The sequence below is a fragment of the Arthrobacter ginkgonis genome (assembly GCF_039540195.1).
Classification (GTDB): domain Bacteria; phylum Actinomycetota; class Actinomycetes; order Actinomycetales; family Micrococcaceae; genus Zafaria; species Zafaria ginkgonis.
Genome location: NZ_BAABEO010000012.1, coordinates 57266 through 112288, shown reverse-complemented (window position 1 = coordinate 112288; position 55023 = coordinate 57266). Strand labels below are relative to the sequence as shown.

Below are 55023 nucleotides of genomic sequence, written 5' to 3'. Positions count from 1 at the left end.
AAGGTGTACCTGGCGGCCAACCCGTCCCACCTGGAGGCCGTCGACTCCGTCCTCGAGGGCATCGTGCGCGCCAAGCAGGACCGCCTGGACCAGGGCGAGGAGGGCTTCGGTGTGCTCCCGATCCTGGTCCACGGCGACGCGGCCTTCGCCGGCCAGGGCGTCGTCGCGGAGACGTTGAACCTGTCCCAGCTGCGCGGCTACCGCACCGGCGGCACGATCCACGTGGTCGTGAACAACCAGGTCGGCTTCACCACCGCCCCGACCTCCTCGCGCTCCTCCGTGTACTCCACGGACGTCGCGAAGATGGTCCAGGCCCCGGTGTTCCACGTCAACGGCGACGACCCCGAGTCCGTGGTCCGCGTGGCGCAGTTCGCGTTCAAGTACCGCCAGCGGTTCAACAAGGACGTCGTCATCGACATGGTCTGCTACCGCCGCCGCGGCCACAACGAGGGCGACGACCCGTCGATGACCCAGCCGATGATGTACAACCTCATCGAGGCCAAGCGCTCGACCCGCCGCCTGTACACCGAGGCCCTCGTCGGCCGCGGCGACATCACCCAGGACGAGGCCGACCAGGCGCTGCGCGACTACCAGGAGCGCCTGGAGCGGGTCTTCGCGGAGACCCACGCCGCGCAGACCTCCCCGATCCCGGTCATCAACGCCGACGGCACGGTCCACGACCTCGAGCTGCCCGCCGCCCAGCTGGACGACGAGGCGTCCGTGCCGGTGCGCACCGGCACGGCCATCTCCGCCGAGACGCTGGCCCAAATCGGCGCCTCCCACCTGGACATCCCGGAGGGCTTCACGGTCCACCCGAAGCTCAAGGCCCTCCTGGAGCGCCGCGAGCAGATGGCCCGCGAGGGCGGCATCGACTGGGGCTTCGCCGAGATCGCCGCCTTCGGCTCCCTCACCCTCGAGGGCGTGCCGGTCCGCCTGGCCGGCCAGGACTCCCGCCGCGGCACCTTCGTGCAGCGCCACGCCGTCTTCCACGACCGCGTCAACGGCAACGAGTGGACCCCGCTGCTGGGCCTGTCCGAGGACCAGGCCAAGCTGTGGATCTACGACTCGCTGCTCTCCGAGTACGCGGCCATGGGCTTCGAGTACGGGTACTCCGTCGAGCGCCCGGACGCCCTGGTGCTGTGGGAGGCGCAGTTCGGCGACTTCGTCAACGGCGCGCAGACCGTCATCGACGAGTTCATCTCCTCCGCCGAGCAGAAGTGGGGCCAGCGTTCCTCGCTGGTGCTGATGCTGCCGCACGGCTACGAGGGCCAGGGCCCGGACCACTCCTCCGCCCGCATCGAGCGCTTCCTGCAGATGTGCGCCGAGGACAACATGTTCGTGGCCAACCCGAGCACCGGCGCGAACCACTTCCACCTGTTGCGCCGCCAGGCCTACCACCGCCCCCGCAAGCCGCTGATCATCTTCACCCCGAAGCAGCTGCTGCGCCTGAAGGCCGCTGCCTGCTCGGTGGAGGAGTTCACTCAGGGTGGCTTCCAGGAGATCATCCCGGACACCGCCCAGCTGGACGCCGCGCAGGTCGATCGGGTGCTGCTGGTTTCCGGCCGGCTGTACTACGACCTGGCCGCCGCCCGCCAGAAGGCGAACGACACCCGGACCGCGATCATCCGCGTCGAGCAGCTCTACCCGCTGCCGACCGAGCAGATCAAGGCCGAGCTGGCCAAGTACCCGAACGCCGATCTGGTCTGGGCCCAGGACGAGCCCGCCAACCAGGGTCCGTGGCCGTTCATCGGCCTGAACCTGGTGCCGGAACTCGACCGCCCGGTGCGCCTGGTCTCGCGTTCGGCCTCGGCGGCGACCTCGACCGGTTCGCACAAGCGCCACGACGCCGAGCTGGCCACGCTGCTGCAGCAGGCCTTCACTCGCTAGGCCAAATCGCCCTAGTCAGCCCGAAACCGGAGGGCGGGACACCAACTCGGTGTCCCGCCCTCCGGCGCGTCCACCCCTGCTAAGGTGGGCGTATCCCGCCCAGAAAGGTCTTTCGTGGAACCTCGCACCATCCGCATTGCCGCCATCGGCGACGAACTGCTGGCCGGGCACGGCGATCCCCGTGCCTTGGGCTGGTACGGGCGGGTGCTGGCACGCACCTCCGCCGAGGAGACGCGGCTGGAAAGCTACGTGCTGGCCGCCCCCGGCGAAGGCACCGAGGCCCTGGCCCAGCGGTGGCTCGAGGAAGCGTCCCGCCGATTCGGCGACCGCTGCGAGAACCGGCTCGTGGTGGCTCTCTCCGACCGCGACCTCGACCTCGGCCTCTCCACCGCCCGCAGCCGCCTGAACCTGGCCAACATCCTCGATGCCGCCTCCCAGATGAGCATCAAGGCCCTCGTGGTCGGACCGGTCCCGGGCCTGGACCCGGAGCGCAACCGCCGCCTCGGCGAACTGGCCGCCGCCTATGGCGACGTCGCGTCCCGCCGCAACCACTCCTACGTGGACGCCTTCACCCCGCTGGAGCACCACGACCAGTGGCGCAGCGACCTGGCCTCCAACCAGGGCCTGCCCGGCCAGGCCGGCTACGGGCTCATCGCCTGGCTGGTGCTGCACCGCGGCTGGTACCCGTGGCTGCAGCTGCCCGAGCCCACGGCCTAGGCCCGGGACACCCCCGCCTTCGTTAGGCAAGCGCGGGGCGAATGTGAAAGACTGGGCGACGGCCAATTATTCGGCGACGAACAAGTAAGGAGGCAGCCATGAGCAAGCGTGCACGTAAGCGCCGCGACCGCAAGCGTGGCGGCGCGAACCACGGTAAGCGCCCCAACACCTAAGCGGATCGCCGCAAACGGTGAAGGCCCCGTTTCCCCTTCCGGGGAAACGGGGCCTTCAGCCTTAACCAGGGGCGGGGCCTGCCCTGCTGCTCCGTGCGTCAGCCGTGCCCGACCTCCACGCGGATCTCGCTGATCCTGGCCATGATGCGCGTCTTCAGGGCTTGCGGGGCGATCTCACGGCAGCTACGGCGCACCACGGAGCGGATGATGCACTCCAGGTCGTACTCGTGCGCGCATTCGTCGCAGTGCTCGAGGTGCTTCTTCACCTCGTTCAGGTCCTCCAGGGTCAGCGCCCCGTCCAGGTACTCGTAGAGCCGGACGATGCGATGGTCGTCGCAGTCCCCCAGCGACTGGCAGTCACCCATGGCTATTCCTCTCGCCCGGCCGCCGCGTGGCGCCCACTCGTCGTTTTGTCGGTGCCGAGTCCCCGCTCGGCTGCGTAGTCGGCCAGCAGTTCGCGCAGCTGCTTGCGTCCGCGGTGGAGGCGGGACATCACCGTTCCGATCGGGATCCCCAGGATTTCCGCCACCTCTTTGTAGGCGAAGCCCTCCACGTCCACGAAGTAGACGGCCAGCCTGAACTCCTCCGGGATCGCCTGCAAGGCGTCCTTCACGTCGGAGTCCGGCAGGTGGTCCAGCGCCTCGGCCTCCGCCGAGCGCAGGCCCGAGGAGCTGTGCTCGGCGGCCTGGGCCATCTGCCAGTCCTCCACCGTGTCCGTGCTGGAGCGTTGCGGCTCGCGCTGGCGCTTGCGGTAGAGGTTGATGTACGTGTTCGTCAGGATCCGGTACAGCCAGGCCTTCAGGTTGGTGCCGGGGTTGTACTGGTGGAACGCGGAGTACGCCTTGGTGTAGGCCTCCTGCACCAGGTCCTCGGCATCACTGGGGTTCCTGGCCATCCGCATCGCCGCCGAATACAGCTGGTCGACGTACTGCAGCGCGTCCCGCTCGAAGCGTTCGCGCCGTTCCGCGTCGGATTCCTCGCCGACGGGCACTGTCTCGGTGTGGTGTGTGCTCTCGGTCATCACGCCCCAGTCTACGCCGCGGCCCGCTCCGGGAGCCTGGCACACACCCGCCGTCAATGTCGGCACCGTTTCTCCTCACTCTGACGTTGCACCGATTCCGCCGTTGCACCGGTCCTGCGACTGCACGGATCCCGCGGTTGCACAGGTTCGCACCCGGTCCGGAGGGATCCAGCAGGCACAACGCCGCGGCCGTGGGGCCTATTCCCGCGTGATCTGACAGACTAGGGGCAGCACGACCGACACCTATCCACAAGACCCACGGAGGCACCCATGTCCCTGGCCCGCCTGATCGCCCGCCCGCTGCTGGCTTCGAGCTTCGTCTGGTCCGGAGTCGAGCGCCTGCGCCGCCCCGAGGACACCGGACGCCCACTGGAGCCTGGCCTGCGCCGGCTCGGCACCGCCGTCCCGGCGCTGGCCCCGCTGGCGCAGCGTCCGCGTACGGTGGGCCGGATCGTTGGCGGCCTCCAGATCGGCGCCGGCGCCCTGCTGGCCTTCGGCAAGTTCCCGCGCCTTTCCGCGTTGCTGCTGGCGGGCACCGCCGCGCTGACCGCGGTCGGCGACAGCGCCACCGCCGCCGGCGGCCGCACCCCCGCGCTGCTGAAGAACTTTTCGCTGGCCGGCGGCGTGCTGCTGGCCAGCGTGGACACCGCCGGCCAGCCGTCGCTGGCCTGGCGTGCCCGCAAGCTCGGCACCGGCGCCCGCCGCGAACTGGGCCGCGAGCTGGAAAAGGCCGCGCACCTGGGACGCCCCGTCCGCAAAGCCGTCGCGGACGTCCGCAAGAGCGCCAAGGAAGTGATTAGCCACTAGCGGCGACCATGGACAGCACCACCCTTCCCCTCTGGCCCGCGCCCCATCCCGGGGCGCCCGTCGACGCAACGGTCACCGTGCCGGCGTCGAAATCCCTCACCAACCGCTACCTGCTGCTGGCGGCGCTGGCCGATGGCCCCTCGCGGGTGCGCAACGCGCTGGCCTCGCGCGACAGCGACCTGATGGTGGCCGCCCTCCGTGCGCTGGGTGCGGGGATCGACCAGGTCGCGGCCGACGGCGGCACCGACCTGGTCGTCTCCCCCGTGGGCACCTCCCCCGCCGGGGGCGGAGCCGGCACGGTGGCCATCGACTGCGGCCTGGCCGGCACGGTCATGCGCTTCGTGCCGCCGCTGGCGGCCCTGTGCCACGGGACCTTCGCCTTCGACGGTGATCCCCATGCGCGCAAGCGCCCCATGGCGCCGCTGGTCGATGCCCTGCGCCAGCTCGGCGTGGGGATCACCGAGCACGGCGAGCCCGGCGCGCTGCCGTTCACGCTGGAGGCCACCGGCGCCCTGGAGGGCGGCCGGGTGGAGATCGACGCCGGCGCCTCCTCCCAGTTCGTCAGCGCGCTGCTGCTGATCGGCCCGCGCACCCGCACCGGGCTGGAGCTGGTGCACGTCGGATCCGGCGTGCCCAGCCTGGACCACATCCGGATGACGGTCGAGGCCCTGCGCGGGCTCGGCGTCGTGGTGGACGACTCCCAGCCGAACCGCTGGCGCGTGGAGCCGGGACCGATCGCCGCGTTCGACAAGACCATGGAACCGGACCTGTCCAACGCCGGACCGTTCCTGGCCGCCGCGCTGGCCACCGGCGGCACCGTGCGCATCCCGCACTGGCCAGCCGAGACGACCCAGGTCGGCGACCTCTGGCGGAGCATCCTGCCGCGCATGGGGGCCACCGTCGGCCGCGGCGCCGACGGGGTGCTGACGGTCACCGGCGGGCCGGCGATCCACGGCATCGACTTGGCCGAGTCCTCCGAGCTGGCCCCGACCGTCGCCGCGCTCTGCGCGCTGGCCGACGGCCCCTCGCGGCTGAGCGGGATCGCCCACCTGCGCGGGCACGAGACCGACAGGCTGGCCGCGCTGGTCGCGGAGATCGTCCGCCTTGGCGGCGACGCCGAGGAGACCCCGGACGGCCTGCTCATCCGCCCCCGGCCGCTGCACGCGGGGGTGTTCCGCTCCTACGCCGACCACCGCATGGCCACCGCCGGGGCGATCATCGGGCTGGCCGTGGACGGGGTCCAGGTCGAGGACATCGCCACCACCGCCAAGACCATGCCGGACTTCCCGGCGCTGTGGGCGGCCCTGGCCGCCACGGCCGGACGGGCGTAGCCGTGGCCCGCGAATGGGACGAATCCGACGTCCGCATCAGGCCCAACAAGAAGGGCTCCCGCCCGCGCACGAAGGACCGCCCGGCCCACGAGGACGCGGTGGTCGGGCGCGTGGTGACCGTGGACCGCGGACGCTACACGGCGATCGTCGGGGAAGGCACGGACAACGAGCGCCTGGTCATTGCCGCCCGGGCGCGCGAACTGCGCCGCTCCCCCGTGGTGCCCGGCGACTTCGTCGGCCTGGTCGGTGACACCTCCGGCCGGCCGGACACGCTGGCCCGGCTGGTGCGCATCGAGGAGCGCCGCACGCTGCTGCGCCGCAGTGCCGACGACACCGACCCGGTCGAGCGCGTGGTGGTCGCCAACGCCGACCAGCTGGTGATCGTGGTGGCAGCGGCCAACCCGGAGCCGCGCACCGGCTTCGTGGACCGGGCGCTGGTGGCGGCGTACGACGCCGGCATCTATCCCGTCCTCTGCGTCACCAAGGCGGACGTGCGGGATCCGGAGCCCTTCCTGGAGAACTACCGGCACCTGGACCTGGAGATCGTGGTCAGCCGCACCGCCGCGGAGGACGCCTCCGGCATCGATGCCCGCTCCGCCGACGGACTCTCCGCCCGCCTCGAGGGCAGCCCCATTGCCGAACTGCACCAGCTGCTGGCCGGCAAGGTGTCCGTGGTGATCGGGCATTCCGGCGTCGGCAAGTCCACGCTGGTCAACGCGCTCACCGGCGCCCAACGCGCCACCGGCGGGGTCAACGCCGTCACCGGGCGCGGGCGGCACACCTCCTCCTCGACGCTCGCGCTGCGCGTGGACAACGCCCCGGACGGGACCTGGATCATCGACACCCCCGGCATCCGCTCCTTCGGCCTGGCACTGGTGGAACCGGACAACATCCTCGAGGCCTTCCCCGACCTGGCTCCCGCCTCCGCCGAGTGCCAGCGCGGCTGCACCCACGGCGCCGGAGCGCCGGGCTGCGCGCTGGATGGGTGGGTGGCGGACGGCTCGGCGGGCCCGGCCGGCCCGGCCCGGCTCGCGTCGCTGCGCCGCCTGCTCGGCGCCGAGGACCATGGGGAAACCAAGGAGCTCGGCAGCGTCTAGCCGCCCCGCCGTCCAGCCACCCGTTCGTCCAGCCACCCGGGCCGAACGGCGCGCTGCGGTAGGTTTGAGGCCATGAGTAACAACGCGACGACCCACCACGATGACCTGGTGCTGGCCCTGCGGATCGCCGATGCGGTGGACGCCCTGTCCATGGCCCGCTTCCAGGCGCTCGACCTGCAGGTGGAGACCAAGCCGGACCTGACGCCCGTCACGGACGCGGACCGCGCCGCCGAGCAGGCCATCCGCGATCTCCTGGCCGCCGAGCGGCCCGCCGACGCCGTCTACGGCGAGGAGTTCGGCAGCAGCGGCACCGGGACCCGGCGCTGGGTCATCGACCCGATCGACGGGACCAAGAACTTCGTGCGCGGGGTCCCGGTCTGGGCCACGCTGATCGCCCTGGTGGACGCGGGCCGGCCGGTGGTCGGCGTCGTATCCGCCCCGGCGCTGGGCCGCCGCTGGTGGGCCGCCGCTGGCGAGGGGGCGTTCACGGGCGCGTCGCTGGAGTCCGCAACCCGGCTGAAGGTCTCGGCCGTGGCCGACCTGGCCGACGCCTCGCTGTCCTACTCCAGCCTCTCCGGCTGGAAGGAGCGCGGGCAGCTCGGCGGCATGCTGGAACTGCACGACGCCGTCTGGCGCACCCGGGCGTACGGCGACTTCTGGTCCTACTGCCTGCTGGCCGAGGGCGCCGTGGACATCGCCTGCGAACCCGAACTGAACCTGTACGACATGGCCGCCCTGGTCCCGATCGTCACCGAGGCCGGCGGGCGCTTCACGTCCCTGGACGGCGTGGACGGCTGCGACGGCGGCAACGCCCTGGCCACCAACACGCTGCTGCACGGCTCCGTGCTGGAGATCCTCAACGGCACCCGCGCCGCGGACTAGCTTCCCGGTTTTGTTTTTCGAAGCCGTCCATACTGCCTTCGGCCACGGCTTCGAGGCGCCTGCACCATCGGCGGCCGGCCCCGGAAATCCACCGGAGCAGGCCGCCGAACGGGGCATCAGCGCTCAGGGACCGGGAGTCTTGTGCGGCAGGACAAACTTGAATCCAGACTCCTTATGCACCTCGCCGGCCGCACACCGCCCCTTTCTCTGGTCGTTAGGCGTTCCCTGCCGGCGGTCGTCGAAGAACATCACGTGGCACTTCTCGCAGAAGCGCCAGTCGGTCTGAGACGTAGCGGTGGGAGGAATGTCATGGGGCAGAGTGAAGATGAACCCCTCCGGCTTATGGTGGCGGTCTCCCGTACCGGCCGGCGCCGGGCAAACGCCCCTGTCGAAACCGTTGAAGAACATCGCATTGCACTTGCTGCAGAATCGCCAATCGGACTGTTTCTTGTCCGTCGGCTGCTCATCGTGCGGAAGGACAAATTCGAAGCCCACATCGGTGTGCCCTTGTCCTGTTGCCGGGCAAATGCCCTTGAACGGAAGTCCATCAAATATCAGAGCGTGGCATCCGGCACAAAAGTGCCACTGGGACTGGACAGGCATTTCTTCTCCTCTTGATAAGCCTGCAGGTCTCGTATCGGCGCAAGTGCAGCTAAAACAATTCCCCCAAGGGGCGCAGACTGGCGCATCCATGTGGCGCCCTCGTCGTTCTCCAGTCAAGCAGGCACACCATTACCGGCACGTTACTGCCGGCTTTGACAGGTGGCTGCCCCTCCCCGAGGACTTCCGCTTGGGGGATTGCGTCCCGAACCGGCGCGTCGGATGGCAGCAACCTCCGCGGCGCAGACGACGGCGGACGTTCCGTGGAGATGACTTCGAAAAATGGCACCTGGGCCGGTGATGTGATTTGCGGCACCGGCCCCCGGGATGCAATATTTAGCCATGACTAAAAATCATGGCCGCCACCGGCGTGCCGGAGCGCGCGCGCTGGCCGGCGCCGCCGCCGTCGCGCTGGCCTGCACGGGCCTGGCCGGCTGCGCGGGTCCGTCCCCCGCGGCGTCCGCCACCGCCTCCGTGGCCGGGGAGGACGCCGGCAAACCGGTGGTGCTGGCGACGTTCAGCGTCATCGCGGACCTGGTCCGCGAGGTCGGCGGCGACCGCGTGGAGGTCCTGTCCATCACCAAGCCCGGCGCGGAGATCCACGGCTACGAACCCACCCCCTCGGACCTGGCCAAGATCCACGAGGCGGACCTGGTGCTGGACAACGGGCTGGGGCTGGAGCGCTGGTTCGAGCGCTTTGTCCGCGACCTCGACGCCCCGCACGCGGTGCTCTCCGAGGGCGTGGAGCCGGAGTCCATCACCGCCGGCGCCTACACCGGCAAGGCCAACCCCCACGCGTGGATGTCCCCCGTCCAGGCCCGCATCTACGTGGCCAATGCCGAAAAGGCGCTGGCGGCCCTCAGCCCCGCGGACGCCAAGTACTTCGCCGAACGCGCGGCCGCCATGAACGCCAAGCTGGAGGCGCTCGAGGCCAAGGCCCGGGAGCGGCTCGCCGGCCACCCGGGCGCGGCGCTGGTGACCTGCGAGGGCGCCTTCTCCTACCTCGCCCGCGACCTGGGCCTGCGCGAGCACTACCTCTGGCCGGTCAATGCCGACTCCGAGGGCACCCCGCGGCAGATCCGCGAACAGATCGCCTTCGTGCGGGAGCACCACGTCCAGGCCGTGTACTGCGAATCGACAGTCAACGACGGCGCCCAACGGCGCGTCGCCGAGGCCACCGGAGCCCGGCTCGCCGGGCCCCTGTACGTGGATTCGATCTCCGGACCCGACGGCCCCGTTCCCACGTTCCTGGACCTGGTCGCCTACGACCTGGACCTCATCATGGAAGGACTCCCCCAATGAGCGCGTCCCACCTGAGCGCATCCGAACCGGCGCTGGCCGTCGACGGCCTGCGCGTCAGTTACGGCACGAACACGGCCCTGGACGGGGTCGACTTCGAACTGGCCCAGGGCGAACTGTGCGGGCTCATCGGCGTCAACGGCAGCGGCAAGTCCACCCTGTTCAAGGCGCTGATGGGGCTGGAGAAGCCCACCCGCGGCACGGTCCGGCTCTTCGGCATGGCCCCCGCGGAGGCCCGCAAGTCCGGGCGCATCACCTACGTCCCGCAGTCCGAGGCCGTGGACTGGACCTTCCCGGTCAGCGTCCACGACGTGGTCATGATGGGCCGCTACGGCTACATGGGGCGGTCCCGCCGGCCCTCTGCCGCGGACCGCGCAGCCGTCGCCGAAGCGCTGGAGCGGGTGGACCTGACCGGCCTCGCCGGGCGGCAGATCGGCGAACTCTCCGGCGGGCAGCGCAAGCGGGCGTTCGTCGCCCGCGGCATCGCCCAGAACGCCGACCTGCTGCTGCTGGACGAACCGTTCGCCGGGGTGGATATCGCCTCCGAGCGCTTGATCTCCGGGCAGCTGACCGAACTGGCCGCCTCCGGGCGGACCGTCCTGATTTCCACCCACGACCTGGCCGGGGTGCCCCGGCTGTGCACCAGCGCCGTGCTGCTGCACCGGCGCGTGCTGGCCGCCGGCCGGCCCGCCGAGGTCCTCACCGACGCCAACCTCGCCCTGGCTTTCGGCGGCGACACCGATCGCAAGGAGGCGGCATGAACATCATTTCCTGGCTGGCGGAGCCGTTCGGCTACGGCTTCATGACCAATGCGCTGGCCATCACGCTGGCCGCCGCGGTGGTCTGCTCGGTGCTCTCCTGCTGGCTGGTGCTGATGGGCTGGTCGCTGATGGGGGACGCGATCTCCCACGCGGTGCTGCCGGGCGTGGCGCTGTCCTACCTGCTCGGGGTGCCGTTCGCGCTGGGGGCGCTGGTGTTCGGCCTCGGTGCCGTCTTCCTGATCGGCGGGCTGCGCGCCTCCACGAAGCTCAAGGGGGACACCGCCACCGGAGTGGTGTTCACCGCGCTGTTCGCGCTGGGCCTGGCCCTGGTCTCGAAGATTCCCAGCCAGGTGGACCTGGGGCACATCCTCTTCGGCAACGTGCTTGGCGCCGGCCCGCAGGAACTGGCCCTGGTGCTCGGACTGGGAGGCGTGACGCTGGCCACGGTCCTGTACCTGCGCAAGGACCTGACGCTGCTGGCCTTCGACCCGGTGCACGCGCACGCGATCGGCCTGAACGCCCGCGTCCTGAACGCCATCCTGCTGGGGCTGCTGGCGCTCACGGTGGTCGCCAGCCTGCAGGCCATCGGCATCATCCTGGTCGTCGCCCTGCTGATCACCCCCGGGGCCACCGCGTTCCTGCTCACCCGCCGCTTCGGACGCATGCTGGCGATCGCCGCCAGCCTGGGCGCCGTCTCCGCCGTCGCCGGCATCTACGCCAGTTACTACCTGGACCTGTCCACCGGCGCCGCCGTCGTGCTGACGCAGGCGCTGCTGTTCCTGGCCGCGTACCTCTTCGCCCCGCGCGACGGGGTCCTGGTCGCGGCCCGGCGCCAGGCGGTGGCGGCATGACCCCGGCCGGGACCGCCGTCGACGGCTCGGCCGGACTCAGCGCCAGCGGCCAGACGTACCTCAAGACCGTCTACGGCCTGGGCGAGTGGGACACCGACGCGGTCACCACCGGCGCGCTGGCCACAAAGCTCGGGGTCTCCCCCGCCTCCGCCACCGCCATGGTGCGCAAGCTCGTGGAGCGCGGCCTGCTGGACCACCCGCCGTACGGCGCCGTTTCCCTCACCGCCACGGGCCGGACCCGCGCGCTGGGGGTGGTCCGCCGGCACCGGCTGCTGGAGACGTTCCTGGTGCGCGAGCTCGGCTACGGCTGGGACCAGGTCCACGAGGAAGCCGCACGCCTGGAGCACACCGTCTCCGACCTCTTCGTGGAACGCCTGGACCGCCTCCTCGGCCACCCCGCGGCCGACCCGCACGGGGACCCGATCCCCGACGCCGACGGCCGCCTGCGGCTGCCCGCCGCGGTCCGGCTGGACCGTGCCCCGGCCGGCCCCGCCGTCGTGGTGCGGGTCAGCGACGCCGACCCCGACACCCTGCGGGCCTGCTCCGCCGCCGGCCTGCTGCCCGGAGCCGAGCTCGACGCCGGCGCGCACCCGCTCACGGCGGAGCAGTCCGCCGCGGTATGGGTCGAGCCGCGCGAAGACCGGCGGTGAGCGCTGCCGCGGGCCGCCTCGGTGCCGAGACCGCCCTGTTGGGGGCCGTGGCGCTGGGCGGTTTCACCGGGACTCTGCTGCGCTACGGACTGGGCCAGGCCCTCCCCGAGGCCGGATTCCCCTGGACGACCCTTGGCATCAACATCGCCGGCAGCCTGGTCCTGGGCCTGCTGACCGGCTGGTGGGCCGGCCGGCCCGGCTTCCCGGCCTGGCTGCGCTCGGGCCTGGGGCCCGGCCTGCTGGGGTCCTTCACCACCTTTTCCGCCGTCGCCGTGTTCTCGGCTTCCGCGGGCGCCCCCAGTACAGGAACCGCTTGGACGGTGGCCGCCTACCTGCTGCTGGGCCTGCTCCTGGGCCTGAGCGCGGCCGCCGCCGGGCTGGCCGCGGGACGAGCACTGGGGCGTTCGGCCCGGAGACGGGCGGAGGCCGCACGGTGAACGGGACGGGACTGGCCGGATCGGGATTGGCCGGATCGGGATTGGCGGGGATAGGACTGGCCTTGGCCGTGGGGCTCGCCGGCGCGGCCGGCTCCGTGCTGCGCGTGCTCGCCGACCGGGCCGCGCTCCGGCTGGAGGCCGCCGCGCAGGGACGCCGCTCCCCCGCGCCTGGCCGTTCCCGCTCGCCTGACAGGGTCACCTGGCCTTGGGGGACGCTGGCGGTGAATGCCGCCGGGTCGCTGCTGATGGGTTTCGTGGTGGCCCGCGTCCTGGCCGGGGGCCTGGCGCAGCCGGTCGGAACGGTGCTGTCCACCGGGTTGTGCGGTGGCTTGACCACTTACAGTTCGTTCACCGTCGGCACGGTGGGGCTCTGGGAACAGGGGCGGCGCCGTGCCGCCGCCGCGAACGTGGCCGCGAACCTGGCCATCGGGATAGGACTCGCCGGCGCCGGCCTGTGGGCCGGAGGGATGGGAGCCTAAAAAGGGCTGAGGGCCGGCCGAGGCGGTGGTGTCAGGCCCACTGGCTGCCGTCCCCGGCCCTGCCCACCGCGTAGGCCAGCACGATCTTGACCACGCCGAGCGCCGCCAGCCCCACCGCCCAGCCGATCAGTCCGACCGCCGCCAGGGCCACTGCGCCGACCCCGGCCAGCACACCGACGACCATCGGGTGGCCGGGCCACCTCACCCGGAACCGGGCCTTGGGCGACATGAACATCCCCCACAGGACAGCCAGCACGGCGACGGTCACCAGGACGGCGGCCACCGGGGCCTGCGGAAAGGACAGCAGGGCCCAGGTGGCAAAAGCGAAAAACAGCGCCACCTCCAGCACGAACGCCACCACCATGTTCAGGACCAGCAGCCCGGTCCTGCCGTCTCCAAGCTTGCCGGCTCCGACGCCGTTCCCGCCGCTTCCGCTCATGGCCCGTTCCTGTGGCCGGCCGACCTGAACGCCGGGTTGCGGGGGCGCTGCAGGGGGGCCATCAGCTCCGCCAGCCGGGAGGAGGGCTCCACCCCGAATTCGTCGCGCAGCCGGGCCCTGAACGCCTCGTAGCTGCGCAGGGCCTGCGCGATGTTGCCCTCGGACAGGTACGCCTCCAGCAGCAGCCGTTCGGCGCTCTCCCGCAGCGGGTCCACCCCGATTGCGCAGGCCGCCGCCTCCACGGCCAAGCCGGTTTCGCCGTGCACCAGGAACTGGGCGGCCAGGCGTTCCAGGGCCTTCACCCGCAGCTGCTGCCAGCGTTCCTGCTCAGCGGTGATCCAGTCCTCGTACCATCCGGAAAGCAGCTCGGCGTTGCGCAGGGTTTCGAGCATCTCGACCCGCTCCAGTTCATCCTGCGGGCCGTGGTTCGTTTGCAGGGCCTCCGCCTGGCGCCGGACGATGTGCACGTCGATCACCACGTTGGGGTCCAGGGCCAACGGATCGCGGCCCTCCACCAGCAGTCCCGGCAGCTGGTGGGACACCAGCCAGATGCTTTCCCGCAGGCTGCCGGTGGCTTGTTTCTCGGAACTGTTGGGCCAGAGCATGCCGGCCAGAAAAGACCTCGGTTGGCTGCCGTAAAGGGCAAGCACCGCGATCAGGCGCTGTTGCCGGTAGGTCACCCGGACCGGCCTCCGGTCCTGGAAGATCTCCCATCCCCCCAGCAAATGGACTTCCCAACTGCGGCTTACGGTCATGATCTCCGGCTCCCCCAAGGCAACGGCTCAGATCCACGACGGTCAGTTTCGGTGCAGCGTCCCCTCGCGACGCCGAAAACCAGTCGTTTCCCCAAGCTTGCCACTCGTGGCCGACGCAATAAACCCCTACGGTCGACGAATTCCCCGCCCCTGCCTCTCCGGCGGCTGTGACGGGCCAATAACGGGGCCGTAACGGCGTGGCGGGTGAACTGGTGAAGACACGATTTCGGCGGAGACAACCCGAAGGAGTTCACCAAAATGCATCACCGCACCGCAAGAGGAGAGGCGTGCCCGGATCTGCCCCGGTCGCTGCGCCCCTCCGTGTCACACACCACGCCGAAGCCTGAGGCGGCTTCCGGCGTCGTCGTCCAAAAATTCGGGGGATCTTCAGTGGCCACTCCCGAGGCGGTGCTCCGGGTCGCCCGGCGCATCATGGACACCCGCGCGGCCGGCTACCAGGTGGTCGTGGTGGTGTCCGCCATGGGCGACACCACCGACGACCTGCTGGACCTGGCCATCCAGGTCGCACCGAACCCGTCATCGCGCGAGCTGGACCTGCTGCTAACGGCTGGGGAACGGATCTCGGTGGCCCTGCTGGGCCTGGCCCTGGCCGGCATGGGCGCCGTCCCGCGGCCCTTCGCCGGGGCCGAAACCGGGCTGATCACCGACGAGGTCCACGGCAAGGCCCATGTGCTCGACGTCGACACCCGTCGCGTCCGCAGCGCGCTCGGGCGCGGCGAGATCCCCATCGTGGCCGGGTTCCAGGGGCGCAGCCACCGCACCCGGGAAATCACCACCCTGGGCCGCGGCGGATCGGACATCACCGCGATCGCCCTCGCCGCTGCGCTGCAGGCCAGCGTCTGCGAGATCTACACCGACGTCGACGGCGTGTACACGGCCGATCCGCGCGTCGTGCCCTCCGCGCGGAAGATCAACAGCATCTCCAGCGAGGGCATGCTGGAGCTCGCCGCGAGCGGGGCCAAGGTGCTGCACGTGCGCTGCGTCGAGTACGCCCGGCGGTTCGGGGTCACGCTGCACGTGCGTTCCTCGTTCTCGCAGCTGCCCGGAACCTTCGTGGTGCCCGATCCGCAGCGGGACGCCGCACCCGAGCAGCAGGCCACGCTGGAGGAGCCCATCATCGCCGGCATCACCACGGACCGCTCGGAGGCCAGGGTCACCATCAGCGGCATCCCGAACCTGCCCGGGGCCGCGGCCCTGCTGTTCGGGGCCGCCGAGCGCACGCAGGCCAGGCTCGACATGGTCGTCGAAGGCGCCGACCGCCGGCAGGGGGGCACCGAGCTGTCCTTCACCGTGCCCGCCTCCAGCGGCCAGGCCGTGCTGGATGCGCTCTTCCGGGAACGCGGACAGATCGGCTTCGGGACGATCGGCTACGACGACGGGATCGGCAAGATCTGCCTGAACGGGTTCGGCATCCGGCGCGATCCGGAGCTCTTCTACCGGTTCTGCAAGGCCTTGGCCGACGCCGGAGTGGAGCCGGAGCTGGTGTCCGTTTCCGAATTCCGGATCTGCGTGGTGGTCCGTGCCGAGGTGCTCGACGCGGCGGCCGCCGCGGTCCATCGGGCGTTCGGCAGGGAGGCGGTGGCGGCCTTCACCGCGCCGGACCTGGATCTGGTGGCGGGCCAGTTGGCCTAGCGTGAGGGGCAGGCCCTTTCGTGTCGACTTCGTCGCCACGAAAGGGACCCTGCTGCCCCGCCCTCGGCCGCCCGGCGGACCGGGTCGGCTCCCATCGGCAATAACGCCCGCGTAACGCACCGGTGACACCGGGCGTCGTCCAATGGGTCCGGGGACCAAGGATCATGCACTTTCGCACAAGTGCCCCCGGACCCACCCGGTGCGATTCCTGACCATAGGGGGAAACCATCTTGACCGCTCAACCAGCTTCGCGCGAATTCACCGCACCTTTCGTGGCGGGACCGCTCCCAGGACCCCGGTCGGCAGTGCTGCTGGCCCGCCAGCAGGAGCGCGAATCCAATGCCCGCACCTATCCGCGCCACCTGCCCATCGCCATCGACGAGGCCCACGGCTCCTTCGTCCGCGACATGGACGGCAACGTCTTCATCGATTGCCTGGCCGGGGCGGGCGTGCTCTCCCTCGGGCACAACCACCCGGAACTGATCGGCATCGCCGCCGAACAGCTGGGCAGGTTCACCCACGGCCTCGACTTCCCGACGCCCGCCAAGGAGGCGTTCATCGACGCCCAGCTATCCATGCTGCCGGCCGCGCTGCAGGACCGCATGAAGATCCATTTCTGCGGCCCCACCGGTGCCAACGCCGTGGACGCGGCCATCAAGCTGTGCAAGACGGCCACCGGGCGCGGGGACGTGGTCTCCTTCCAGGGCGGCTTCCACGGCAGCAGCGCCATGGGCATGGCCCTGACCGGGCTGGTCCAGCAGAAGGCGCCGGTGGCCAACGGCATGCCCGGGGTCCACTTCTTCCCGTACACCTACTGCAGTCGGTGCCCGCTGGGACTGACCAGGGACACCTGCTCTTCCAACTGCGTGGCCTACCTGGAGAACTCGCTCAAGGACGACCTCAGCGGAATGGCGCTGCCGGCGGCAGTGATCCTCGAGATGGTCCAGGGCGAGGGCGGCGTCATTCCCGCCACGCTGGAGTTCGTCCAGCGCGTGCGGGCGGTGACCCGGGAACTGGGCATCCCGCTGATCGTCGACGAGGTCCAGACCGGGTGCGGGCGCACCGGGACCTGGTTCGCGTTCGAGCAGTACGGCATCGAGCCGGACGTGATCGTCGCCTCGAAGGCGCTCAGCGGCATCGGCACCCCGGTCGCCGTGATCATCTACGACCGCTCGCTGGACAAGTGGGCGCCCGGAGCCCACACCGGAACGTTCCGCGGCAACCAGCTGGCCTTCGCGGCCGGCGCCGCGGCCGTCCGCATCGTCCGCCGCGACGGCATCCTGGAACAGGTCAAGGAAAGCGGCCGCCAGATCGAATCCCTGCTCAAGCCCCTCGAGGCGCTGCCCTGGGTCCGCGAAGTCCGCGGCCGCGGCATGATGTGGGGCATCGAGCTGCAGGACCCGGACACCGGGAAGACGGGTGGCGACCTGGCCCTCCGGGTCCAGGAGGAGGTCCTGCGCAAGGGCCTGATCCTGGAGACCGGCGGCCGCGGCGGCTGCGTCGTGCGCCTGCTGCCGCCGCTGAACACCACCGCGGACGTGGTGGAGCAGTTCTGCCGGATCCTGGTGGACACCGTGGCCACCCTCCGGAGGGAGCAGGCGGCATGACGGAACTTTCCGAAGGCCGTCCCCGGCACCGCGGCAGCGCGGCGCCGGGGACGGCCGGGAAACCCGCGGTCCGCAGGGCGGCGGCTCCCGGGCGGCACCGCCGCCCGGGAGCCGTTCCGGGTGGACGCAAGGCTCCGGTCGGCACCCTCCTGTCCGGTTCGCCGTCCATCGAGGGTGTGCGCTGGAGCCCCGACGAGCGCCTCGACGGGCTGTTCGAGGACCGCTGCGACGACTTGGCCGCGACGGGCCATGGGGATCGGCTGGCCGTGGACGGTGCCGCCCTCCCGCTGACCTACGCGCAGCTGGATGCGCGGGCCAACCAGCTCGCCCGCTACCTCATTGCCCGTGGCGTGCGCCCCGGCGACCGGCTGGCCCTGCTCTTCGACCAGCCGGTGCGTTCCTACGTCGCGCTGCTGGCCGTGCTGAAGGCACGGGCCGCGTTCGTGCCGCTGGACGTCGGGTTCCCCGATGACCGGCTGGCGTACATCGTTTCCGATGCCGGCGCCGGCTTCGTGCTGACCCTCTCCGCGCAGCGGGGTCGGGTCGCCGAGACCGGGGCACTGGTGGTCTGCCTCGACGAGGAGGACGCACAGGTCGCAGGCCAGGACCCGGGCCGGCTGGGTCCGGACGACCGCGGCGAGCCCGCGGACGAGCTGGCCTACATCATCTACACCTCAGGCTCCACCGGCCGTCCCAAGGGCGTGGCCGTGGAGCACCCGAGCATCTGCAACTTCGTCCGGGTCGCCGCGGAAACCTACGGCTATCTGCCCACCGACCGCGTCTACCAGGGCATGACCATCGCCTTCGACTTTTCGATGGAGGAGATCTGGGTGCCGTGGATGGTCGGGGCCACCCTGGTGCCCAAGCCCGGCGGCACCAGCCTGCTGGGCATGGACCTGGGCCAGTTCATCCGCGACCGGAACATCACCGCCATGTGCTGCGTCCCGACCCTGTTGGCCACCCTGGACGAGGACCTGCCGGGCCTGCGCTTCCTGCTGGTCTCCGGCGAGGCCTGCCCGCGCGACCTGGTGGTCCGCTGGCACCGGCCCGGGCGGCGCTTCCTGAACGTCTACGGACCCACCGAGGCCACCGTCACCGCGACCTGGGACGTGGTGCACCCGGACAAGCCGGTCACCCTGGGCACGCCGCTGCCCACCTACACGGCCGTCATCCTGGATGCGGACGACGCCCGGGCCCTGCCCCCGGGCGAGACGGGCGAGATCGGCATCGCCGGCATCGGCCTGGCCCGCGGCTACGTCAACCGGGACGACCTCACCGCCAAGGCCTTCATCCCCGACTTCCTCGGCATCGAAAACAACCCCTCAAGGCGCATCTACCGCACCGGGGACCTGGGCCGGTTCACCGAGGACGGCACCATCGAGTACCTGGGCCGGATCGACACCCAGGTCAAGATCCGCGGCTACCGCATCGAACTGACGGAGATCGAATCCGTGGTCCTGCAGCACCCGGGCATCGCCCAGGCCGTGGTGGACACCTACAAGCCGGCCCCCGGCGTCGTCGAACTCGTCGCCTACTACAGCCTGCGCCCAGGGGTCCGCGAGCTGGACCCGCGCGCGCTGCAGGAGCGCCTGCGCGAACGGCTGCCCTCCTACATGGTGCCGGCCTACCTGGAGCAGCTGGACAAGATCCCGATGCTGCCCAGCGACAAGGCCGACCGCAAGAACCTGCCCGTCCCGACCCGCCGGGCCTCGTTCGGCGACGGGGGCAACTACGAGCCGCCGGTCACCGAGACGGAGACCGCGCTGGCCGAGCAGCTGGCCCTGGTGCTGGGAGCGGAGCGGGTCTCCGCGGAGGCGCATTTCTTCAACGACCTGGGCGTGAATTCGCTGCTGCTGGCCAACTTCTCCGCGGCGGTCCGCCGCCAGACCACGCTGCCGCCGGTCGCGATCCAGGACACCTATCAGCATCCGAGCATCCGGCTGCTGGCCGCCGTCCTCGACGGCGCCGGGACGGCGAAGTCCACCCCCGAGGCCGGAGCCGGAAACTACACGCTCGAACCCCACCGGGTCGGCCCCGTGCAGTACGCCTTGTGCGGAGCCGCGCAGCTGGCGGCCTTCCTCGTCTACGGCTACTTCGCGGCCTGGCTGTTCCTCTTCGGCTACGACTGGGCCTCCGGCGCCACGGACTTCTGGGGCATCTGGGCCCGGTCGCTGGGCCTGGGGCTGGCGCTGTTCTTCATCATGGGCACGGTGCCCATCCTGCTCAAATGGATGCTGATCGGGCGCTGGAAGGAACAGGAGATCCCGATCTGGTCCCTGAAGTACCTGCGGTTCTGGTTCGTGCGGACGCTGCTGATGGCCAACCCCTTCCAGATGTTCGCCGGCACCCCGCTCTACCAGTTCTACCTGCGGGCCCTGGGGGCGAAGGTCGGCAAGCGGGTCACGTTCCTCTCCCCCGCCGCGGCCGTCTGCGCCGACCTGCTCACCATCGGGGACGACACCATCCTGCGCCGGGCCGTCGCCATCCGCTGCTACCGCGCCCGTGCCGGATGGCTGCAGCTGGGGCCGGTGACGCTGGGCAACGACGTCTTCGTCGGCGAGCGCACCGTCCTGGACATCCACACTTCCATGGGCGACGGATCCCAACTGGGGCACACCTCGTCCCTGCACTCGGGCCAGCACGTCCCGGCCGGCCAGTCCTGGCACGGGTCGCCGGCGCAGCCGACCGGCAGCAACTACCGGGTGGTTCCCCCGGCCCGGCTGACCACCCGCCGGCGCGTGTGGTACAGCATCTGGGTCATCGTGAACCGGCTGTTCCTCACGCTGCCCATCGGCATCGCCGTGCTGGTGACCTTCCTGCCGGACTACCTGGGCAGCGACCACCTGCACCTGGGCCAGCCGACGTTCTACCGGGATGCGCTGATCGCCTCCATCGTGCTGTTCTACGGCGGCCTGCTGCTCGGATTCGCGGCCGTGGTGTCCATCCCGCGGCTGCTGCACCTGCTGGTCAAGCCCGGCAGGGTGTACCCGCTCTACGGCCTCCACTACGGCCTGCAACGCATGATCGGCCGGCTGACCAACGTCCGGCTGTTCATGAACATCAGCGGAGACAGCTCGCTGGTGGTCCACTACCTGCGGGCCCTCGGCTACAAACAGCCCGGGCTGGTCCAGACCGGCTCGAACTTCGGCGTCGAGCTGACCCACGACAACCCGTACCTGACCACCATCGGCTCGGGCACCATGGTCTCCGACGGCCTGGGCATCAGCAACGTGGACTTCTCCAGCACCTCGCTGCGGACCTCGCCCACCGTCATCGGCGGCAAGAACTTCTTCGGCAACAACGTCGGCTACCCCGTCGGCGGCCGGACCGGGGAGAACTGCCTGTTCGGCACCAAGACCATGGTTCCGATCGATGGGCCGCTCCGCGAGAACATCGGCCTGCTCGGCTCCCCGCCGTTCGAGATCCCGCGCTCGGTGGAACGCGACAGCGCCTTCGACGACCTCAAGGCGGAGGAGGAACTGCGGCAGCGGCTGCCGGCGAAGAACCGGCACAACGCGGTGACCCTGATCATCTACCTGAACATCACCGTGTTCCGGCTCTTCATCGGGGTGGTGATGGCCGCCGTCGCGGCGGAGTACTTCCGCACCGTCGGGCCCCTCGCCATCCTGGTGCCGACGCTGGTGTTCCTGGTCTTCGACATCCTGCTCATGGTCCTGATCGAGCGGGCCTCGACCGGGTTCAGGCGCCTGGTTCCGACCTTCTGCTCCATCTACGACCTGCGCTTCTGGCGGCACGAACGGTTCTGGAAGATGATGGGCGGCAACCCGATCTTCCTGGCCGGTACCCCCTTCCGGTCGGTCGTGTGGCGGATGCTCGGCGTGCGTGTGGGCAGGCGTCTCTATGACGAGGGAATGGACATCCCGGAGAAGACCATCGTGACCATCGGCGACCACGCAACGATCAACGGCGGCACGATCATCCAGTGCCACTCGCTGGAGGACGGCGTCTTCAAGATGGACGGCACCACCGTTCGCAACGGCGTCACCCTCGGGGTCGGGGCGTTCATCCACTACGGCATCACCATGGAGGACGGCGCGGAAGTGGAAGGCGACTCCTTCCTGATGAAGGGCACCGAGGTGCCTCCCGGCGGACGCTACGGGGGCAACCCCGCCCGCCAGCTGCCCGCCCTGAAGCCTGCCCCCGCGGCAGTGCCGGCCGGCGGCGAGGGCCGGTAAAGCAAGCCGATGCGTGTCCGGGGGCCTGCGGTGGTGGGTGGCGACGGCGGATTCCGTGCCGTCGCCACCCACCACACTGACGCTCGTCGCCCGGGCACCCCTGGTCCTGTCCCCCGCCGCACTGTCCCCCACCACGCTGCCACCCGGCGCCCTGGATCCCGCCGCAGCCTCGCGTGGCTGGCGGTGGCGGGGGCGTTCCTGGTCCTGCCGCTGGCCGGTTGCACCGACCCCACCCCCACCGAGGCGCCGACGGAGTGCAGCGTGCCGGCCAGGTCCAGCCAGCGGGACCTTGATCCCGAGGACACTCCCGAGACACCGTGGCAAAAGGACGACGGGCAGGAACTGGTGGTCTACTTCGAGACGGGCGACCTCGAGGACCGCTATGCCGGGCTCTCCACGGCCGCCGTCGACTACTGGTCAGCAAGTCCGTGCATCCAGGCAGTGGCGGTGTCGGCCTGTCCGGACGATGCCAACTGCGTCGCCATGGTCGAGGAGGGCGATGCAGGCGATGACGGGGAGAGCGACGGCAGCTTCAGGGGCCGCGACCGGGGCACCTACCGCACCGGTGGACGGATCACCTTGCATACGGGACTGCTGGACCGTGCCAACGACAACGGGGCCATGGCCACGATCGTGCATGAGATGGGCCACGCCTTGGGCCTGGTCCACCGGCTGAATCGGCAGGACGTGATGAACGCCTATACCTCCGACGCCACCAACCCCCAGCCGGACGACATCAACTTCGTGAACCTCGCGGTCATCTACGGCACCCGGCACTGACCGGTCGTGCCCGGCCGATCGTACCCAGCCGAAGGGTCAGCTCCGCAGGTGCTCCACGAACCAGTCCCGGGCCAGGGAGGCGGCCTCGGCCAGCGTCCCGGGCTCCTCGAACAGGTGCGTTGCGCCCAGCACCACCGTCAGCCGGTTGGGGCAGGCCATCTGCGCCTGGGCCTGGCGGTTCAGGTCCAGGACGTATTCGTCGTGGCTGCCCACGATCATCAGCGTCGGGGCCCTAACCTCGCCCAGCCGGGGCGCGGCCAGGTCGACGCGGCCACCACGGGAGACCACGGCAGCGACCGTGGAGGCGGGATCGGCGGCCGCCAGCAGGGCCGCGCCGGCCCCCGTGCTGGCACCGAAGTAGCCCACGGCGCAGCCGCGGGTATCGGCGCGGGTGCCCAGCCAGGAGGTGACGGCCGCCAGCCGCTCGGCCAGCAGGCCGATGTCGAAGACGTTCGCGCGGTCTAGTTCCTCCTCCACGCTCAGCAGGTCCAGCAGCAGCGTGCCGAGGCCCGCCTCCTGGAGGACGGAGGCCACGTAGCGGTTGCGCGGACTGTGGCGGCTGCTGCCGCTGCCGTGGGCGAACACCACAACGGCGGTGGCGTTCGGCGGCACCTGCAGGTGGCCGGCCAGGACCACCTCTCCGACGGGGATTCCGACGTCCTCGTCCGCGTCGGGGCTGGCGGACTCGTCCTTGTCCCGGGGGGCCGCGGCCGCGTCGAGCAGCGCGACGACCTCCTCCTCGCTGGTCGGCGAGAAGTCGTTGTAGTGCATCCCGACGGCCATGAACTGGCGCGGCATCGACATCACCACGACCTCGTCCGCGCCCTCCGCGTGCTCGACGGCCTCAGGCGGGGCGACCGGGGCGGCGAGGACCACCCGCGCGGCGCCCAAGTGCCGGGCCACCTGGCAGGCGACGTTCGCCGTCGCGCCGGTGGCGATCCCGTCGTCGACCACCAGCGCGATCCGGCCGGCCAGGTCGATGCGTTCGCGGCCCTTCCGGAACCGCACGATCCGGTCCTCGAGGACGGCGCGCTCGCGCGCCTCGACCTGTTCGATCTCTTCCGTTGAAACGCCGGCGCGGGCAACGATGTGCCGGTTGAGCATTCGGGCGCCGTCCTCCCCGATGGCGCCCATGGCAACCTCCGGCTGGAAGGGCAGCCCCAGCTTGCGCACGACGATCACGTCCATCGGGGCCCCCAGCGCCTTGGCGACCTCGTACGCGACCGGGACGCCGCCGCGGGGCAACCCGAGGACGACGACGTCCTGCCCCCGCCAGTGCTCCAGGCGCCGCGCGAGTTGGCGTCCGGCTTCCCTGCGGTCGGCGAAAACGACCATGGCCTTCATCTCCCTGCTGCCGCGGCCGGGCCGTCCGGTGCCCTGGCGTTTTCCTTTGCCAGCATTGTCGCCCCGCCGGCGGCGGCCCGCCAGAGCGGCCGCGGAAACGACGGTCGTGGAAACGACGAAGGCCCCGCCGGTGGCGGGGCCTTCGTCAGTCGGTGGAGATGGGGGGAATTGAACCCCCGTCCGATGTGGTATTGCCAGGGCTTCTCCGGGCGCAGTTTGCGTTGGATTTTCTCGGCCCCAGACATCATGCAAACAAGTGTCTGATCCGGGCCCAGTTACCTAAAAGTCCCGGCCACCCCGGTAACCCAGGTGGCCAGCATTGGCTATCTAAATGACGTCAGGATCAGGGGCGATAGCAACCCCTGGCTGACGGACCGTCTGGCTACTTAGGCAGCGAGAGCGAAGTCAGTGCGCTTAGATTCGGCACTTATTGGTTTGCAGAGAGCGTTTACGAGATAACCCTGCATCCTCGGCCCGCTTCACCTGTCGCGACTCACATCGTCGAAACCGATCATCCCCGTATTTTGTTGCCAATGGGCCGCTTGCGCCGCCCACCCCCCGCAGCCTTCACCGCGGTACATCCATTCTAACCCATGGGGTCCGCAAATCATTCCCGGCCCTGCACCTGGACGTGCCGGCTCAGCCGCGCCGGTTGCGTTCGCGCATGGCGCGCAGGGCCTCGCGGTTGTCCTGCTTCTCGCGCAGCGTCTGGCGCTTGTCGTATTCCTTCTTGCCCTTGGCCACCGCGATCTCGAGCTTTGCGCGCCCGTCCTTGAAGTAGAGCTTCAGCGGGACGATCGTGAAGCCCGATTCCTGGAGGCGGCGTTCGATCTTGGCCAGCTCCGCCCGGTGCAGCAGCAGCTTGCGGCGGCGGCGGGCGGCGTGGTTGGTCCACGAGCCGTTGAGGTACTCGGGGATGTAGACGTTCTCGATGAACAGCTCGTCGCGGTAGAACTGGCCGAAGCCGTCAACCAGGGACGCCTTGCCCTCGCGCAGCGACTTCACCTCGGTGCCGCTGAGCACCATCCCCGCCTCGAAGGTGTCGAGGACGTGGTAGTCGTGGAGGGCCTTGCGGTTGGTCGCGACGACCTTTTCTCCGGTTTCCTTGGGCATCTGCCACCTCCTGAAGTCGTGTGGGGTCCGCCGTCGGCGCGGAACATCCCCTCTACGCTACAGCAGGCCCAGCGGATCCACGGCGCTGCCGTCGAGGATCGTCTCGAAATGCAGGTGGCAGCCGGTGGAGTTGCCGGTGGTGCCGACGTACCCGATGACCTGGCCCCTGCTCACGTGCTGGCCCACGGAGACCACGTAGGAGGACATGTGGTGGTAGTTGGTGGCCAGCGCGTGGCCGTTGACCACGCCGTGGCTGATGGTGACCTTCTTGCCGGAGGTAGCGGACATGGCCGCGAACCACACCTCGCCGGACGCGGCGGCCCGGATCGGGGAACCGCAGGCGCCGCCGAAGCCCCAGTCGACGCCGGCATGCACGTAGCCGCCCATGCCTCCGTAGTCGATGGTGCCGGCGGGAGTGGGCCGCCAGCCGAAGCGCGAGGTGATGTAGCCGCCGGTGGCCGGCTTGGACAGGCCCCACCCGCTGACGGAGGTCGACGGCTTCGAGGAGCCGCCGGAGGAGCCCCCCGAGGAGGATTTCTGGCCGTTCTTCCTGGCCGCCGCCTCCTCAGCCTTGCGCTTGGCCTCGGCCTCGCGCAGCAGCTTCTCCTGGCGCGCCTTGATGTCGGCCAGGACCGCTGCGTGCTCGGCCTCCTGGGCGGACAGGCGGGCCTGGATCTTCGGCCGCTTGGCGGCAAGTTCGTCGGTGAGTTCCTCGGTCTGGGCGACCAGCGCGTCGACCTCCCGCTTGGATTCCTCGGCCTCGTCGCGGGCGGCCTGCTCGCGCGCCAGCGCGGCATCGGCCTTGGCCTTGAGCCCGACGATCTCCTCCTCCACCGCGACCAGGCGCGCCTGGGCGTTGCGGTCCGTGGCGCCCTGCTGGCCCAACCGGTCCAGCGCCGCGTTCTGGCTGCGCATCGCCTGGTCGGCCAGGTCGATGCCGTTGGCCAGGTCGCCGTCGGAGGCCGCCTCAAGGATCAGGCTCAGGTCGCCGGAAACGCCTCCGCGCTTGTACGCCTGGGTGGCGATCTGGCCGATGACCTTGCGGACGTCCTTGTACTTGGCCTCGTCCTCGGCGATCTGCCGGGCGATCTGGTCCTTGTTCTCCTGCGCCAGCTCCACGCGGGCGGCCAGGGCACTGACCTCGTCCGTCGCCGCCTGCACCCGGCCCTGCGCTTCGGCCAGGGCCGCTTCGGCGGCGGGCAGCTGGGACTGGTAGTCCTTGAGCTTGGCAGCGGTCTTCTGGATGTCCGCGTCGAGGTATTCGAGGTCCCCTTCGAGGCTCTCGATGCTGTCCTCGATCTGTGCCTTTTGGTCGTCGAGGTCGTCGGCGACCGCGCCGGAGGCGGCCACGCCCACCGCCAGCAGCGCCGCCAGCGCCGCTCCGGCGATTGTCCTGGGCATGCTCCAGCGTCCGTATCCAGCCAAGCCAGCTTGTCCTTTCAGGGGTCCGTTGTGCGTCCGACGGCGGGCGTTGCGCCCGCGCGGACTAAACCTTCAAGTAGCGCCTCAAGGTTAAGGCTGACGATACACCAGCCAGCAGCGCCCCGAGGGCCACGAGGGCCGGGGCCAGCAGCAGGACGTCGCCGGTGGAGATGAATGCGGTGCCCGGGTACTCGCGGGACAGCCGGCCTTCGATGAGGAACTGCGCCACGGCCCACAGCGCGCCGGCGGCCAGCACCGCCCCGAGCACGGCCGCGATGACGCCCTCAAGCACGAAGGGCAGCTGGATCACCAGCTTGGACGCCCCGACCAGCCGCATGATGCCGGTTTCGCGGCGGCGGCTGAAGGCGGAGAGCCGGATGGTGGTGGCCACGAGCAGGATGGCGCAGACGATCATCACGGCGGCGATGCCCACCGCGACCAGCGAGGCGATGTTCATCATCGAGAAGATCTTCTCCAGCAGCTCGCGCTGGTCCACCACGACGTCCACGCCCTTCATCGAGGAGAAGAGCTCGTTGATGATCTCGTACTTCTCCGGATCCACCAGCTTGACCCGGAAGGATTCGGGCAGCTGGTCGGCGGTGACGGTGTCCACGATGGGCGAGTTCCGGAACTGCTCGCGGAAGTGCGCCAGGGCCTGGTCCTGGGACTCGTACTCGAAACTGTCCACGTACGGTTTCACCGCGTCGGAGCCGAGCATCTCGCGGATCCCGTCGCGCTGTTCGCCGGTGACGGCGCCCTCGGCGCAGGTGGCGGAGCCGTAGTCCTCGCCGCAGAGGAACACGGCCACCTGCACGCGGTCGTACCAGAAGCCCTTCATCTGGTTGATCTGCATCTGCAGCAGGGCGGCCGAGCCCACGAACGTCAGCGACACGAACGTCACCAGCACCACGGAGACGACCATCGAGAGGTTCCGTCGCAGGCCGGAGGCGATCTCGGAGAGGATGAACGCGAGCCTCACAGGTCGTCCTCCTCGGTGTCGAAGGGGGCGATGGCCTGCGCGGCGGGCTGCAGGGCGGGTTGCGCCGCGGGTTGCAGCTCGCGGGTGCCGTCGGCATTGATGATCGGAATCATGGTGGTGTACTCCCCCACGGCCTCGTCCCGGATGACCTTCCCGGCGTCGAGTTCGATCACGCGGCGGCGCATGCTGTTGACGATGTCGTCGTCGTGCGTGGCCATGAGCACGGTGGTGCCGTTCTGGTTGATCCGGTCCAGCACGTTCATGATGCCCACGCTGGTGGCGGGGTCCAGGTTGCCGGTGGGTTCGTCGGCCAGCAGGATGCCGGGACGGTTCACGATGGCGCGGGCGATCGCCACGCGCTGCTGCTCGCCGCCGGAGAGTTCGCTCGGCAGCCGGCGCTCCTTGCCCTCCAGGCCCACGGTCCGCAGGACCTCGGGCACGGTTTCGCGGATGACGGCGCGGCTCTTGCCGATCACCTGCATGGCGAAGGCGACGTTGGCGAAGACGTCCTTGTTGGGAAGCAGGCGGAAGTCCTGGAAGACGACGCCGATGCCCCTGCGCAGCCGCGGCACGCGCCAGCTGGGGATGCCGGCCACGTTCTGGCCCGCCACGTAGACGGAACCGCGGGTGGCGCGGTCCTCGCGCAGCACCAGGCGCAGGAAGGTCGATTTGCCGGAGCCGGAGGCCCCGACCAGGAAGGCGAAGTCGCCGCGGTTGATCTCGATGTCGATTCCGTCCAGGGCAGGCCGGGACTTCTGGTCGTAGATCTTAGTGACGTGCTCGAATCTGATCATGGTGGTTCCGCCCACAGGGACCACCGGTGCGCGGCCATGGATGCGGGGCTTTGACTGGGAACGGTTGCGGCACCGGCACTAGGCACTCTAGCGGCAGGCGGCACCCGCCCCCGGGACGCGCGCACGGCATGGCGCGCCGCGGTTCCTGTGAATCCGGACATGGATCCACCTACTGGCGCAGATCCCGCCCTGCGGAAAGGGGGCGGTGCGCCCCCTCAGCCGGCGGGAGCGGCGGCCGGTTCCAGCCCCGGCGCCAAGGCCAGCGGGGGCTCGGTGGCGGCGCGGACCTGCTCCACGGTGGTGCCGGGCGCGGTTTCGGCCAGCACCAGCCCGTCGGCGGTCACGTCGATGACGGCCAGGTCCGTGATGATGCGGTGCACCACGGCCTTGCCGGTGAGCGGCAGCGAGCACTCGGTGACGATCTTCGGGGAACCGTCCTTGGCCACGTGCTCCATCAGCACGATCACTTTGCGGGCGCCGTGGACCAGGTCCATGGCGCCGCCCGGTCCCTTGACCATCTTGCCCGGGATCATCCAGTTGGCCAGGTCCCCGCGGGCGGAGACCTGCATGGCTCCCAGGATCGCCGCGTCGATCTTCCCGCCGCGGATCATCCCGAAGCTGGTGGCGGAGTCGAAGAAGGAGGCCCCGGGCAGCACGGTCACGGTCTCCTTGCCGGCGTTGATCAGGTCCGGGTCCAGGTGGGCCTCGTCCGGGTAGGGCCCGACGCCGAGGATCCCGTTTTCCGACTGCAGCACCACCGTGCGCCCGGCGGGCACGTAGTTGGGCACCAGGGTGGGCAGCCCGATGCCGAGGTTCACGTAGGATCCGTCGGCGAGTTCGCGGGCGGCGCGGGCGGCCATCTGTTCGCGGGTCAATGCCATCTCAGGCCTCCGTCCCGATGGTGCGCACGGTGCGCTTTTCGATGCGTTTCTCGATGTCCCGGCCCACCTCGACGATCCGGTGGACGTAGATGCCGGGCAGGTGGACCGCGTCGGGGTCGATCTGCCCGGGCTCGACGAGCTCCTCGACCTGCGCGATGCAGATCCGCCCGGCCATCGCAGCGGGAGGGGAGAACTGGCGAGCGGCCTTGTTGAAGACCAGGTTGCCGTGGCGGTCTCCGCGGGCTGCGTGGACCAGGGAAAAGTCGGTCACGATCGATTCCTCCAGCACGTACTCGGCCTCGGCCCCGCCGGGCGCGAAGGTGCGCACGTCCTTGGGCGAGGAGGCCTGCACGACGTTCCCGGCGGCGTCGTACAGCTGAGGCAGGCCGCCCTCGGCGACCTGCGTGCCGACGCCGGTGCGCGTGTAGAAGGCGGCGATGCCGGCGCCGCCGGCGCGCAGCTTCTCGGCGAGGGTTCCCTGCGGGGTGAGTTCGAGCTCCAGCTCGCCGGAGAGGTAGCGGCGGGCGAACTCCTTGTTCTCCCCCACGTAGGAGGAGGTCATCTTGCGGATGCGCCCGGCCTCGAGCAGGATGCCCAGCCCCCACCCGTCGACGCCGCAGTTGTTGGAGACCACGGAGAGGTTGCCCGCGCCCTGGGCCAGCAGCGCCTCGATCAGCTGCACCGGGTTGCCGGAGAGCCCGAAGCCGCCCACGGCCAGCGAGGCGCCGTCGGGGATGTCCGCCACGGCCAGGGCGGCGGTGGCATAGGTCTTGTCGATCGCCATCTGAAGCGGCCTTCCTCCTGAAGGGGCTCGCGCCCGTCCGGTTCCGCGGCGGGGCCTCGCGGTGCTTCGCAACGGCCCCTTCCCGCCATCCAACCGCCCGCGGGCGGCGGAGGCAACGGTTGCGGGTCTCCCGGTCTCCGGTTCCCTGTCGGTTGGCCTCCGCCCGCCTGAATACGACGACGGCCCGCCTCCTGCGCACGGGGGGGTGCACCGGAGACGGGCCGGAAGGTTGTTGCCCTAGGGCTATTCCGCGGCGGCGGCGACGCGGGCGTTGGCGCGCCAGCGGATGCCGGCGTCGATGAAGTCGTCGATCTCGCCGTCGAGCACCGCGGAGGTGTTGCCGACCTCGTGCTCGGTGCGCAGGTCCTTGACCATCTGGTACGGGTTCAGGACGTAGGAGCGCATCTGGTCGCCCCAGGACGCCTTCACGTCGCCGGCCAGGGCCTTCTTCTGCGCGTCCTCCTGCTCCTTCTTCAGCAGCAGCAGCCGGGACTGGAGCACGCGCAGCGCGGCGGCGCGGTTCTGCAGCTGCGACTTCTCGTTCTGCATGGACACCACGATCCCGGTAGGGATGTGCGTCAGGCGCACGGCCGAGTCCGTGGTGTTCACGGACTGTCCGCCCGGGCCCGAGGAGCGGAAGACGTCCACGCGGATCTCGTTGTCCGGGATCTCGATCGAGTCGGTCTGCTCGATCAGCGGAATGACCTCGACGGCGGCGAAGGAGGTCTGGCGGCGGCCCTGGTTGTCGAAGGGGCTGATGCGCACCAGGCGGTGCGTGCCGGCCTCCACCGACAGCGTGCCGTAGGCGAAGGGCGCGTTGACCTCGAACGTGGCGGACTTCAGCCCGGCCTCTTCGGCGTAGGAGGTGTCCATGACCTTGGTCGAGTAGCCGTGGCGCTCGGCCCAGCGCAGGTACATGCGCATAAGCATCTCGGCGAAGTCGGCGGCGTCGACGCCGCCGGCGCCGGAGCGGATGGTGACCACGGCCTCGCGGGAGTCGTACTCGCCGGAAAGCAGTGTCACGACCTCCAGCTCGGCGAGCGACTTGCGCACGGAAGTGAGTTCCTTCTCCGCCTCGGCGAGGGAGTCGGCGTCGTCCTCCTCGGCGGCGAGCTCGACGAGGACCTCGAGGTCGTCGATGCGGGACGCGAGCCTTTCGAGGCGCTCGAGGGCGGACTGGCGGTGCGACAGCTTGGAGGTGACCACCTGCGCGGAGGCGGGGTCGTCCCAGAGGTCCGGGGCGCCGGCCTGCTCGGAGAGTTCGGCGATGTCCGCGCGGATCTTGGCGACGTCGGAAACTTCCTCGATGGAGGCGTACGTGTTGCGGAGGGCGCGGAGTTCCGCGGCGAAGTCAGTTGCAGCCATGGTCCTTCCAGCGTACGGCATGGCACCGGCCGAGCGCGTGGCACAGTCCGATCGGTGGGCAGAGTCCGATCGCGTGGCCGGACCTTCAGCGCGTCAGGATGGTGCGCGCGTTGCTCTCCACGGAGATCGGGATGCCTGCGGGCACGAACCAGCCGACGATCGGCGGGTGCACGGTGGCGCCCAGCCGGATGTGGGCGGTGCTGCCGGCGGGGTCAGCGCCGGCGGACAGCACGGTGAACCCGTCGAACCGCACGGTCGCTCCGGTGTCGCGCGCGTACTCGAGGGCGGCGGCACGGACTGCGGCGTCGGTGAGCACCAGCCCGACGGCGCCGGTCCCTTCTCCCTGTCCCTGCGCCACCGTGTAGCGGTCAGCGGCGGCGGTGGCGGCGCCGTCCGCCACGCTGAGCAGCCGCCGTGCCTCGGTGGTCACGGCGGTGGCGGCGAGGGTCCCGCTGACGGCGAGCAGGGCGATCGAGACGTAGCCGGCGGCCAGGACCAGGATCCGGCCCTCCTCCCCTGTTGCGGGCACGGGCGCGCGGCTCATCCGAACCGCTCCACCCGGTGGGTGGCCGAGGCGGACGCGCGGCCGACGTCGGCTCCGGCACCCGAGGGAAGCAGCGGCAGGGCGACGCGCACGGTCACCGTGACCGTCACCCGCGACCCCGGGTCCAGACAGGGGCCGGAGCAGCGGATGGCAACCTCCTCGCTGCCGGCCGGCAGCCCCATGTTTCGCACCGCCAGCGCGGCGGCGTTGGCGGCCGAGGCACGGGCTCCGGCCTCCGAGTCCGCCGCGACGAAGACCTTGGCCGCATGGTCCGCGGCGCCCACCGCCGCGAACGCCGCGGCCTGCAGCTGCGAGACGGTCAGGATCGCGTACACCACGGGGATCAGCAGCAGCACGCCCAGGAAAATGAACTCCACGACGGCCGAACCCGATTCCCCCGCCCAGCGCTTCCCGCCCCCGCTCCACAGGCGCCGAAACCGCCGTCGGGCAGGAGCGCCCCGGTGCACGGGTACGGCCGGGCTAGCCATAGCGCACCGCCTCGGCTTGGACACCGAGTTCCCCGGCCACCGGCAGGTAGCCGACAAGCGGGAAGCCTGCGCGCACCGTGACGCGCAGGCCCTCCTTGCCGCCGATCGTGGTGACTTCGTGGCCGACCTCGCAGCGGAAGGATGGCCCGAGTGCCGATGCGATCAGCTCCCGGGTCCGCTCGGCGCCCTCTGCCGGGCTGCGGTCGGCAAGTGTCCCGTGGCGGGCACCCGTGGCTGCCGCATCCAGCAGCGTGTTCCGGACATGGAGGACCAGGGCCAGTTGGACGACGGACAGGAAGACGGCCGTGAGCAGCGCTGCGACCATGATGAACTCCGCCACGGCGGAGCCGGTCTGGCGGCGGGCGCCGGACCCGCCGTGGCGTCTGGTCCAGCGCCCGACTCCGCGCCGGTGCCTCACCGCCACGGCCTACCCCAGGCCCGCGACCCGGCTGATGGCCTGGTCGAAAAGCGCCTCGAGGCGGGGGCCGGCCACCGCGAGCAAGGCGGCCACGAGGACCGCTGACATCAGGGTGATCATCACCCACCCAGGGACGTCGCCGCGTTGGTCCCGGCGTAGCCCTGTCACGATGCCGCTCAGGAACGCGGTCGCCGCCAGGCAGGCCCCGAGTCCGCGCTTCTTCCAGTCTTCGACGTGTTCCCTCATGGTTCTCCCCTTCTCTGGTTTGTACCTGTGGTGTGCAAGATCCGTGGTGGTGCAGGCCGGGTGGCGGCACTGGCTCGGCGCTTGTGGCCGGTGCCGTTAGTAGTTGAGGTCGATCAGCGACAATCCTGGGTAGACGGCAAAGACGATCGTGAGCGGAAGGATTCCAAAGACGACCGGGACCATCATTCCGATTTCCTTGCGACCTGCGGTTTCCATGAGTTCGCGTTTGGCGCTGTCCCGGACATCCTGGGCCTGTGCCCGCAGGACCTGGGCGAGCGGGGTCCCGCGCTCGGTGGCCACCGTGATGGCATCGACGAAACGGGTCATGACCGGGAAGTCCACCCGACGGGAGAGGTTTCCCAAGGCTTGAACGAGCGGCGTGCCGGCACGGACCTCGGCGAGGGCCGCCGTGAATTCGTCGGTGAGGTCGCCGCGGGACGTCTTGCAGACCCGTTCGATCGCACCAATGGTGGTGTCGCCCGCGCCGACCGCCAAGGCCATCAGTTCGGCGACGCTGGGGAACTGGCCCAGGATTCGACGGCGCCGCCGAACAATCTGTTCGCCGAGGTACCACTCGCGCAGAACAAATCCGCCCACGGCCGACCCGGCAAGCAGGACCAGCGAAAACAGCCCGTTGAAGGTGCCCGCGGCAGCCGAGAAAGCCACAAAGGCCCCGGCCAGCAGAAACGCCGCCCCCGACCACAGGAGCTGGGAGGCCCGGAAGTCCGGGACCGCCAGGCTCAGGCCCGCTTTGGCCAGCCGATCCTCCAAGCCCCCGCCCACAGGGTTCAAGCGGTTGGCCCACCCCACCAGATCGGTGAACAGGGGACGCATGATGCGCCCCAGCGGACCGAACGGTGTCTCCGACGGATCCTGGGCCGCCAGCAGTCGGGAGGCTGGCCGGCCCGACCGCAACTGCGGAGCGACCCGCTCGGCGAACGGAACCCGGCGCATCGCGGGCAGGCGGACGAAAACCAGCCAGAGGCCCGCCCCCGACAGAAAGCCCATGCCCGTGGCCCACGCCTCCCAGGCGCTCACTTGACGATCCGCTCTTCAGAGGGAAGTGTCCCGATCCGCAGCATCGTCTGGTAGCAGAGAACGGAAACCCCGAATCCGATGCCCAACACCAGTGCCCCTCCAGGGCTCGAATAGGCCTTGACCGCCTGGGGTTGCCCGGCCAGCAGCAACAGGATGACCCAGGGCGCGGCGACCGCCAGACGGGCCGCATTGACGGTCCATGACTGCCTGGCCGCGAGCTCGCCGCGCGTTCGTGCACTGTCCCGCAGGAACCCGGCCAGCGTCCCCAGCATGTCGCCGAGGTCCGACCCACCGACCTCGCGCGTGATCCGCAGCGCGGTCACGATCTTGTCCGCAACCGGATCAGCCAGGCGGATGCGCAGCGCCTCCACCGACTCGTCGAAGCGAACCGTGGCCCGGTAGTCGCGCGCAAAGTCCGCAAACGCCGGGCGCAACTGTTCGGGCCCTTGGGAGGCAAGTTGACCCAGGGCCTCTGGCAAGGTGAGGCCCGCCCGTATCGCGGAGCGCAAATGGTCGACGACGTCGGGCCACTGGCCCCGCAGCGTGGCTTCCCGCCGCGCTGCCCTCCAGCGCAGGATTGAGAATGGGGCCGCGGCACCAAACACCCCGAAGGCCAAGGCGATCACCGGCCCTTGGGTGATGACCAGGACCGCCAGAAAGAAGAGCACGCTGCTCGAGACCGTGGCTGAAACGAACCCCCCGGGAGCCATCTTGTCCATGCCGGCCCGGAGCAGCAGGGTCTCGATGCGGCCGGGTCCGCGCACCCGGGACTGTCGCGGTTCCGCCCAAAAGGACCACCAGACAAGGAACGTCCCAAGCCCCAACACGAGCCCGAGGACCAGGCTCATGACACGACCTCCATCAGGTCCGCGACGTCAATGCCGGCCCGCTCGAGTTTGTGGTGGGACAGGTCGGCGGAGGGCATGAGCGCCAGTTCCCCGCCACGGCGGCCGAAGACACTGGAGGTCTCGATGACCCCGTTCTCCACCCTCCGTCCCAAGGCCAGGATTTCCGCCACGTACCGCCGCGCGGACGGCGAGCGTTCGCAGTGGACCACGAGGTCTATGCAGGCGGCGACGGTGGGCAGCACGAACTGGCTTGAGATTAGTTTCGAAGCACAGCAAACAATAAAAGCCCCGGCGGTGCGGTAACACCCCGGGGCACGGCCACCAAGCTAGGACTTGATCGCATGAACCAGCATACTGCCCCCCAACCCATTTCTGCAGGATCTCGCGTCCGAGATCGTGTCACTGGCAAGACGGGGACCTTGCGCAGCTACTACGGCATCTCCGCCCTTGTGGAGTGGGATGAACTGCTCAACGAGGACGACGTTACCCGCGTAATTTCCATCCCTACCGCGGATCTGATGTTGGTTGAGGCGCGCTCCTACCTTCATCCGGAATGGTGCTCCCACACCAGCTATTGCGCCCCCAACGACATTGACAGCGTGCACGAATCCACTCCCGCGACGCTCACGCGGCCCGCCGCAAACCACGGCATCGACACCGGCGCGGAATACAGCGTGCAGGCCCAGTGGATGCGGTACAACGGCACCCCCGGAGACGAACTGTTCCTGGCGTTCGATTCGGAGATGCAGGACGGGGAAGTTGCCTTCAGTGCCAGCGCGTCGCGGATCCGAGAGCTCGCCAAGTGGCTAGAGGCGCAGGCGGACGCCTTTGAGCTGGCACGCGTCAAGGAGGCCGGCAAGTGAGCCGCTTCCTCGAGTCCGTGCGCTACTGCGTCGGCGTTGCTGTGTTCCTGTTCCTGGCCTACGCGCCTTCCCTCATCACCGGCCCCACCGTTTAGGGCTCCCCACCCCTTTACCGGGGTGCTGGGATGCCGCCACAGATCTCCTGCTGTGACGGTTTCCGAGCCACCCGGCCCGCGTCGTTCCTGCTTACCCGACGTAACTCAGTGAGTCCCGGCAAAGATTCAGCCGAACGGGCGGCAACCATGACCAGACGGAATGATCAACCCCTGGCCATGACATACCACCGCTGGCCCTCTTTCAGGGGGTCGGCTACTGGTATTGGCGCAAACGGGGCGCGCCGTTTTCTGCCCGGCGGCAATGGGGGCCAAGCAAAGCCAGCCCGTAGGGCCGCTTCCGTCTTTGGAGTCTCCCCGTGAGTACCCAACCTGTCAGCCCCAGCCCATAGCTTCATCACCATCACCGCACCTTTGAGAGGACACACCATGACTACTTCCAGCACCCAGGCACTCCTGGCGGACTTCAGCGATGCACAGATTCGGGCCGAACTTGGCCGGCGCGGCCTCTTCTCCCTGGAAACCACCGTCCGGGATCTCGCGGCCAAGGCGCATGAACTCGGTATCTTGGCCGCAGATGCCACGGGCTTCTACATGGACTGGATGCATGACCAGCGGGCGCTGGCGAACTAGCCCTGAACGCACGAAAACCCCCACACAGCCGCGTGGCTAGGTGGGGGCTTTTTGTGGAGCAAGGGGAGAATGCCCAATTTTTCCGCAGACAGGAATAAGACAGCGACAGGCTGGGTTGCCACAATCGACAGCGACGGCTCTCGACTTGAGGCAGCCGCCAATTCGGCTTCTACGTATGGAGGACTCATGACGGCACTTGTTTCCAACAACAACGGGCCACCAGCCGTCGCGGTCTCCCCGCGGCTCGGGAAAGCACTCCCGTGCTCCTCAACAACGAAGACAACGATCCGAACCTCATCAACGAACTGGCGCTCCTGCTGCTCGGGTTCGCCTTCGATCTTCTCTTGATCAACCTCGAACGCATGTAGGCAAGAGACAAACCCCCACCCGGCCAAATTGGCTAGGTGGGGGTTTTCGCTGTTATCGCTTGGGGGCGATAGCGTGACCGAATGAGCGAGCTGAAGGATTGGAATACGCCGGCACAGATTGCCGAACACTTCAACATCTCCACTAGCACCGTCTACGCGAACATCCACAACGGAGCGTGGGAGTGCACGCGGTTCGGAGAGCGGATCTATCGATTCTCGCGCCAGCAGGTCGAAGCCATAGTGAACGCCGGCACCGACGCCAGGAAGCCCCGCCGCAACAAGGCGCGGCTCCGCGAAGCGCTCCGCATCATCTCCTAGGTCAGAACGCTGGGGTCCTCAGACGTTGACGGACCTTCGAGGCCGCAGGCAGAAATGACCCGGTCGAACCACGTCCAAGCTGACTCCAATGTGGAGCCGATCGGCCTTCCTCCGACATGGGCATCATAGAGCGGTCTGAGTTTGGGCTGCCGATCGTGTTCTGAGTGCACTTCTCCAGAGCGTTTCCAGCGGATTGAGGGACTGATGTAGAAAAGCGCTCCGGGCTCCGGGTGCGGGCCGAAAAAGTTACGCGCCGGTCCGGCCGTAGCGGTCGAAACCATCTCGTGCGCGTGACGGTGCCTAATCCACCGGAACGCGCCGACGACCTGTCCGTAGCGGTCTGCGTCGCGTGCGCTGTTATAGACCGCCCCCAGCTGTGTTTCAAACACGTCGTCAAGAGCCATGGTCCACCAGACTCCCTCAACGGCGGCCGCCCAGCATGCTCGCGCATCCATCCTGTCCCTAGAAGAACGACTCCAGGCATTTCTGAGTGCTTCCCTGGCTGCATGAACGCCACCTTGCACTTCGGGGTGGAACGTCGGCGGCGAGTAGTCCTGCCACTTCGCAAATCTGGGGTTGTCCGGGTCGCTCAAAAGTGCGCTCATACCTCGATCCTAAGTTCAGGTTCCGGGCCGCGTGGCCACCGCTTCCTTGTAATTGCCGATAGCCTACTGGCTAGGCCTGCACGTGACTGCCCGCCTAGTCAAACGTCGGAAAGGTCTGCCGAAAAACCGAGTCTGCCCCGCTAGGATCGGGGCATGACGACTACGGGGACTAAAAAGAGCAATCGGAAGCCAGGCGACGCAATGGTCGGGTTCGGCGGGGTGATCGCCATACTGTGCCTGCTCCTGCCGATCGCCGCTGCTGCCACTGGCGGCGGTGGGGCGCCGTTCCTAATGCTCGGCACCATACCGGCGCTGCTGCTCGTGATTGCCGGTTACCTGAAGCGCATCACTGCCGCCCTGGAGAATCGCCCGTAGGCAGTCCCTTAACCCACGAAAGCCCCCTCCCGGCCATGACGGCTAGGTGGGGGCTTTCCTCGTGTTCATCGTCGGCGACGGCCACGGGCCTAGCCACACGCAGGAGCGAAGGGCCTATGCCCAGCGATGGGCCAGCCGGGCCGCTTGCCTGTAGAGGGGCCGACGAACGCTGGCCTGCGCTAGCTCTTGAGCTTTCTTCTCCGCTGCCTCGTAATAAGCGTCGGGGTCTTGCAAGAGTTCATCGGCGCGGTTCGTCCACGGCTTGGCTTTCGCCACGCCCGACGGGATCTTTCGATTTACGTTCTCATTCATAATCTGAACCTCCCTAGAGTTCAACCTATCTAGCGGGATACGGCCAGCGCTATACCTGAGGCCATGAGAAGGCCAATACACCGGACGTACATTTCGTCGTACTCGGTCAGCTCACCAGGGGTGGGTGCATCCACCGTGAGCATGCCGTAGATCTCGCTTTCGCCGCGAACTGGAACGCTGATGAAGGTAGCGTAATCACGGTTCCTCTGCGGGTCCCAGCCCCTAATAACATTCGTATCGATTTCTGCAATGTCCTTGACAAACAGAGACTGATTCTCCTCGAGAAGCTTCCACACATGGTTCCCCCGCTTGGTGTTCTTCTCGAACACAGAAGACGCAGTCACGTTTCGTCCCAACGAAGAGTCTGGCTCCAAGCGCTGTTTCTTGGATCCCGACGCAGCCCAGACACGATAATACGAGGCGCGGACCCTTCGTTGGCCGGCCCCATGCCGAGCGGCCTGAAGGCAGGTCTGAATGAGGCGCTGGAGAAGGTCCCGACGCCGCTCCGGAGACCGAGCAGCCGAAAGGGCAACAAGCTGCTGCATCGCAGGCGCCAGACTGTCATTGATCTGCAGTTGATAGCGCCGAAGAGCTCGAACCTCTCGATTCTTGTCCCAATGCGCGAACACTGGCACAGACAGAGTGCCGATAACACCCGCCAGGACCGTGCCAACGATCCACCATGCGTTCTTGGTTGTGTCGACTTCATAGCACGCTTGGAGGACGCCACCGCCAGCAACAGCAAGGGCAACGACTATCGTCGACCGCCACTTGATCCAGAAATTCAGCACGAGGCAACAGACTACAGGTGTCTGTCAAGTGCCCAAGAAGCAATGGCATGAGATGACGAAACGAGGTCCTTTCCATGGGGATATCCCCCTGGAGTCCGTTCTAGGCCCCTGGAAAACAGGGGTCCGAAAAGTTTTGAACCCTCCGCACCATCGAGAGACCTCACCGGCGGTGTGGATTCGGGGCCTTTTGGGGGCCTCCCCCCACCCCTTTTGGGTTGGATATCCACAGGGGGTGTACGGGGCCGCCAGCGGTATGCTGGCGGCCCCGTGGTTGCCTACTTGCGGGGCTTGCCGAACCGCCGTCGGGCCTCGGCTATGCCAGCTGCGGGTCCGGTGTGTGTCTCGCTTGGCTGTTCTGGTGCATTGGTGTCAGCTGGCGTGCTGAGCTTCTCTCGCTTGCCGAAGCGCTTGTGTGCTTCGTTCTTACCCTTGTCCCACCCGCTGATGGTGTTGTCGTTCATGTTTAGGCGTCCTGTTCTGCGTGTGTTGCGAGTGCTGCGGCTTTGGCGTCCTTGACGGTTGCTGCGAGTTCGGCATCTGTCGGTACCCACGGTTCGGCTTCGGGGTGATCGAGGATCCAGGCGTGGAGTCCAACCGGCTCGGGGTCTCCGTTGACGGTGGGCCACGGCGGGGTGAGGTTTTCGCGTCCCCATACGGATCCACGTCCTACTTCGAGCCATGCGGGCCAGAGCTCGGCGTAGTTGCGGAGTGCGGCGAAGGTCTTGAGCTTCTGGATGGCGTCGTGGGTTCCGAGCCGGCCGACGATGGTTCCCTGAGCGTCGCGGATTCGGAACACGAGGGTTCGAAGTTCGACCATCCTCCGCCATTCGTCTGTCTTGCCCGCGGTGATCGCGTCTTCGGCATTTTCGATTCCATGCAGGCCCAGCTGCCGCGACTCGGCGTATGCGTCTTGCAGTGTGCCGTTCAGGTGTCGGAGCAGCTGGTTGTAACCGCCCTGGATGATGGTGTCCAGTTCGGTGCCGAGATGCTGTTCGGCGGCTTCGAGGAGCTTAACCGTGGCTTCGGCTGTGCGGACGTTCTCGGCCGCCCGGGCTGCCTCGGTGGTGCCAGCTTCGATTGTTGCCTGAGCATCGGCAGGTTCGGCGGTGAGCAGGTCGCTTGCCAGTGTCGCTGCGAGATGGGCCGCGGCGTCCTGGGCGTCTTGCTGCGCTGTCTTCGCCTGGGCGAGCGGTGCTTTGAGCGCTTCCATGGCTCGCGTGCGGGCATCGTATCCGGCAAGGGATGAGAGAGCGGCCTTGAGCGGGGCGGACGGCGAGTAGAAGCGGGGGGCGTTCGGGATGTAGGTCATGGTGTTCCGTTCTGTTGGTGCTGGGTAAGTCAGCTATCACTGCGGATAGGGGGTATGGGGAAGGCCCGCCAGGTTGTGGCTGGCGGGCCTTCGGGGTTGTTGCGGGAGTACTGCACTATTCCGGCGATAAGGGGGTCTACCCGGCATACACGGCTTAATCACGGTGATCACATTGTGTGCCGGGTAGTATGGCGGCACAGCAGCGCTAAATGGGCGCTCCTTTACCTGGGGAAGTAATGGTAGATATCGCACTTAGTGTTGTCCCGGAGCCGGAAGAGGGAACGGCTTCCATCATTGCCATTGAAAACCTGGTACCGGCATTCGTCGGCAAGGGTGAAGTGAATTTGAACTGCGGTGAATGCGGTTTCCGGGTCGCTGAGGGGCTGGAGCAGGCTTCCCAGCTTCAGAGTTTGGTGTTGATTTGTCCGCGCTGTAAGTCGCATTTGGCATCACGGCTGTAGTCGCAGACCCTCGTCTACTTTGGTGGTAGGCGAGGGTCCCGAATACCTGTTATCCGCGGTTTGGACGTGTCTACCCGACCGTCGAACCTAAGGCACTCACACCCCGCCGGAGAAGCAGGACTCTTCCGGTGGTTAGGCCAGTCCTAGCTTGGTCAGGTTGAACACGTCCACCTGGCCGATGTAGCCGGTGAGGATTTCGCCGGGCTTGGCGGTAACGGAGAAGGACAGGCCAACGGCCGTCATTCCTGATGCGGGTACTGTGAAGGTCGCGTACTGAGGTCCGGGCGCCGCGGAGGATGGCTCGTCGAACACCACGGTCTGGACCACTTCGGTCTGGTTGGTGATGGCCACCTTGATGCCTTCGCCCGTGGTGCTGGAGGTCTTCACCTTGAAGTAGATGCCCAGGACGTCCCCGGGCGCCCATCCCTTGCCCGGCTGGGAGGTGTTTGAGGCGACGTAGGTGCGGAAGGTGGAGCCCTTGTAGGAGCTGCCTGCGCTGTTGTCGACGTTGCCCTTGAACCAGCGACCTACCGTCAGGCCGTCGCCGGCGACCGGGTCGGCCCACCCGCTGCCCGTGTCATTCTGTGCGCTGACGCGGGTCCAGGTGTCCCACCAGTTGGCGTTCGCGCCGAGCGGGTCAGAGATGAGGCCCGCGCCCTTCACGGTCACCACCGGTACGCGGGTGGGGATGATCGACCGGATGACTGGGGCGACGGCGTTGGCGATGGCGAGGTGGCCCGCGTTCCCGGGGTGCGTGCCGTCCGGAACGGTCTGCTCGTACTCGGTGCGCAGGCGCCCATCCGTGGGATCGGCGGTCGCGGTGTAGACGTCCGCGACGGGGATGCCTTGGGTAGGGGCCCAGAGCTTGATCCACGAGTTGTAGGCGGTGGTGAGGGCGTGCCGGGCGTCGTTCGCGGAGCCCTTGCCCACGGCCGGCACGGTGTTGAGGATGAACGGGATCTCCGCGTCCTGGGCCAGCTTGTGCGCGGCGATGATGTTCGTCTGGAAAGTGGCCAGTGGGACCGCCTGGGATGCGTCGTTGGTGCCGCCCATGTAGACGATGATGTTCGCTCCGGCCGTGATCATGGCGGGGATGCGGGCGTTGATCTGGTCGGTTCGTTGGCCCGGGACGCCGCCGTTGACGGACGAGATATAGGCGGTGCCTGCGATGCGCGGCGTCACGAGGCGGTAGGAGCGGCTGACGTTCGTGGATCCGGCACCGTCCGTGATCGAGTCTCCCGCGAAGTAGCAGACCCGGCCGCCCGGAACCTTGACGCCTGGCGCCAGACGGACCTTGCTGACCTTGGGGAGCGTTGCCCCGTCAATTGCGGCATTAAGTCGAGTGGCGATTCCCGATACGGGGTTGTCCAGGTCGCCTTCCACGGTGGTGCGCACGACGATTCCGGCGGGGGCACCCACAAGGTTGGCGGCGTCAACCGCTGCCTGCGTGGCTGACTGCAGCTCTTCCACGATCTGATGCCACGTGGTCAGTGGAGGTGCTGCGGGCGAAGTCGTCAGCCTCGGCAGGGCCGTGTACGCGGTCGGGCCCGTCCCGGCAGGCACGGAGACGTACTCGGCCCAGGCCCGCCCGGACGCGGACCGGATGGTGACCTTGTACGCCCAGGCCGGGTCCTCCCCTTCCGGGGACGGCTCCAGGTCAAGGGTCGCGGTCCCGGCGGTAATGCCGACCTTGGTCGGCTCCGGCAGGACCAACGCGGTCCCGGAGGTGTGCATCGCGGTCGGTTCTACCTCGATCGTGCCGGTGATGAAAGACGCAGGCACGCCAGTGCCACTGCGCAGGTCGAACGGAATGGCGTGTGCCATGGATACTCCTAAGGGGTTGATTCGGGGTTGCCGTGGGCGTCGGTGAGTCCGGTCATGACTGGTCCTTGCCTGCCTGGATTGCATCGGCTATTGCGGTGGCGATGCGCAGGGCTTCGGGGATGGGGAGCACGTAGCGAATTTGCCGGCCGTGAAAGATAGCGACGGCGGGTTCGTTGCCGTTGTTGCCTTCCAGGGTGGCCGGCTCGCAGGTGAGCGAGTGCGCGTCTTTCAGGTTCTTGAGGTAGAACTCGTTCCGGGAGATGAACATGGGTTGTTAGTCCTCGGGGCTGGTGGTGGGTAGTGGTTCTTCGGGGTTGCCGGCGGCGTCGCACAGGTCGTGGATCCGGTCGGCGAGGGTTCGGGCTTCGAGGTACGTCAGGTGCGCTTGGACGCTGGGGCCGCGCATGAGCGCGATTCCCGGTGTGGCGGTGCTGTCCTTGTCCCTCCAGGTGCGGGTGCGGGCTTTGAGGTAGGGGCGGGTCACGGTTGGTCCTCCTGGCAGTGGTGGACAAGCATGCGGGCTTCGGCGGATTCGGCGCGGCGCTTCCAGTAGTTGGCTCGCTCTTCCATGTGTCGGGCACGTTCCCAAAGAGCGGCGGCTGCGGCCGCTGGGGGCCATTGCCTTAGTTGACGGTCGGTGAAGGCGTAGCCAGCCATTAGAGGGTTCCTTTCAGCGGTGGGGGGAGGAGGGGGAGATATTCCCGGCCATCCCTACAAACCGTTTCCGTGAGAATCACTGGGAACTTCTCCCCCATCTCCCCCCTTTCTACGTTTTGCCTAGTCAAGTTCGTCTTGGTCATTGCGGAGCCCCAATCCCTTCCAGATCTCTTTTCCTGCGCTCTTGCCTTCAGTGACGCCGTTCCTCCCCCGGACCTTTGGGGCAAGCTGGCGTGGCGTCAGTTGCTCGGCGTCGTTGTCCCGTGCCCACTCCATGTAGGCGTGGTGCAGTTCGGAGCGGGTTACCCGGGCGGCCGGGGCGATGACGCAGCGCTCGGCAAGGAACTGCTGCACGTCGTCGTTGTCTGCCCGGTAAGACTCGGTGCGAGCCAAGACCGCGGGCGGAGCCGCCAGCCCGTCGTCCTGGTATTGGGCTAGCCCCAGCACCGCCCATGCCAAGATGGCGGCCCGGTTCAGTTCGAGGCGTTCCTCAAGCTTGGGATCCTCGCGGCCGATGAAGGAGACGTCGAACGGCACGATGCGCATGCGCGCCCATACGGCGGTGGCGTCGGCGTCCACCTTCGGCAGGTCGTTGGTCAGCATGAAGAACGTGTGCGAGGGGTCGAACTCCACCGGGTTTTGCCCCATGAACTTGGCTTCGATGGTGTCACCGCCGGTGAGGCTCTTCATGGTGGATTCGGCGAGCTTGTCGCCTTTTTCCAGTTCGGACATGACAGCCCAGCGGGCGCCGCGCAGACGCATACGGGAGGCCAGTTCGCCGGCCGATCTCTGCCCGTAGCGGCTGGCAATGAGCATGTCGTTTGAGGCGGTGATGGCGTAGTCCCCGAGTGCTCCGGACAGGGCCCGGGCAAGGACTCCCTTGCCGTTGCGGCCGCTGCCGGTGGCGATCACGAGGACGTGCTCGATCACGCGCCCAATCAGGGCCAGTCCGGCGTACCGCTGGAGGAATCCCCGCACGTCCTCATCCGGGAGGCTGGAGGACAGGAACGCTTCCCAGTCCTCGCTGTACGCACTCGGGTCGAACGCGCAGCCGGTCGCCTTGGTAATGTGGTCGGCCGGGTCGTGTGGGCGCAGCTGGAGCGTGTGGAGGTCGAGCGTCCCGTTCTGGCAGTTCAGCAGGTAGGGACTGGAATCGACTTCGGCCGTGAACAGTTGCCGGGAGGCCAGGGACAGGACGCCAGCGCTACCGTGGGCGGTCATGCTGGCGTTTACGTCGGATGCCAGGTCCTTGTCCGTCATGGCTTCCTGCCAGCTTAGGGTCAGCAACTCGGTCAGTACCGCGTGGGCTCGGGCTTCCCGTTCGTCAGGAGCCCAGCGGGTGCCGTCCCATGCATGCCACCCTGCCCCGTTGACGTAGAGGATCCGGCCACGCCCGTAGGTCGCCAGACGGGACGCCATGCGCTGGTGGGAGCGAAGGCCCTTGTCCTGCCATTCCCAAGGCTGCGTGTAGTCCTGTCCGGTCGCTTCTGCGAACGCCCGGGCAAGTTCGGTCAAGCTGCCACCTCCTGCACGTCTCGCAGCCAACCGCCGCGGCGGAGGCCGCTCATGAAGGCTTCGAGGGTGGGAACCGGCTTGACGGTGGCTACCGGTGTGGGCCGGTCTTGGAATCTCGGCACGGTCAGCGCGTCCGCTGCCGCCCGGCTGAATGCCCGCGTGTGGGCCTCTGCGGCGTCCATTGCGTAGTAGGCCCGGGCGGCCAGTTCTGCGGCGTCTGCGGCTTCCCGGTGGCCGTCCGCGTGGCCGTGCACATAGCCGTCAGTGCGTCCCAGCATGTAGATACGGGAGGCGGTGCGGTTCTCGGTGATGAACGCGGCCATTTGCTGATCGTTCACAGGCCACCGCCCAGCCGGCGCGGGTCCACGGTTACGAGCTGGCACAGGACGATAGAGGCATCTAAGCCTTCCATGTGTGCGCGGTCCACGGCTCGCTGGGCCGATTCGAGCGAAAACAAGACCCGGCGCCGGTAGCGGCGGAAGTCGTCCCCCGGACGAGGGCGGATCTGGACGATGGCGACGTAGCAACCTGCCACGAGTCCGGCGTGGTCCGGTAGAGTGGAGACAGAATCGCCGCCCTGATTCTTTGGAGCCGTCCCGGCCTGGTCGCTGGGGCGGTTTCGTTTTGTCGGCTGCATTAGAGTCGATCACCGCCTGCACGGAGCCACTTCGCGTGCTGCACTTGGTTCAGCGGTTTACCCATGACGGCGCCGGCACGGGTGTAGGTCACGGCCGGCGGGTGGATCGCTTCATGCCAGCCAGACGGAAGCCAGTGGGCGGACGTGGTTTCGTCGCGGTAGACCTCTCGGGCCAGGAATCCAGCGTCGCGTCGGGACATGCCGTGCTCACGACGGAAATACGCCGTGAGGTCGCGTAGGTCCACTGCGTTTCGGACTTCGGCGCGGGTTCCCTTGGCCGAGCATTCGCTCGAAGGGCAGTGCTGAGCCGCGACTCTCAAGAGGCATCACCGCCCGCGGGACGCAGCAGGACGGCGATGCGGTCCAGCTGGTCAGGGGTGAGCGGCGGGGCTTCCGCGACAGCTTGAGCTACGTAAGCTTCGAGACGCTCGGCCTTCATCTTGCGGCGCAGTTCAGTTACGTCCGCATTAGGATCTCGGCGCTTTGCGTGAGCGATTTGCGATCGCGTCTTTGTCCAGGACGACATTTCGACCTCCGGGCATGAGAAACTCACGCTCCGGTGGGAGGCGTCTACCGTCAGAATCCGTAATCGGCCCTCTGACTGGACCGGCTTTCGCTATTGCTAGTAACCTATAGCATCCAGTGAAGATAAGTCAAGAAACTTGACGCCACCACTCTTCAGTTTTCGCAGCATGTAAACCAACGATTCTTGCCGCTTCGGCATGTCTCGTCCGCAGAAGTCGCAGCGGAAGGGAATGGTGAAGTGCGCGTCAACATCCATGACCAAATGCATGTCAGGTGTGCGCCGCTCCTCCACGTATTTCATATCCTCAGCGAAGTCGGCCGCACCTGCTGGCTCCTCGCCCCACACGTCGTAGCTCCCGATCACGATCCGCCGATGAGACCCACGCCCGGTGCAGCCAATTTCCACAATGGTGCGGCGGTCTAGGTATCCGTCTGCGGCCGCCGACCCGCGGCGGCTTGTCCCATCCGCCATGACCGTCAGCGGGCGTTGCTTGCGTCGGCTCATGCTCAGGCCTTCCATTCGATCTTGATTCGTTCGGGGTCAAAGGTGCGTGGGGCTGCTTTGCGTATCGGCATGACGGTCACGGTCATCAGGGCATCTATGACGGCGCGGCGTTTTTCGATGCTGGCAGCCTCCCACCATGCAGCCACGTCGGATATTTCCGGCCCTGGCAGGGAGCTACCGGCGCCGAGGGCGGCGAGCTGTCCGTTTACGTTGTCCAGCTGCGTGGTGACTCGCGCTGTGATCGCGGCTAGCTGAGCGGCCGTAATGTGCCCATCGGCGTAGCTGTCGGCAGATTCTGCCAACCTTCCGCGCAGGGCCACAGCCTCATTCTGCAGGGAGGCCATCCTGTTGCGGTCCCCCGGTGCTGCCAGTCGGCGGCGTACCTCGGGATCCGAGAGTCGGGCGACAACAACGCGGGAAACTAGATCCTCTACCGGTGCGGCCGTCTGGAAGGCGTGTCCACTGCCGGGTGTAGAGCATTTGTAGTAGTGCCTGGTTTCGCTGGTGTTCCTGGCCCGCGAGGATGTCTTCATGGGCTCTCCGCAGGTCCCGCAGCGAAGCATGCCGGCAAGTACGTGTTTTACTCGGGAGTCTGTTTGGCTCCGACGGTTCGGGTTGGTGACTACAGCCTTGGCGGCGCGCCACTGGTCCTCCGTGACGATCGGGGGGTAAATGGACTCTCCAACGACTTCGCCGCGGTAGACGGATAGGCCAGCGTTCGTGGGCCGCATAACGAGATTGCGGACGCTGGTGGAGGTCCAGGCCTGTCCCCGCTTGGTTGCTACGCCCCTGCCGTTCAGGTCGCGCACGACTGAGCCGATACTTTCCCCCGCGCTGATGGCGGCGACTGCCCGGCGGATCTCGGCAGCCTCCGCTTCCACAATGACGGGTCGGCGTTGGGCGTCGAGCTCCCACCCGAATGGGACAGGGCCACCCGTAAGCTTGCCCGCGTGGGCCAGTTCCCGCTTCTTCCTGGTGATGCGCTCTGACTTGTGCTCTGATTCGAAGCGGTCCCATGCGCCCAACGTTCTAGCTACGGCCCGGCCGGATGCGGTGCCGAGGTCCAGCTCTCCGGCCTTCACGGTCCGCGTCATGATGCCGCCGGCCTCGGCTACGTCGATGTATTCCTCTAGCTCTTTCGGGGAGCGGTGCAGCCGGTCCGTGTGCCAGGTGATGACCGCCTGTACCGAGCCGGCGCGCATGGCGTCGAGCATCTGCCGATAGGCCGGGCGGGGCTTGCCAGAGTATGCCGATGTGTCGTTGTCGGTGAATACGCGGGCGACGTCCCAGCCGAGCCGGCGGGCGACTTCGCGGCAGTCGATTTCTTGGCGCTGCACTCCGAGGCCGGCGCCTTCCCGATCGCTGGAGATGCGGCAGTAGATCGCCGCTTGCATACCCTTCGCTGTTGCCATGCCACCACTCTACCTGTTGGCTGTGGTTTGACATTGCAACTACTGGAAATGTTTTCCCCCGCCAGCAGCGGCAGGGTGCATATCTTCGTGACCGCGTCATGCGCACTGTTCGCATGGATCGTGCAAAGACCGGGCAATCCGCTGTTCAGCGCGATGAGCATGTCCAGGCTTTCCGCCTCGCGCACCTCGCCGATGACCAGCCGGTCCGGGCGCATCCGCAGCGCCTCCTTGACGAGTCGGCGCATGCCGATTTCCCCTTCGCCTTCAAGGTTCGGCTGGCGGCACTGCAATGCCACGACGTCGCGCAAGGGGATCTTCAGTTCAAAGACTTCCTCGACGGTAACCACGCGCTCGCGGCTGCCTATTGCCGAAGAGAGGCAATTGAGCAGCGTGGTCTTGCCGGCCTGGGTGGCGCCGGAAACCAGGACGTTCAGTCCTGCAGAGACCGCCAGTTCAAGGTAACTGGCCGCATGGCGGCTCAGCGAGCCCAACTCCACCAGATGGTCCAGCCGCGATGCCCTTGCGATGAACTTGCGGATGTTGACCGCCCACTCGCTGCGGGTGATGTCGGGGATCACCACGTGCAGCCGTGACCCGTCAGGCAGGGCCGCATCCACGAACGGTGATGAGAGATCCAGTCGCCGGCCCGACGAGGCGAGCATCCGTTCCACGAGCGTGCGGACCTGCTCCGCCGCCAGCCGTATCGACGTCAGTTCCGAGGTCCCGCCCCTGGAGCAGTAGATTTCCGACGGGGAATTGATCCAGATTTCCTCGACCGTCGGATCATCAAGCAGCGGCTGCAAGGGACCGAGGCCGGCCACCGCATCAAAGACCCGGCGCACCGCTTCGTCCAGCGGCCCGAGCGGTGGCAGGGATCCAAGCATCGAGCGTTCGTCGTAGTCCCTCACCGCCGCCTCGACGATCCGGCGCACCTCCGCAGCTTGGCGGGCAGGATCGAGCGCACGCCTGCGAACCAGTTCCCGGACCTCGTCCTCGACGATGCCAATGCCGTCCATAGGTCGTTCCCCCCACGGTGCGGAAACCGGCCGCCCCCAGCCCGTCGCATCCGTAGGCCAGACACTACCCAGATGACATGCGCTTACACAATCACCAATCAAATCCTGTGGACAACGGACGGGCCATCCACATTCTCGGCCCGCAACGCCGCAGCACGTTCACCGCGTGGTTACCGTCGGATCCACGCCAGCCTCGCGGAAGGATGATGATGGCCCTCCACCTGAGCCTGCCCGGCATACGCTCGGCCGACCCCGCCCTGCGCCAATTCGACGTGTTTGGCCCACCCGGATTGTCCGGGAAGGCGCTCGCCGAGTTTTTGGCCAACGACACCCCCGGCATCCGGTGGCATGCCGGGGACACCCCCCTGTCCGAGTTCCCAACTCTCCCCTCCGACGGGCACCTGCTGCTCACCCCCGCCGCGGTCAGTGGGCCCGTTCCCGCCACGCCTGCCCCCGTGTGGCTGCTGGTGGAGGAAGGCCCCGACAGCGGAGCGGCACGGCCGCTGCCGCGCGGAACGCATCGGATCGGCCGGCACGAGTGCGACGTCACGGTGGCCGATCCAACCGTCTCCCGCCACCATGCCGACCTGGTGGTCGATGGGCGCTCCATGACCCTCCATGAGCAGGGCACGGACCCCCTGCGTCCCCTCGGCGCGTCTCCGCCCCTAGCCGTTGGCGACCGCTTCAGGCTCGGCTCGACGACGTTCCGGATCGCCGCACCGGCACAAGGCCTTCCCTCCGCCGGATGGCCCCTGCCCCCATTGACCGTGGACGGCGTCACCGGGGCGGGACGGCCCGTCCTTGCACTCCTTGGCGCCGTGCTGCCGCTGCTGATCGGCGCAGCCCTGGTCGCGGCGACCGGGTCCTGGCTGTTCCTGGCCTTCGGCGCCGTCGGCCTGGCGACCGGGGGCATCCCGGCGGCGGCAGACCTGCGGGCACGTCACCGGTTCAGGAAACGGCTCCGTGCGGCAGCGGAACAGGACCGTGCCCGCCTGGAATCCCTTGCGCCCTCCCTCGGCACGCTGGTGCTGGGCCTGTCGGAAGCCGCACGCACCGCGGTCCCGTCCCCGGCGTTGCGCGCCGCCGATTCGGTGCCCCTACGCGTGGGCCGCGGCGAGGCAGCGGCCAACGTTTCCGTCGCGGGCGGCCCCGCTCCGCCACCGGTGCGCTTGGAAGCCTGTCCCGTACTCGTCGTACTGAGGGCAGGATCCGTCGTGGCCGTGACCGGAACCCCCGCCGCAGCGGTCGCCGCCCTTCGGGCCTTGGTATTCCGCATGGCGGTGGCCGTCCACGACGCCGGCTGGCAGCTTCTGCTCGCCGGTCCGGCGAGCGCCTTCCCGGCGTCGCTGCGCAGGCATCCGCACGTTGACCTGGTCCGTTCCCCGGACGATCTGGCCAGGCTGCCGCACGACGGCGCCCCCGCCGTCGTGGTCCTGACCGTCCCTTCGCCGCAGTGGCTGGGCCCTTGCCTGGCCCTGGCCGACGAGCGGCGCATCGCCCTGCTTTCCCTCGACCCGGACGGCGCGCTCCCGGCACAGGGGCGGATTTCCCCGGACGGCGGGTGGCTGGAGGAGGGCAATGAACCGCGCGCGGCGGCACGGCGCCGCGTGGCGGTGGACGGCATGTCGTTCCGGACGATGGACGAGGCGTGCCGGTCCACGGCGGCCGACGGACCGGAACCCGTCCTCAGCCGTCCGGACGTAGCGGACCCGAGCCTCCCGAAGCCACGGACCACAGGCTCGGTGGCCGCCGCGGCCGGTGTTCCCGGGACAGGTTCATCGGCATCCTCGCTGCTGGTGAGGTTGGGCCGGAGGGAGGAAGCGCCGGGCGCGCACCTGGGGCTCGATCTGGTGTCAGACGGGCCGCACCTGCTGGTGGCCGGCACCACCGGCTCCGGGAAATCGGAACTGCTCAAGACACTCCTCCTCGAGCTGGCAAGGGCCTATCCGCCCGCCGAGGTGGGTTTCTTGCTGGCCGACTTCAAGGGCGGTGCCGCCTTCTCGGCCTTCCGGGCGCTCCCCCACGTCCAAGCACTCATCACCGACCTGGACGCGGAGACGGCCCGTCGCACCCTGGAGTCCCTTCGTGCCGAACTCGTCCGAAGGGAGCGGCTGCTGGCCGAATGGGGAGCGGCGGACTATGCCGCGTACCGGGGCATTCCTGAACCCCACCCACCCGTGCTGCCCCGCCTGGTGGCGGTGATCGACGAATTCCGCGTGCTGGCCGAAGAGGTGCCGGAAGCCCTGACCGAACTTGCCCGGTTGGCCGCTGTGGGACGTTCCCTCGGCGTGCACCTGGTGCTGGCCACCCAACGCCCGCAGGGCTCCGTGACCGCGGATCTGCGGGCGAACCTGAACGCCGTTGTCTGCCTCCGGGTCCTGGCTCCCTTCGATTCGGTCGATTTGCTGGGGACCGCGGCCGCGGCGGAAATCCCCGTGGATGGTCCCGGGCAGGGCTACGTGCGCCGGGGCGGGGAGCCGCCAGTTCGGTTCCGCGCCCTTCGCTCCGTCACCGCGGCACCGGAGTGGTCCCTGGTGGAGGTCGGCCCCGACCTGGACACACGCAGCAAGCCCCGACGGATTCCGGCCCCGGTGACCGGCACCGTTCCTGCCGTAGGCGACCATGCAGGAAACGACCCGCTCAAGGAGGCCGTGGCGGCCCTGGCCCGCGACTTTTCCGCCGCGGACCGGCCACCGTCGCCTTTTGCCCCGCCGCTGCCAGACGTTCTGGCGGGTATTCCCCGACGCTTCCTGCCTGACGCGCCCCCGGCCGCCGTGCCCTTGGGCCTCGCCGATCAGGTGGGCGAACAGCGTCTGCAACTCTTCGCGTGGTCCCCGCGCTCGCAGCGCCGGATGGCGATCGTCGGTGGGCCGTCGGGCGGAGGGGCCGCCTTCGTTCGCCGACTCGTCGAGGGCGCCGCGAGGGTGGAGCCGGAGTGCCACGTCTATGTGCTGGACGGCGCACTGTCCTGTCCGGGGGTTGCAGATCTTCCGAGGGTCGCGGGCTACATCGAGCCGACCGAGCCCGAGCGGATCTCCGGGATGCTGGACCTGCTTGAGAAGGCCCCCGGAGACAATGGCCCGGGCGCCGCCCGGGTGCTGGTGCTGACGGGCCTCGCCGCATGGGCAGCGGTGCTCGGCCCCGCCGGCATGCCCCGGTTCGAGGATCGGCTCGCGGGTTTGGCCCGTTCGGCCGATGGACCCACGGTCGTAGCGGCCGGGGACCGGGACGTGGCGTCCTCACGCGTCTTCGCCCTCGCGGAGCATCGCCTCTACCTGCCGTTTGGGCTCGGACCGGAAACCACCGTGCTGTGGCCCCGCCTGCGGAAGGTGCGCCGTGTCCCTGGCCGCGCGGTCTGGACCGGCCCGGGGCTGCCCGACGACGGCGTGGCCGTGCAGCTTCTCGGTGCGCTTCCGGCAGGCGCGGCGGAGCCCAGCCCGGCGCCGCCGGCACGGCTGCCCTTGGCGGCCTGCCGACCGCTGCCACGCCTCGTCTCAGGCGGCGACCTGTTGCGGGATCCCCGGGTGACAGTGTCAGGGGCCACCCCGCGGGACGTGCCCAAGGGCTACTTGCTGGGGATCATCGGCCCAGACAACCGGCCGTGGACCTGGAACCCGGGCCGGGTGGACCTGGTGCTTGGGCGCCCAGGCAGCGGCAAGACGGCCGCCCTGAGGTTCCTTCAGGCCAGCCTCGGAGCGTCGGCCACATGGGTCGACCCGTCGGAAGGGGCCGGGTGCCGGTCCTCGGCGGACAGCGTTCCTTCGGTCGTGCTGGTCGACGACGCCGCCGATCTCTCCGCGGATCAGCGGGCACGGGTCGAGCAGTGGCATCGGGCGGGCTCACGGGTGGTCCTTGCCGCCGCTCCGGGACCGCGGCTGTTCGTCGACCTGCCGCTGGCGGCCGCGGCGCGGGCCGCGGAGTCGGTCCTGGTGCTTAATCCGCGCTCGCCGACGGACGCGGACCTGGTGGGCTGGCGCGTCGAACAGCTGCCCCGCGACATTCCGGGACGCTGCGTCGTGATGGTGGGCGGGGTCCAGCGGCAGGTCCAGTGCGCCTACCCCTAAATGAAAAATTCCTCATGCGGTCCGGAAGCTGTTCATGCCGAACAGCCCGGACGGGCACGTCCAGCCACACGCAAGCCGCTATGCAGTCTTGCAGGGGTGGCTGTGCCCATCCGGACGAAGCGGTCTCCGGTCAGGGAGCGGGGTTGGCCTGCTTGAGGGTGGCGGGGCCATATCTGGTGTCGCCGAGGTACTCGGCCCGGATCAGGCCGGGCATGTAGATGGAGGTTGTGGCCACTCCCGCAACCAGCTTCACCGGCAGTCCGGCCCTGTAATCTCCGTCGTAAAACTGCACGTATCCCGCTGGCACCCGTCCCCCGGGCTTTGCGGCCCGAACGGTGGCTGACACTGTGGGCGAAAGTTCAGATTCAGACCGGTCAACCGTGAAGGAGCCAGTGGCCTTTTCAGCCTGGGCCGGCGAATTAACGGTAAGGAGGAAGGGCTTGGATTCGGATGGCAGATAGTGAATGAAGGGTTCGAAAGCGGCGGTGATCTTGTGCGTCCCGACGGGCAGGTAGCCAACCGTCAGGGAGGATTCCCATCCCGCGGACCCGGGCCTGCTGATTCCTTCGCCGATCCATTCCCCGTCCGCATAGAACTGGACCGGCCCGTCAGCGTTGCCGGTTTGGGGCCGGCCCGAGGCGGTGGCGATCTGCGCCCGGAGGGTGACCGGCTCACTGACGGTGATGCTGCGCTTGTCCACCGTCAGGGCGGTCTTGGTGTCTGGGCCCGTCCAGACGTCGTAGGTGAAAGTCTGCCTGACCGGCTTGTAGTTCCTGTCCCCGGAGTAGGCGACGGTGTAGGAGCGCTTCCCGACCTTGACGGGAGTGATGTACGGCCGGACCTCGTCTTCCCCGCCCGTCAGGGTGCGGACGTACGGCTTCGCGCCGCGTTCGTCCAGGGTCAGGGTGAACTTCCCGGTCGGCATAGCCGGCGCGTCCGCCGGGATTCCGGTGAACCAGTTGACGACCTCGACCGGGTTGCCGACGAAGGCCCACGTGGGCTCGTCCAGATGAGAATGGATCCCCACTTGGAGCCGGTCGTCGGTACCTAGCGGACCTGCTTGCGACGGCGCAGCCGGCGCCACGGTGAATGCGGCCGCCAAGGCCACGATGAGGACGAGAATGAGCGGGATCCGGCGTCCGGCCCCCCGAACGGCTATAGGTTGCATCGGTTCTCCTTCAGAACGCGGGAACGGTGTCCCCTGAATCTGCCGGGGACGAGTGCCCGATTCATCGGCCGTACCGGCCGGACTGCGTCCAGAAGCCGGCATATGTGGCCGGGAATATCCCGTCTCCGCACTGTCCAGTAACCGATATTCCCTGCTGTCCGAAAACAAGAAAAACAGGGCAGCGCTTACGCTGTGAACGCCGCCCGGCACAGGCTAGGGTTGGGTCGGTTCGAGCGGGGCCGCCTATCGCGGCCCGGCCGATGCGCAGGTCCCCACCCGCTCCGCCTCGTGGCGATCATCGACGAGTGCCGGCTACGGCCGGGTGCCCGGTGAAGCTGAGGCGTTCCGGTCCCCGAAGAAGGCGGTGGCCTTGGGATCAAAAAGCAGCAGGAAGATCGCGGCCGCGGGAATCAGCAGTCCCAGGCCGACCAGGGGCATGCCGCCACTGAAGAAGGACACCGCGAAGATGACCTGGAAGACCTGCCAAGCGAGTGCGGCGGCTCGCGTCCAGGCCTTGCCGCGGAACAGGAAGTGCCCCACGAGGAACTGCCAGGCGGCCGCGGCCAGCAGCAGGAAAAGCATGAAGATGCGCCCGCCCATATTGACGGGGCCTTCTTGCCCCATGGACAGTAGGTACCACACGGCCGCCACCAGCACCCCGAGTCCCTCAAGGACAAGTAGTAGGGCGATTGCCGTAACGGAAACCGGGCGTGCGGGCCGAGCGGGAAGTTCTGGAGTCACCCGCAAAACCTACCGCGTTGACCCATGGCGTGGACAAACAGCCTGGCCGGAAAAGCCAAACGCCCAGATGGCGAGGAGGTTGGCCTGTGATGAAAACCTCACACTTTAACGGTGAATTCGCAGTCAATCCCCCTTGTTTACGTGAACGTAACATGAAAGCCTATTTTGGCAGTTGGGGAGGGAGC

Annotated in this window: 57 protein-coding genes, 1 other RNA gene and 1 pseudogene (1 of these 59 running past the window's edge); 23 read left to right on the top strand and 36 right to left on the bottom strand. The window is 68.5% G+C overall.

Going from position 1 to position 55023, the window contains the following annotated elements; all coding sequences use genetic code 11:
• The 3 genes from ABD912_RS10225 to ABD912_RS23580 form a co-directional block, all read left to right on the top strand.
• Positions 1–1887 carry the 3' portion of a multifunctional oxoglutarate decarboxylase/oxoglutarate dehydrogenase thiamine pyrophosphate-binding subunit/dihydrolipoyllysine-residue succinyltransferase subunit gene (locus ABD912_RS10225; RefSeq protein ID WP_345150539.1) on the top strand. Its footprint begins 1863 nt before the window's first position, so 1887 of the gene's 3750 nt are visible here — the last part of the coding sequence; its start codon lies off the left edge, out of view; the stop codon is at positions 1885–1887.
• A 114-nt stretch (positions 1888–2001) separates the two neighbouring features.
• Positions 2002–2604, top strand: coding sequence for a GDSL-type esterase/lipase family protein (locus ABD912_RS10220; RefSeq protein WP_345150538.1), 603 nt, complete (start codon positions 2002–2004; stop codon positions 2602–2604).
• Positions 2605–2702: 98 nt separating this feature from the next.
• The gene (locus tag ABD912_RS23580) at positions 2703–2777 is read left to right on the top strand and encodes a 50S ribosomal protein bL37 (protein ID WP_369299106.1); all 75 of its coding nucleotides are present in this window, start codon (positions 2703–2705) and stop codon (positions 2775–2777) included.
• A gap of 98 nt (positions 2778–2875) precedes the next feature.
• Here the strand turns inward: ABD912_RS23580 and rsrA are convergent, their stop codons facing one another.
• On the bottom strand, positions 2876–3142 hold the full coding sequence (gene rsrA, locus ABD912_RS10215; RefSeq protein ID WP_345150537.1) for a mycothiol system anti-sigma-R factor: 267 nt from the start codon (positions 3140–3142) through the stop codon (positions 2876–2878).
• A gap of 2 nt (positions 3143–3144) precedes the next feature.
• A complete protein-coding gene (locus tag ABD912_RS10210) occupies positions 3145–3798 on the bottom strand; it encodes a sigma-70 family RNA polymerase sigma factor (RefSeq protein WP_345150536.1) in 654 nt (217 codons plus the stop codon).
• Positions 3799–4068: 270 nt separating this feature from the next.
• On the opposite strand from ABD912_RS10210, the gene ABD912_RS10205 reads away from it, so the two are divergent.
• From ABD912_RS10205 to hisN, 4 genes are all read left to right on the top strand, one after another.
• The gene (locus tag ABD912_RS10205; RefSeq protein ID WP_345150535.1) at positions 4069–4605 is read left to right on the top strand and encodes a DoxX family membrane protein; all 537 of its coding nucleotides are present in this window, start codon (positions 4069–4071) and stop codon (positions 4603–4605) included.
• 8 nt (positions 4606–4613) lie between these two features.
• Positions 4614–5936 (top strand): 3-phosphoshikimate 1-carboxyvinyltransferase, encoded by a 1323-nt coding sequence (gene aroA, locus ABD912_RS10200; RefSeq protein WP_345150534.1) that lies wholly within the window; start codon positions 4614–4616, stop codon positions 5934–5936.
• A 2-nt stretch (positions 5937–5938) separates the two neighbouring features.
• Positions 5939–7033: a ribosome small subunit-dependent GTPase A gene (gene rsgA, locus ABD912_RS10195; RefSeq protein ID WP_345150532.1), complete on the top strand. Its 1095-nt coding sequence runs from the start codon at positions 5939–5941 to the stop codon at positions 7031–7033.
• A 72-nt stretch (positions 7034–7105) separates the two neighbouring features.
• A complete protein-coding gene (gene hisN, locus ABD912_RS10190; protein ID WP_345150531.1) occupies positions 7106–7915 on the top strand; it encodes a histidinol-phosphatase in 810 nt (269 codons plus the stop codon).
• A 123-nt stretch (positions 7916–8038) separates the two neighbouring features.
• Here the strand turns inward: hisN and ABD912_RS10185 are convergent, their stop codons facing one another.
• A complete protein-coding gene (locus ABD912_RS10185; RefSeq protein WP_345150530.1) occupies positions 8039–8518 on the bottom strand; it encodes a hypothetical protein in 480 nt (159 codons plus the stop codon).
• A 339-nt stretch (positions 8519–8857) separates the two neighbouring features.
• On the opposite strand from ABD912_RS10185, the gene ABD912_RS10180 reads away from it, so the two are divergent.
• From ABD912_RS10180 to ABD912_RS10155, 6 genes are read left to right on the top strand one after another with little or no spacing between them, the layout of a single operon-like run.
• On the top strand, positions 8858–9817 hold the full coding sequence (locus ABD912_RS10180; RefSeq protein ID WP_345150529.1) for a metal ABC transporter solute-binding protein, Zn/Mn family: 960 nt from the start codon (positions 8858–8860) through the stop codon (positions 9815–9817).
• Complete coding sequence (locus tag ABD912_RS10175; protein WP_345150527.1) at positions 9814–10575, top strand: metal ABC transporter ATP-binding protein; 762 nt, start codon at positions 9814–9816, stop codon at positions 10573–10575. The genes ABD912_RS10180 and ABD912_RS10175 overlap by 4 nt, the downstream gene beginning before the upstream one ends.
• The gene (locus tag ABD912_RS10170) at positions 10572–11426 is read left to right on the top strand and encodes a metal ABC transporter permease (protein WP_345150526.1); all 855 of its coding nucleotides are present in this window, start codon (positions 10572–10574) and stop codon (positions 11424–11426) included. The genes ABD912_RS10175 and ABD912_RS10170 overlap by 4 nt, the downstream gene beginning before the upstream one ends.
• Entirely contained in the window at positions 11423–12076 is a 654-nt protein-coding gene (locus tag ABD912_RS10165) for a metal-dependent transcriptional regulator (RefSeq protein WP_345150524.1), read from the top strand. Before ABD912_RS10170 ends, ABD912_RS10165 begins: the two co-directional genes overlap by 4 nt.
• Positions 12073–12513 carry a fluoride efflux transporter FluC gene (locus ABD912_RS10160; protein WP_345150523.1) on the top strand — a complete coding sequence of 147 codons (441 nt, stop codon included), beginning with the start codon at positions 12073–12075 and terminating at the stop codon, positions 12511–12513. The genes ABD912_RS10165 and ABD912_RS10160 overlap by 4 nt, the downstream gene beginning before the upstream one ends.
• Positions 12510–12992 carry a fluoride efflux transporter FluC gene (locus ABD912_RS10155; protein WP_345150522.1) on the top strand — a complete coding sequence of 161 codons (483 nt, stop codon included), beginning with the start codon at positions 12510–12512 and terminating at the stop codon, positions 12990–12992. Before ABD912_RS10160 ends, ABD912_RS10155 begins: the two co-directional genes overlap by 4 nt.
• Positions 12993–13023: 31 nt before the next feature.
• Here ABD912_RS10155 and ABD912_RS10150 read toward each other — a convergent pair whose 3' ends face one another.
• On the bottom strand, positions 13024–13431 hold the full coding sequence (locus tag ABD912_RS10150) for a DUF2568 domain-containing protein (RefSeq protein ID WP_345150521.1): 408 nt from the start codon (positions 13429–13431) through the stop codon (positions 13024–13026).
• On the bottom strand, positions 13428–14186 hold the full coding sequence (locus tag ABD912_RS10145; protein WP_345150518.1) for an AfsR/SARP family transcriptional regulator: 759 nt from the start codon (positions 14184–14186) through the stop codon (positions 13428–13430). Before ABD912_RS10145 ends, ABD912_RS10150 begins: the two co-directional genes overlap by 4 nt.
• Positions 14187–14507: 321 nt before the next feature.
• Between ABD912_RS10145 and ABD912_RS10140 the strand changes: the two genes are divergently transcribed.
• The 4 genes from ABD912_RS10140 (at position 14508) to ABD912_RS10125 (ending at position 22422) form a co-directional block, all read left to right on the top strand.
• Positions 14508–15839, top strand: a complete 1332-nt coding sequence (locus ABD912_RS10140) for an aspartate kinase (protein ID WP_345150517.1) — start codon at positions 14508–14510, stop codon at positions 15837–15839.
• 230 nt (positions 15840–16069) lie between these two features.
• The gene (locus ABD912_RS10135; protein WP_345150516.1) at positions 16070–17446 is read left to right on the top strand and encodes a diaminobutyrate--2-oxoglutarate transaminase family protein; all 1377 of its coding nucleotides are present in this window, start codon (positions 16070–16072) and stop codon (positions 17444–17446) included.
• Positions 17443–21642 (top strand): Pls/PosA family non-ribosomal peptide synthetase, encoded by a 4200-nt coding sequence (locus tag ABD912_RS10130; RefSeq protein WP_345150515.1) that lies wholly within the window; start codon positions 17443–17445, stop codon positions 21640–21642. The genes ABD912_RS10135 and ABD912_RS10130 overlap by 4 nt, the downstream gene beginning before the upstream one ends.
• A 183-nt stretch (positions 21643–21825) precedes the next feature.
• Positions 21826–22422, top strand: coding sequence for a matrixin family metalloprotease (locus ABD912_RS10125; RefSeq protein WP_345150514.1), 597 nt, complete (start codon positions 21826–21828; stop codon positions 22420–22422).
• A 36-nt stretch (positions 22423–22458) separates the two neighbouring features.
• Here the strand turns inward: ABD912_RS10125 and ABD912_RS10120 are convergent, their stop codons facing one another.
• The 16 genes from ABD912_RS10120 to ABD912_RS10045 form a co-directional block, all read right to left on the bottom strand.
• On the bottom strand, positions 22459–23757 hold the full coding sequence (locus tag ABD912_RS10120) for a phosphoribosyltransferase (RefSeq protein WP_345150513.1): 1299 nt from the start codon (positions 23755–23757) through the stop codon (positions 22459–22461).
• A 159-nt stretch (positions 23758–23916) separates the two neighbouring features.
• Positions 23917–24285: a transfer-messenger RNA gene (gene ssrA, locus ABD912_RS10115) on the bottom strand.
• 120 nt (positions 24286–24405) lie between these two features.
• Positions 24406–24879 (bottom strand): SsrA-binding protein SmpB, encoded by a 474-nt coding sequence (smpB, locus tag ABD912_RS10110; protein ID WP_345150512.1) that lies wholly within the window; start codon positions 24877–24879, stop codon positions 24406–24408.
• A gap of 57 nt (positions 24880–24936) precedes the next feature.
• On the bottom strand, positions 24937–26280 hold the full coding sequence (locus ABD912_RS10105; protein WP_345150510.1) for a peptidoglycan DD-metalloendopeptidase family protein: 1344 nt from the start codon (positions 26278–26280) through the stop codon (positions 24937–24939).
• Between the two features lie 85 nt (positions 26281–26365).
• Positions 26366–27280: a permease-like cell division protein FtsX gene (gene ftsX / locus ABD912_RS10100; protein WP_345150509.1), complete on the bottom strand. Its 915-nt coding sequence runs from the start codon at positions 27278–27280 to the stop codon at positions 26366–26368.
• Positions 27277–28074, bottom strand: coding sequence for a cell division ATP-binding protein FtsE (ftsE, locus tag ABD912_RS10095; protein ID WP_345150508.1), 798 nt, complete (start codon positions 28072–28074; stop codon positions 27277–27279). The genes ftsX and ftsE overlap by 4 nt, the downstream gene beginning before the upstream one ends.
• 215 nt (positions 28075–28289) lie before the next feature.
• Positions 28290–28955 carry a CoA transferase subunit B gene (locus tag ABD912_RS10090; protein WP_345150506.1) on the bottom strand — a complete coding sequence of 222 codons (666 nt, stop codon included), beginning with the start codon at positions 28953–28955 and terminating at the stop codon, positions 28290–28292.
• A gap of 1 nt (position 28956) precedes the next feature.
• The gene (locus ABD912_RS10085) at positions 28957–29739 is read right to left on the bottom strand and encodes a CoA transferase subunit A (RefSeq protein WP_345150504.1); all 783 of its coding nucleotides are present in this window, start codon (positions 29737–29739) and stop codon (positions 28957–28959) included.
• A 243-nt stretch (positions 29740–29982) separates the two neighbouring features.
• The gene (prfB, locus tag ABD912_RS10080; RefSeq protein ID WP_345150503.1) at positions 29983–31104 is read right to left on the bottom strand and encodes a peptide chain release factor 2; all 1122 of its coding nucleotides are present in this window, start codon (positions 31102–31104) and stop codon (positions 29983–29985) included.
• A gap of 85 nt (positions 31105–31189) precedes the next feature.
• Positions 31190–31648, bottom strand: a complete 459-nt coding sequence (locus ABD912_RS10075; RefSeq protein WP_345150502.1) for a hypothetical protein — start codon at positions 31646–31648, stop codon at positions 31190–31192.
• A complete protein-coding gene (locus ABD912_RS10070; RefSeq protein ID WP_345150501.1) occupies positions 31645–32025 on the bottom strand; it encodes a hypothetical protein in 381 nt (126 codons plus the stop codon). Before ABD912_RS10070 ends, ABD912_RS10075 begins: the two co-directional genes overlap by 4 nt.
• Before the next feature lie 103 nt (positions 32026–32128).
• Complete coding sequence (locus tag ABD912_RS10065) at positions 32129–32554, bottom strand: TadE family protein (RefSeq protein ID WP_345150500.1); 426 nt, start codon at positions 32552–32554, stop codon at positions 32129–32131.
• Between the two features lie 9 nt (positions 32555–32563).
• The gene (locus ABD912_RS10060) at positions 32564–32800 is read right to left on the bottom strand and encodes a hypothetical protein (protein WP_345150499.1); all 237 of its coding nucleotides are present in this window, start codon (positions 32798–32800) and stop codon (positions 32564–32566) included.
• A 96-nt stretch (positions 32801–32896) separates the two neighbouring features.
• Positions 32897–33838, bottom strand: a complete 942-nt coding sequence (locus ABD912_RS10055; RefSeq protein WP_345150498.1) for a type II secretion system F family protein — start codon at positions 33836–33838, stop codon at positions 32897–32899.
• The gene (locus ABD912_RS10050; RefSeq protein WP_345150497.1) at positions 33835–34686 is read right to left on the bottom strand and encodes a type II secretion system F family protein; all 852 of its coding nucleotides are present in this window, start codon (positions 34684–34686) and stop codon (positions 33835–33837) included. Before ABD912_RS10050 ends, ABD912_RS10055 begins: the two co-directional genes overlap by 4 nt.
• Positions 34683–34928, bottom strand: a complete 246-nt coding sequence (locus ABD912_RS10045; protein WP_345150495.1) for a hypothetical protein — start codon at positions 34926–34928, stop codon at positions 34683–34685. The genes ABD912_RS10050 and ABD912_RS10045 overlap by 4 nt, the downstream gene beginning before the upstream one ends.
• A gap of 177 nt (positions 34929–35105) precedes the next feature.
• On the opposite strand from ABD912_RS10045, the gene ABD912_RS10040 reads away from it, so the two are divergent.
• The 3 genes from ABD912_RS10040 (at position 35106) to ABD912_RS10030 (ending at position 36921) form a co-directional block, all read left to right on the top strand.
• On the top strand, positions 35106–35549 hold the full coding sequence (locus ABD912_RS10040; protein WP_345150493.1) for a hypothetical protein: 444 nt from the start codon (positions 35106–35108) through the stop codon (positions 35547–35549).
• A 482-nt stretch (positions 35550–36031) separates the two neighbouring features.
• A complete protein-coding gene (locus ABD912_RS10035; RefSeq protein ID WP_345150491.1) occupies positions 36032–36235 on the top strand; it encodes a hypothetical protein in 204 nt (67 codons plus the stop codon).
• Between the two features lie 449 nt (positions 36236–36684).
• Positions 36685–36921, top strand: a complete 237-nt coding sequence (locus tag ABD912_RS10030) for an excisionase family DNA-binding protein (RefSeq protein WP_345150488.1) — start codon at positions 36685–36687, stop codon at positions 36919–36921.
• Here ABD912_RS10030 and ABD912_RS10025 read toward each other — a convergent pair.
• Positions 36918–37526, bottom strand: a complete 609-nt coding sequence (locus ABD912_RS10025; protein ID WP_345150486.1) for a hypothetical protein — start codon at positions 37524–37526, stop codon at positions 36918–36920. The genes ABD912_RS10030 and ABD912_RS10025 overlap by 4 nt on opposite strands.
• A gap of 153 nt (positions 37527–37679) precedes the next feature.
• Here ABD912_RS10025 and ABD912_RS10020 point away from each other — a divergent pair, with 153 nt between their 5' ends.
• Positions 37680–37901: a hypothetical protein gene (locus ABD912_RS10020; protein WP_345150485.1), complete on the top strand. Its 222-nt coding sequence runs from the start codon at positions 37680–37682 to the stop codon at positions 37899–37901.
• A 114-nt stretch (positions 37902–38015) separates the two neighbouring features.
• Here ABD912_RS10020 and ABD912_RS10015 read toward each other — a convergent pair whose 3' ends face one another.
• From ABD912_RS10015 to ABD912_RS10000, 4 genes are all read right to left on the bottom strand, one after another.
• Positions 38016–38213, bottom strand: a complete 198-nt coding sequence (locus tag ABD912_RS10015; RefSeq protein WP_345150483.1) for a hypothetical protein — start codon at positions 38211–38213, stop codon at positions 38016–38018.
• A 29-nt stretch (positions 38214–38242) separates the two neighbouring features.
• Positions 38243–38758 carry a GAF domain-containing protein gene (locus ABD912_RS10010; protein WP_345150763.1) on the bottom strand — a complete coding sequence of 172 codons (516 nt, stop codon included), beginning with the start codon at positions 38756–38758 and terminating at the stop codon, positions 38243–38245.
• 521 nt (positions 38759–39279) lie between these two features.
• Positions 39280–39465 (bottom strand): hypothetical protein, encoded by a 186-nt coding sequence (locus ABD912_RS10005; RefSeq protein WP_345150481.1) that lies wholly within the window; start codon positions 39463–39465, stop codon positions 39280–39282.
• A 2-nt stretch (positions 39466–39467) separates the two neighbouring features.
• On the bottom strand, positions 39468–40313 hold the full coding sequence (locus ABD912_RS10000) for a hypothetical protein (RefSeq protein ID WP_345150480.1): 846 nt from the start codon (positions 40311–40313) through the stop codon (positions 39468–39470).
• Positions 40314–40549: 236 nt separating this feature from the next.
• Here ABD912_RS10000 and ABD912_RS09995 point away from each other — a divergent pair, with 236 nt between their 5' ends.
• Positions 40550–40774 (top strand): hypothetical protein, encoded by a 225-nt coding sequence (locus ABD912_RS09995; RefSeq protein WP_345150478.1) that lies wholly within the window; start codon positions 40550–40552, stop codon positions 40772–40774.
• A gap of 132 nt (positions 40775–40906) precedes the next feature.
• Here the strand turns inward: ABD912_RS09995 and ABD912_RS09990 are convergent, their stop codons facing one another.
• The 8 genes and pseudogenes from ABD912_RS09990 to ABD912_RS09955 form a co-directional block, all read right to left on the bottom strand.
• Positions 40907–42598: an SGNH/GDSL hydrolase family protein gene (locus ABD912_RS09990; RefSeq protein ID WP_345150477.1), complete on the bottom strand. Its 1692-nt coding sequence runs from the start codon at positions 42596–42598 to the stop codon at positions 40907–40909.
• Between the two features lie 52 nt (positions 42599–42650).
• A complete protein-coding gene (locus tag ABD912_RS09985) occupies positions 42651–42866 on the bottom strand; it encodes a hypothetical protein (protein WP_345150475.1) in 216 nt (71 codons plus the stop codon).
• Between the two features lie 6 nt (positions 42867–42872).
• On the bottom strand, positions 42873–43082 hold the full coding sequence (locus ABD912_RS09980) for a hypothetical protein (protein WP_345150473.1): 210 nt from the start codon (positions 43080–43082) through the stop codon (positions 42873–42875).
• A 293-nt stretch (positions 43083–43375) separates the two neighbouring features.
• Positions 43376–44770: a DNA primase family protein gene (locus ABD912_RS09975; protein WP_345150471.1), complete on the bottom strand. Its 1395-nt coding sequence runs from the start codon at positions 44768–44770 to the stop codon at positions 43376–43378.
• The gene (locus ABD912_RS09970; RefSeq protein ID WP_345150469.1) at positions 44767–45093 is read right to left on the bottom strand and encodes a hypothetical protein; all 327 of its coding nucleotides are present in this window, start codon (positions 45091–45093) and stop codon (positions 44767–44769) included. Before ABD912_RS09970 ends, ABD912_RS09975 begins: the two co-directional genes overlap by 4 nt.
• Before the next feature lie 936 nt (positions 45094–46029).
• Positions 46030–46437, bottom strand: coding sequence for a hypothetical protein (locus ABD912_RS09965; protein ID WP_345150467.1), 408 nt, complete (start codon positions 46435–46437; stop codon positions 46030–46032).
• Between the two features lie 2 nt (positions 46438–46439).
• Complete coding sequence (locus ABD912_RS09960) at positions 46440–47831, bottom strand: recombinase family protein (RefSeq protein WP_345150762.1); 1392 nt, start codon at positions 47829–47831, stop codon at positions 46440–46442.
• Positions 47832–47887: 56 nt separating this feature from the next.
• Positions 47888–48865, bottom strand: a pseudogene (locus ABD912_RS09955) (CpaF family protein); the annotation flags it as partial.
• A gap of 209 nt (positions 48866–49074) precedes the next feature.
• Between ABD912_RS09955 and ABD912_RS09950 the strand changes: the two are divergent.
• Complete coding sequence (locus ABD912_RS09950) at positions 49075–52929, top strand: FtsK/SpoIIIE domain-containing protein (protein WP_345150466.1); 3855 nt, start codon at positions 49075–49077, stop codon at positions 52927–52929.
• 130 nt (positions 52930–53059) lie between these two features.
• Here the strand turns inward: ABD912_RS09950 and ABD912_RS09945 are convergent, their stop codons facing one another.
• Both ABD912_RS09945 and ABD912_RS09940 read right to left on the bottom strand, forming a co-directional pair.
• Positions 53060–54097, bottom strand: coding sequence for an Ig-like domain-containing protein (locus tag ABD912_RS09945; RefSeq protein ID WP_345150465.1), 1038 nt, complete (start codon positions 54095–54097; stop codon positions 53060–53062).
• 312 nt (positions 54098–54409) lie between these two features.
• Positions 54410–54697 carry a hypothetical protein gene (locus ABD912_RS09940; RefSeq protein WP_345150464.1) on the bottom strand — a complete coding sequence of 96 codons (288 nt, stop codon included), beginning with the start codon at positions 54695–54697 and terminating at the stop codon, positions 54410–54412.
• Between the last annotated feature and the right edge of the window lie 326 nt (positions 54698–55023).

What these genes read in the sequence shown, in the direction of transcription:
- rsrA (WP_345150537.1), bottom strand. Translation starts at nt 3,142, where the DNA reads ATGGGTGACTGCCAGTCGCTGGGGGACTGCGACGACCATCGCATCGTC.
- ABD912_RS10075 (WP_345150502.1), bottom strand. Translation starts at nt 31,648, where the DNA reads ATGAGCCGCGCGCCCGTGCCCGCAACAGGGGAGGAGGGCCGGATCCTG.
- ABD912_RS10000 (WP_345150480.1), bottom strand. Translation starts at nt 40,313, where the DNA reads ATGACCTACATCCCGAACGCCCCCCGCTTCTACTCGCCGTCCGCCCCG.
- ABD912_RS10130 (WP_345150515.1), top strand. Translation starts at nt 17,443, where the DNA reads ATGACGGAACTTTCCGAAGGCCGTCCCCGGCACCGCGGCAGCGCGGCG.
- ABD912_RS09960 (WP_345150762.1), bottom strand. Translation starts at nt 47,831, where the DNA reads ATGCAAGCGGCGATCTACTGCCGCATCTCCAGCGATCGGGAAGGCGCC.
- ABD912_RS10105 (WP_345150510.1), bottom strand. Translation starts at nt 26,280, where the DNA reads ATGCCCAGGACAATCGCCGGAGCGGCGCTGGCGGCGCTGCTGGCGGTG.
- ABD912_RS10210 (WP_345150536.1), bottom strand. Translation starts at nt 3,798, where the DNA reads ATGACCGAGAGCACACACCACACCGAGACAGTGCCCGTCGGCGAGGAA.
- ABD912_RS10030 (WP_345150488.1), top strand. Translation starts at nt 36,685, where the DNA reads ATGAGCGAGCTGAAGGATTGGAATACGCCGGCACAGATTGCCGAACAC.
- ftsE (WP_345150508.1), bottom strand. Translation starts at nt 28,074, where the DNA reads ATGATCAGATTCGAGCACGTCACTAAGATCTACGACCAGAAGTCCCGG.
- aroA (WP_345150534.1), top strand. Translation starts at nt 4,614, where the DNA reads ATGGACAGCACCACCCTTCCCCTCTGGCCCGCGCCCCATCCCGGGGCG.
- ABD912_RS10170 (WP_345150526.1), top strand. Translation starts at nt 10,572, where the DNA reads ATGAACATCATTTCCTGGCTGGCGGAGCCGTTCGGCTACGGCTTCATG.
- ABD912_RS10015 (WP_345150483.1), bottom strand. Translation starts at nt 38,213, where the DNA reads ATGAATGAGAACGTAAATCGAAAGATCCCGTCGGGCGTGGCGAAAGCC.
- ABD912_RS09940 (WP_345150464.1), bottom strand. Translation starts at nt 54,697, where the DNA reads ATGGGCGGGCGCATCTTCATGCTTTTCCTGCTGCTGGCCGCGGCCGCC.
- ABD912_RS10180 (WP_345150529.1), top strand. Translation starts at nt 8,858, where the DNA reads ATGACTAAAAATCATGGCCGCCACCGGCGTGCCGGAGCGCGCGCGCTG.
- ABD912_RS10010 (WP_345150763.1), bottom strand. Translation starts at nt 38,758, where the DNA reads ATGCAGCAGCTTGTTGCCCTTTCGGCTGCTCGGTCTCCGGAGCGGCGT.
- ABD912_RS09970 (WP_345150469.1), bottom strand. Translation starts at nt 45,093, where the DNA reads ATGGCCGCGTTCATCACCGAGAACCGCACCGCCTCCCGTATCTACATG.
- ABD912_RS10175 (WP_345150527.1), top strand. Translation starts at nt 9,814, where the DNA reads ATGAGCGCGTCCCACCTGAGCGCATCCGAACCGGCGCTGGCCGTCGAC.
- ABD912_RS10060 (WP_345150499.1), bottom strand. Translation starts at nt 32,800, where the DNA reads ATGAGGGAACACGTCGAAGACTGGAAGAAGCGCGGACTCGGGGCCTGC.
- ABD912_RS09985 (WP_345150475.1), bottom strand. Translation starts at nt 42,866, where the DNA reads ATGTTCATCTCCCGGAACGAGTTCTACCTCAAGAACCTGAAAGACGCG.
- ABD912_RS10005 (WP_345150481.1), bottom strand. Translation starts at nt 39,465, where the DNA reads ATGAACGACAACACCATCAGCGGGTGGGACAAGGGTAAGAACGAAGCA.
- ABD912_RS10165 (WP_345150524.1), top strand. Translation starts at nt 11,423, where the DNA reads ATGACCCCGGCCGGGACCGCCGTCGACGGCTCGGCCGGACTCAGCGCC.
- ABD912_RS09945 (WP_345150465.1), bottom strand. Translation starts at nt 54,097, where the DNA reads ATGCAACCTATAGCCGTTCGGGGGGCCGGACGCCGGATCCCGCTCATT.
- ABD912_RS10085 (WP_345150504.1), bottom strand. Translation starts at nt 29,739, where the DNA reads ATGGCGATCGACAAGACCTATGCCACCGCCGCCCTGGCCGTGGCGGAC.
- ABD912_RS10185 (WP_345150530.1), bottom strand. Translation starts at nt 8,518, where the DNA reads ATGCCTGTCCAGTCCCAGTGGCACTTTTGTGCCGGATGCCACGCTCTG.
- ABD912_RS10145 (WP_345150518.1), bottom strand. Translation starts at nt 14,186, where the DNA reads ATGACCGTAAGCCGCAGTTGGGAAGTCCATTTGCTGGGGGGATGGGAG.
- ABD912_RS10205 (WP_345150535.1), top strand. Translation starts at nt 4,069, where the DNA reads ATGTCCCTGGCCCGCCTGATCGCCCGCCCGCTGCTGGCTTCGAGCTTC.
- ABD912_RS09950 (WP_345150466.1), top strand. Translation starts at nt 49,075, where the DNA reads ATGGCCCTCCACCTGAGCCTGCCCGGCATACGCTCGGCCGACCCCGCC.
- ABD912_RS10025 (WP_345150486.1), bottom strand. Translation starts at nt 37,526, where the DNA reads ATGAGCGCACTTTTGAGCGACCCGGACAACCCCAGATTTGCGAAGTGG.
- ABD912_RS09995 (WP_345150478.1), top strand. Translation starts at nt 40,550, where the DNA reads ATGGTAGATATCGCACTTAGTGTTGTCCCGGAGCCGGAAGAGGGAACG.
- ABD912_RS09965 (WP_345150467.1), bottom strand. Translation starts at nt 46,437, where the DNA reads ATGAGCCGACGCAAGCAACGCCCGCTGACGGTCATGGCGGATGGGACA.
- ABD912_RS10150 (WP_345150521.1), bottom strand. Translation starts at nt 13,431, where the DNA reads ATGAGCGGAAGCGGCGGGAACGGCGTCGGAGCCGGCAAGCTTGGAGAC.
- ABD912_RS09990 (WP_345150477.1), bottom strand. Translation starts at nt 42,598, where the DNA reads ATGGCACACGCCATTCCGTTCGACCTGCGCAGTGGCACTGGCGTGCCT.
- ABD912_RS10090 (WP_345150506.1), bottom strand. Translation starts at nt 28,955, where the DNA reads ATGGCATTGACCCGCGAACAGATGGCCGCCCGCGCCGCCCGCGAACTC.
- ABD912_RS10020 (WP_345150485.1), top strand. Translation starts at nt 37,680, where the DNA reads ATGACGACTACGGGGACTAAAAAGAGCAATCGGAAGCCAGGCGACGCA.
- hisN (WP_345150531.1), top strand. Translation starts at nt 7,106, where the DNA reads ATGAGTAACAACGCGACGACCCACCACGATGACCTGGTGCTGGCCCTG.
- ABD912_RS10050 (WP_345150497.1), bottom strand. Translation starts at nt 34,686, where the DNA reads ATGAGCCTGGTCCTCGGGCTCGTGTTGGGGCTTGGGACGTTCCTTGTC.
- ABD912_RS10120 (WP_345150513.1), bottom strand. Translation starts at nt 23,757, where the DNA reads ATGGTCGTTTTCGCCGACCGCAGGGAAGCCGGACGCCAACTCGCGCGG.
- ABD912_RS10035 (WP_345150491.1), top strand. Translation starts at nt 36,032, where the DNA reads ATGACTACTTCCAGCACCCAGGCACTCCTGGCGGACTTCAGCGATGCA.
- smpB (WP_345150512.1), bottom strand. Translation starts at nt 24,879, where the DNA reads ATGCCCAAGGAAACCGGAGAAAAGGTCGTCGCGACCAACCGCAAGGCC.
- prfB (WP_345150503.1), bottom strand. Translation starts at nt 31,104, where the DNA reads ATGGCTGCAACTGACTTCGCCGCGGAACTCCGCGCCCTCCGCAACACG.